This is a genomic window from Fictibacillus nanhaiensis, from assembly GCF_019801215.1.
Classification (GTDB): Bacteria; Bacillota; Bacilli; order Bacillales; family Fictibacillaceae; genus Fictibacillus; species Fictibacillus nanhaiensis_C.
Map to the genome: position 1 here is coordinate 115,071 of NZ_JAHVJO010000002.1, position 57,001 is coordinate 172,071.

At 41.0% G+C, this 57,001-nt stretch carries 62 protein-coding genes and 1 other RNA gene (2 of these 63 only partly in view); 9 read left to right on the plus strand and 54 right to left on the minus strand.

The features are described from left to right. Together KUV80_RS09110 and KUV80_RS09115 are read right to left on the minus strand one after the other, a co-directional pair. On the minus strand, positions 1-470 hold the beginning of the coding sequence (locus tag KUV80_RS09110) for a hypothetical protein (protein WP_222462408.1). 715 nt of this gene lie to the left of the window's left edge; the window shows 470 of its 1,185 coding nt (coding positions 1-470); it begins with the start codon at positions 468-470; its stop codon lies off the left edge, out of view. A gap of 149 nt (positions 471-619) precedes the next feature. After that, positions 620-1,129 carry a DinB family protein gene (locus KUV80_RS09115; protein WP_222462409.1) on the minus strand — a complete coding sequence of 170 codons (510 nt, stop codon included), beginning with the start codon at positions 1,127-1,129 and terminating at the stop codon, positions 620-622. 202 nt (positions 1,130-1,331) lie between these two features. Between KUV80_RS09115 and KUV80_RS09120 the strand changes: the two genes are divergently transcribed. Then, a complete protein-coding gene (locus tag KUV80_RS09120) occupies positions 1,332-1,748 on the plus strand; it encodes a VOC family protein (protein WP_222462410.1) in 417 nt (138 codons plus the stop codon). 56 nt (positions 1,749-1,804) lie between these two features. Here the strand turns inward: KUV80_RS09120 and KUV80_RS09125 are convergent, their stop codons facing one another. After that, positions 1,805-2,821, minus strand: a complete 1,017-nt coding sequence (locus KUV80_RS09125; protein WP_425308786.1) for an LLM class flavin-dependent oxidoreductase — start codon at positions 2,819-2,821, stop codon at positions 1,805-1,807. 316 nt (positions 2,822-3,137) lie between these two features. On the opposite strand from KUV80_RS09125, the gene KUV80_RS09130 reads away from it, so the two are divergent. Beyond that, positions 3,138-4,010, plus strand: a complete 873-nt coding sequence (locus tag KUV80_RS09130) for an esterase/lipase family protein (protein WP_222462412.1) — start codon at positions 3,138-3,140, stop codon at positions 4,008-4,010. A gap of 43 nt (positions 4,011-4,053) precedes the next feature. On the opposite strand, the gene KUV80_RS09135 is transcribed toward KUV80_RS09130, so the two are convergent. After that, positions 4,054-5,280: an EAL and HDOD domain-containing protein gene (locus KUV80_RS09135; protein WP_222462413.1), complete on the minus strand. Its 1,227-nt coding sequence runs from the start codon at positions 5,278-5,280 to the stop codon at positions 4,054-4,056. Positions 5,281-5,553: 273 nt separating this feature from the next. Here KUV80_RS09135 and KUV80_RS09140 point away from each other — a divergent pair, with 273 nt between their 5' ends. Further along, complete coding sequence (locus KUV80_RS09140; RefSeq protein ID WP_222462414.1) at positions 5,554-6,084, plus strand: general stress protein; 531 nt, start codon at positions 5,554-5,556, stop codon at positions 6,082-6,084. Between the two features lie 19 nt (positions 6,085-6,103). Next, positions 6,104-6,310: a CsbD family protein gene (locus KUV80_RS09145; protein ID WP_222462415.1), complete on the plus strand. Its 207-nt coding sequence runs from the start codon at positions 6,104-6,106 to the stop codon at positions 6,308-6,310. 52 nt (positions 6,311-6,362) lie between these two features. Here the strand turns inward: KUV80_RS09145 and KUV80_RS09150 are convergent, their stop codons facing one another. The 10 genes from KUV80_RS09150 to KUV80_RS09195 all read right to left on the minus strand — a co-directional run bounded on the left by KUV80_RS09150 (position 6,363) and on the right by KUV80_RS09195 (position 14,694). After that, a complete protein-coding gene (locus KUV80_RS09150) occupies positions 6,363-7,421 on the minus strand; it encodes a M42 family metallopeptidase (protein ID WP_222462416.1) in 1,059 nt (352 codons plus the stop codon). Positions 7,422-7,786: 365 nt separating this feature from the next. Continuing rightward, positions 7,787-8,147, minus strand: a transfer-messenger RNA (tmRNA) gene (gene ssrA / locus KUV80_RS09155). 141 nt (positions 8,148-8,288) lie between these two features. Continuing rightward, positions 8,289-8,756 (minus strand): SsrA-binding protein SmpB, encoded by a 468-nt coding sequence (gene smpB, locus KUV80_RS09160; protein WP_222462417.1) that lies wholly within the window; start codon positions 8,754-8,756, stop codon positions 8,289-8,291. A gap of 99 nt (positions 8,757-8,855) precedes the next feature. Next, complete coding sequence (rnr, locus tag KUV80_RS09165; protein ID WP_276516634.1) at positions 8,856-11,177, minus strand: ribonuclease R; 2,322 nt, start codon at positions 11,175-11,177, stop codon at positions 8,856-8,858. A gap of 28 nt (positions 11,178-11,205) precedes the next feature. Next, positions 11,206-11,952: an alpha/beta hydrolase gene (locus tag KUV80_RS09170; protein ID WP_222462418.1), complete on the minus strand. Its 747-nt coding sequence runs from the start codon at positions 11,950-11,952 to the stop codon at positions 11,206-11,208. Positions 11,953-11,965: 13 nt separating this feature from the next. Next, on the minus strand, positions 11,966-12,655 hold the full coding sequence (locus KUV80_RS09175) for an alpha/beta hydrolase (protein WP_222462419.1): 690 nt from the start codon (positions 12,653-12,655) through the stop codon (positions 11,966-11,968). A 150-nt stretch (positions 12,656-12,805) separates the two neighbouring features. After that, a complete protein-coding gene (gene secG / locus KUV80_RS09180; protein ID WP_222462420.1) occupies positions 12,806-13,036 on the minus strand; it encodes a preprotein translocase subunit SecG in 231 nt (76 codons plus the stop codon). A gap of 88 nt (positions 13,037-13,124) precedes the next feature. Further along, positions 13,125-13,457: a hypothetical protein gene (locus KUV80_RS09185; protein WP_222462421.1), complete on the minus strand. Its 333-nt coding sequence runs from the start codon at positions 13,455-13,457 to the stop codon at positions 13,125-13,127. 44 nt (positions 13,458-13,501) lie between these two features. Beyond that, the gene (locus KUV80_RS09190; protein WP_222462422.1) at positions 13,502-13,762 is read right to left on the minus strand and encodes a hypothetical protein; all 261 of its coding nucleotides are present in this window, start codon (positions 13,760-13,762) and stop codon (positions 13,502-13,504) included. A gap of 218 nt (positions 13,763-13,980) precedes the next feature. Further along, complete coding sequence (locus KUV80_RS09195) at positions 13,981-14,694, minus strand: FHA domain-containing protein (protein WP_222462423.1); 714 nt, start codon at positions 14,692-14,694, stop codon at positions 13,981-13,983. A gap of 303 nt (positions 14,695-14,997) precedes the next feature. Here KUV80_RS09195 and KUV80_RS18895 point away from each other — a divergent pair, with 303 nt between their 5' ends. After that, positions 14,998-15,084: a putative holin-like toxin gene (locus tag KUV80_RS18895; protein ID WP_425308788.1), complete on the plus strand. Its 87-nt coding sequence runs from the start codon at positions 14,998-15,000 to the stop codon at positions 15,082-15,084. Positions 15,085-15,242: 158 nt separating this feature from the next. Here KUV80_RS18895 and eno read toward each other — a convergent pair whose 3' ends face one another. From eno to cspD, 9 genes are all read right to left on the minus strand, one after another. Continuing rightward, positions 15,243-16,535, minus strand: a complete 1,293-nt coding sequence (gene eno / locus KUV80_RS09205; RefSeq protein ID WP_222462425.1) for a phosphopyruvate hydratase — start codon at positions 16,533-16,535, stop codon at positions 15,243-15,245. A gap of 101 nt (positions 16,536-16,636) precedes the next feature. Next, positions 16,637-18,169: a 2,3-bisphosphoglycerate-independent phosphoglycerate mutase gene (gpmI, locus tag KUV80_RS09210; protein WP_222462426.1), complete on the minus strand. Its 1,533-nt coding sequence runs from the start codon at positions 18,167-18,169 to the stop codon at positions 16,637-16,639. Further along, entirely contained in the window at positions 18,166-18,924 is a 759-nt protein-coding gene (gene tpiA / locus KUV80_RS09215) for a triose-phosphate isomerase (protein WP_222462427.1), read from the minus strand. The genes gpmI and tpiA overlap by 4 nt, the downstream gene beginning before the upstream one ends. 222 nt (positions 18,925-19,146) lie before the next feature. Then, a complete protein-coding gene (locus tag KUV80_RS09220) occupies positions 19,147-20,331 on the minus strand; it encodes a phosphoglycerate kinase (RefSeq protein ID WP_222462428.1) in 1,185 nt (394 codons plus the stop codon). A gap of 127 nt (positions 20,332-20,458) precedes the next feature. Continuing rightward, positions 20,459-21,466 (minus strand): type I glyceraldehyde-3-phosphate dehydrogenase, encoded by a 1,008-nt coding sequence (gene gap / locus KUV80_RS09225; protein WP_222462429.1) that lies wholly within the window; start codon positions 21,464-21,466, stop codon positions 20,459-20,461. Between the two features lie 81 nt (positions 21,467-21,547). Further along, the gene (locus tag KUV80_RS09230) at positions 21,548-22,570 is read right to left on the minus strand and encodes a sugar-binding transcriptional regulator (RefSeq protein ID WP_222462430.1); all 1,023 of its coding nucleotides are present in this window, start codon (positions 22,568-22,570) and stop codon (positions 21,548-21,550) included. A gap of 266 nt (positions 22,571-22,836) precedes the next feature. Continuing rightward, on the minus strand, positions 22,837-23,082 hold the full coding sequence (locus KUV80_RS09235) for a glutaredoxin family protein (protein WP_222462431.1): 246 nt from the start codon (positions 23,080-23,082) through the stop codon (positions 22,837-22,839). An 80-nt stretch (positions 23,083-23,162) separates the two neighbouring features. Then, entirely contained in the window at positions 23,163-24,488 is a 1,326-nt protein-coding gene (gene rpoN / locus KUV80_RS09240; protein ID WP_222462432.1) for an RNA polymerase factor sigma-54, read from the minus strand. Between the two features lie 191 nt (positions 24,489-24,679). Continuing rightward, a complete protein-coding gene (gene cspD / locus KUV80_RS09245; protein ID WP_066245685.1) occupies positions 24,680-24,880 on the minus strand; it encodes a cold-shock protein CspD in 201 nt (66 codons plus the stop codon). Positions 24,881-25,220: 340 nt separating this feature from the next. On the opposite strand from cspD, the gene yvfG reads away from it, so the two are divergent. Next, positions 25,221-25,436 carry a protein YvfG gene (yvfG, locus tag KUV80_RS09250; RefSeq protein ID WP_222462433.1) on the plus strand — a complete coding sequence of 72 codons (216 nt, stop codon included), beginning with the start codon at positions 25,221-25,223 and terminating at the stop codon, positions 25,434-25,436. A 217-nt stretch (positions 25,437-25,653) separates the two neighbouring features. Continuing rightward, positions 25,654-26,256 carry an ATP-dependent Clp endopeptidase proteolytic subunit ClpP gene (clpP, locus tag KUV80_RS09255; RefSeq protein ID WP_222462434.1) on the plus strand — a complete coding sequence of 201 codons (603 nt, stop codon included), beginning with the start codon at positions 25,654-25,656 and terminating at the stop codon, positions 26,254-26,256. A 50-nt stretch (positions 26,257-26,306) separates the two neighbouring features. On the opposite strand, the gene KUV80_RS09260 is transcribed toward clpP, so the two are convergent. The 18 genes from KUV80_RS09260 to KUV80_RS09345 all read right to left on the minus strand — a co-directional run bounded on the left by KUV80_RS09260 (position 26,307) and on the right by KUV80_RS09345 (position 43,102). Continuing rightward, a complete protein-coding gene (locus tag KUV80_RS09260; protein WP_222462435.1) occupies positions 26,307-27,290 on the minus strand; it encodes a zinc-binding dehydrogenase in 984 nt (327 codons plus the stop codon). A 118-nt stretch (positions 27,291-27,408) separates the two neighbouring features. After that, positions 27,409-28,950: an anthranilate synthase component I gene (trpE, locus tag KUV80_RS09265; protein WP_222462436.1), complete on the minus strand. Its 1,542-nt coding sequence runs from the start codon at positions 28,948-28,950 to the stop codon at positions 27,409-27,411. A gap of 257 nt (positions 28,951-29,207) precedes the next feature. After that, positions 29,208-29,507: a hypothetical protein gene (locus KUV80_RS09270; RefSeq protein WP_222462437.1), complete on the minus strand. Its 300-nt coding sequence runs from the start codon at positions 29,505-29,507 to the stop codon at positions 29,208-29,210. Positions 29,508-29,643: 136 nt separating this feature from the next. Continuing rightward, positions 29,644-29,901, minus strand: coding sequence for an HPr family phosphocarrier protein (locus KUV80_RS09275; protein ID WP_222462438.1), 258 nt, complete (start codon positions 29,899-29,901; stop codon positions 29,644-29,646). Between the two features lie 42 nt (positions 29,902-29,943). Continuing rightward, entirely contained in the window at positions 29,944-30,885 is a 942-nt protein-coding gene (gene whiA / locus KUV80_RS09280) for a DNA-binding protein WhiA (RefSeq protein WP_222463122.1), read from the minus strand. A 36-nt stretch (positions 30,886-30,921) separates the two neighbouring features. After that, positions 30,922-31,872, minus strand: a complete 951-nt coding sequence (locus tag KUV80_RS09285; RefSeq protein WP_222462439.1) for a gluconeogenesis factor YvcK family protein — start codon at positions 31,870-31,872, stop codon at positions 30,922-30,924. After that, positions 31,873-32,748 (minus strand): RNase adapter RapZ, encoded by an 876-nt coding sequence (rapZ, locus tag KUV80_RS09290; RefSeq protein WP_222462440.1) that lies wholly within the window; start codon positions 32,746-32,748, stop codon positions 31,873-31,875. Positions 32,749-32,799: 51 nt separating this feature from the next. Further along, complete coding sequence (locus KUV80_RS09295; protein ID WP_222462441.1) at positions 32,800-33,258, minus strand: NUDIX hydrolase; 459 nt, start codon at positions 33,256-33,258, stop codon at positions 32,800-32,802. A 259-nt stretch (positions 33,259-33,517) separates the two neighbouring features. Beyond that, positions 33,518-34,474 carry a thioredoxin-disulfide reductase gene (gene trxB, locus KUV80_RS09300; RefSeq protein WP_222462442.1) on the minus strand — a complete coding sequence of 319 codons (957 nt, stop codon included), beginning with the start codon at positions 34,472-34,474 and terminating at the stop codon, positions 33,518-33,520. Positions 34,475-34,558: 84 nt separating this feature from the next. Beyond that, positions 34,559-36,184 (minus strand): tetratricopeptide repeat protein, encoded by a 1,626-nt coding sequence (locus tag KUV80_RS09305; protein WP_222462443.1) that lies wholly within the window; start codon positions 36,182-36,184, stop codon positions 34,559-34,561. Positions 36,185-36,641: 457 nt separating this feature from the next. Beyond that, positions 36,642-37,292 carry a bifunctional phosphoribosyl-AMP cyclohydrolase/phosphoribosyl-ATP diphosphatase HisIE gene (gene hisIE, locus KUV80_RS09310; protein WP_222462444.1) on the minus strand — a complete coding sequence of 217 codons (651 nt, stop codon included), beginning with the start codon at positions 37,290-37,292 and terminating at the stop codon, positions 36,642-36,644. Next, on the minus strand, positions 37,289-38,047 hold the full coding sequence (hisF, locus tag KUV80_RS09315; protein ID WP_222462445.1) for an imidazole glycerol phosphate synthase subunit HisF: 759 nt from the start codon (positions 38,045-38,047) through the stop codon (positions 37,289-37,291). Before hisF ends, hisIE begins: the two co-directional genes overlap by 4 nt. Then, positions 38,047-38,775: a 1-(5-phosphoribosyl)-5-[(5-phosphoribosylamino)methylideneamino]imidazole-4-carboxamide isomerase gene (gene hisA / locus KUV80_RS09320; RefSeq protein ID WP_222462446.1), complete on the minus strand. Its 729-nt coding sequence runs from the start codon at positions 38,773-38,775 to the stop codon at positions 38,047-38,049. Before hisA ends, hisF begins: the two co-directional genes overlap by 1 nt. Next, positions 38,772-39,413 carry an imidazole glycerol phosphate synthase subunit HisH gene (gene hisH / locus KUV80_RS09325; protein WP_222462447.1) on the minus strand — a complete coding sequence of 214 codons (642 nt, stop codon included), beginning with the start codon at positions 39,411-39,413 and terminating at the stop codon, positions 38,772-38,774. The genes hisA and hisH overlap by 4 nt, the downstream gene beginning before the upstream one ends. After that, positions 39,414-40,007, minus strand: a complete 594-nt coding sequence (gene hisB, locus KUV80_RS09330) for an imidazoleglycerol-phosphate dehydratase HisB (protein ID WP_222462448.1) — start codon at positions 40,005-40,007, stop codon at positions 39,414-39,416. A gap of 1 nt (position 40,008) precedes the next feature. Next, positions 40,009-41,280: a histidinol dehydrogenase gene (gene hisD / locus KUV80_RS09335; RefSeq protein WP_222462449.1), complete on the minus strand. Its 1,272-nt coding sequence runs from the start codon at positions 41,278-41,280 to the stop codon at positions 40,009-40,011. After that, positions 41,277-41,921, minus strand: a complete 645-nt coding sequence (gene hisG / locus KUV80_RS09340; protein WP_222462450.1) for an ATP phosphoribosyltransferase — start codon at positions 41,919-41,921, stop codon at positions 41,277-41,279. Before hisG ends, hisD begins: the two co-directional genes overlap by 4 nt. Further along, positions 41,918-43,102 (minus strand): ATP phosphoribosyltransferase regulatory subunit, encoded by a 1,185-nt coding sequence (locus KUV80_RS09345; RefSeq protein WP_222462451.1) that lies wholly within the window; start codon positions 43,100-43,102, stop codon positions 41,918-41,920. Before KUV80_RS09345 ends, hisG begins: the two co-directional genes overlap by 4 nt. A gap of 220 nt (positions 43,103-43,322) precedes the next feature. On the opposite strand from KUV80_RS09345, the gene cax reads away from it, so the two are divergent. Next, positions 43,323-44,378, plus strand: a complete 1,056-nt coding sequence (gene cax / locus KUV80_RS09350; protein WP_222462452.1) for a calcium/proton exchanger — start codon at positions 43,323-43,325, stop codon at positions 44,376-44,378. Between the two features lie 127 nt (positions 44,379-44,505). Then, complete coding sequence (locus KUV80_RS09355) at positions 44,506-45,528, plus strand: peroxiredoxin family protein (protein WP_222462453.1); 1,023 nt, start codon at positions 44,506-44,508, stop codon at positions 45,526-45,528. 138 nt (positions 45,529-45,666) lie between these two features. Here the strand turns inward: KUV80_RS09355 and KUV80_RS09360 are convergent, their stop codons facing one another. The 13 genes from KUV80_RS09360 to KUV80_RS09420 all read right to left on the minus strand — a co-directional run. Further along, positions 45,667-46,215, minus strand: coding sequence for a histidine phosphatase family protein (locus KUV80_RS09360; protein ID WP_222462454.1), 549 nt, complete (start codon positions 46,213-46,215; stop codon positions 45,667-45,669). A 26-nt stretch (positions 46,216-46,241) separates the two neighbouring features. Then, positions 46,242-46,697 (minus strand): SRPBCC family protein, encoded by a 456-nt coding sequence (locus tag KUV80_RS09365; protein WP_222462455.1) that lies wholly within the window; start codon positions 46,695-46,697, stop codon positions 46,242-46,244. Between the two features lie 72 nt (positions 46,698-46,769). Beyond that, the gene (locus KUV80_RS09370) at positions 46,770-47,078 is read right to left on the minus strand and encodes a hypothetical protein (protein ID WP_222462456.1); all 309 of its coding nucleotides are present in this window, start codon (positions 47,076-47,078) and stop codon (positions 46,770-46,772) included. A gap of 45 nt (positions 47,079-47,123) precedes the next feature. Continuing rightward, positions 47,124-47,579 (minus strand): GNAT family N-acetyltransferase, encoded by a 456-nt coding sequence (locus tag KUV80_RS09375; RefSeq protein WP_246625142.1) that lies wholly within the window; start codon positions 47,577-47,579, stop codon positions 47,124-47,126. A gap of 73 nt (positions 47,580-47,652) precedes the next feature. Beyond that, positions 47,653-49,125: a sodium/proline symporter PutP gene (putP, locus tag KUV80_RS09380; protein WP_222462457.1), complete on the minus strand. Its 1,473-nt coding sequence runs from the start codon at positions 49,123-49,125 to the stop codon at positions 47,653-47,655. 529 nt (positions 49,126-49,654) lie between these two features. Then, a complete protein-coding gene (locus KUV80_RS09385) occupies positions 49,655-50,245 on the minus strand; it encodes a hypothetical protein (protein WP_222462458.1) in 591 nt (196 codons plus the stop codon). 91 nt (positions 50,246-50,336) lie between these two features. Further along, positions 50,337-50,852 carry an acyltransferase gene (locus KUV80_RS09390; RefSeq protein WP_222462459.1) on the minus strand — a complete coding sequence of 172 codons (516 nt, stop codon included), beginning with the start codon at positions 50,850-50,852 and terminating at the stop codon, positions 50,337-50,339. Continuing rightward, positions 50,853-51,494: a pyrophosphatase PpaX gene (ppaX, locus tag KUV80_RS09395; protein ID WP_222462460.1), complete on the minus strand. Its 642-nt coding sequence runs from the start codon at positions 51,492-51,494 to the stop codon at positions 50,853-50,855. Beyond that, positions 51,469-52,437, minus strand: a complete 969-nt coding sequence (locus tag KUV80_RS09400; RefSeq protein ID WP_222462461.1) for a nucleoside recognition domain-containing protein — start codon at positions 52,435-52,437, stop codon at positions 51,469-51,471. Before KUV80_RS09400 ends, ppaX begins: the two co-directional genes overlap by 26 nt. Positions 52,438-52,453: 16 nt before the next feature. Then, positions 52,454-53,266: a prolipoprotein diacylglyceryl transferase gene (gene lgt, locus KUV80_RS09405; RefSeq protein WP_222462462.1), complete on the minus strand. Its 813-nt coding sequence runs from the start codon at positions 53,264-53,266 to the stop codon at positions 52,454-52,456. A 22-nt stretch (positions 53,267-53,288) separates the two neighbouring features. After that, positions 53,289-54,224, minus strand: coding sequence for an HPr(Ser) kinase/phosphatase (gene hprK, locus KUV80_RS09410; RefSeq protein WP_222462463.1), 936 nt, complete (start codon positions 54,222-54,224; stop codon positions 53,289-53,291). Between the two features lie 78 nt (positions 54,225-54,302). Beyond that, a complete protein-coding gene (locus tag KUV80_RS09415; RefSeq protein ID WP_222462464.1) occupies positions 54,303-54,806 on the minus strand; it encodes a GNAT family N-acetyltransferase in 504 nt (167 codons plus the stop codon). A 196-nt stretch (positions 54,807-55,002) separates the two neighbouring features. Next, positions 55,003-57,001: the 3' portion of an immune inhibitor A domain-containing protein gene (locus KUV80_RS09420; RefSeq protein ID WP_222462465.1), read on the minus strand. It continues 413 nt past the right edge of the window; 1,999 of the gene's 2,412 nt are visible here — the last part of the coding sequence; the start codon falls outside the window, past its right edge; it ends in the stop codon at positions 55,003-55,005.

Genomic DNA, 57,001 nt, shown 5'->3' on the forward strand with positions numbered 1-57,001 from the left:
TCTTCTTTGTTGCCCCAGTTTTCGTCAATTTCAGCAAACTCATGGCGCATCGTTTGGAAGAATTCCTTTTGCATTAATTTATCAAACAATTGTTTAACAACAATGGCATCCATCTCTTTACTCTTTCCAGCTGTTAAAGCAGTTGTTAATGTTGAGTCAATCTGTTCATTGAATTCAGCGTCACGCTGTTTCACAAGTTCTTGTAATTGCTCGGTATAGATTTTAGAAACTTTATCAAAATCTACTTCTTTTCCTTCTTTTGCTTTTTCAAGCTCAGCCACTGCATCTTTATAGGCTTGTACAGTTGATTCTGGAGTGCTTTCTACTTTTTCAGCAGATTCATTCTCTGTTTTTGTTGTTTGTTCCTTTTTGTTTGTTTCTTCTTTATTTGAAGCTGTAGGGTTTGAACACCCTGCAAAAATTAATGATGTAGAAATTGTTAAGGCTAAAGCAGTCCATTTTACTGACATTTTGTAATATCCCCCTGTTTATAATGATAATCATTTTCAATTGCCAAAGTTATTATAATAGAGAACGATTCTCATTGTCAATGGGAGAATTTGAAAATAAAAAAAGAGACTTTTCTTTAAGAAAGTCCCTATAACCACTTGTTTGCTCGTTATTGATTCTGCAAAGCGTACAAATAAAAAATATAATCCGTTGATGCCCCTTTGTTTCCTAGCTGATTTAAAATAGCGGAAATGTGACCGCGATGATATGTTCCATGATTCGTAATATGTCCTATAAGATCTGCATAACTGGTTTCAAGTGTCCCAAAGTATGGATGGTGAATGGTCGTCTGTGCATGTAAGTCACTTTGGTTTTGAATGAAAGTTTCATATTGTCTTCCCATATCTTCAAACTTTGATTTCATCTCACTCAAGTTTGCGGCTGCTAACTCTTCAGTTATTTGACGGACTGAAGCAATGATATCATCAAACTTCTCCCCTTTTAACGCTTTAAGCCACACATAATCTACTTGATACATATGGACGAGAACTGATGAAACAGATGGAAACACACTTTCAACTTCTTTTTTATAGATGTCATCTGAAAGCTGGTTTAATTGTTCGAAAACTCTATGATTTGCCCAGATATTGTATTGGTACAACTGAATAGCATCTTTCATTATATTTCCTCCTGCCATTTGGCATATAATTTTTTTTGTAAGTAGCCTTTCCTCAAAGCTTATTCCCTCTTATGTATTCGTCCTACGCATAAGGATTCCTTCTAGTACAAAACGATTTGTCGAACGAATGTTCTTGTTTTGATAATGGAATATAGGCTATTATAATAATGCTACATAATCCAAATAACGAGGAGTGTAACAGATGAAAAATCAAGCTATTCCTTATCTTTCTTTTGATGGAAATGCTAAAGAGGCCTTACATTTTTACAAAGAGCTATTCAACGGTGAAATTACTGAGATGCAAACGTTTGGAGAAGCAGACTTCCCAACCCCACCAGAAGCGAATGACCGCGTCATGCATGCAAAGTTCAAAAAAGGAAATCTTCTGTTGATGGTTTCAGATAGCTTCCCTGGTCAAGAGATTACTTCAGGAAACAACATTTCACTCGTTCTTGAGTTTGAAAGTGATGAAGAAATCCAAACCATTTATGATAAATTGAGTAAAAACGGATCAGTAAAAATGGAACTGCAAGATACATTCTGGGGTGCGAAATTCGCAAAAGTGAAAGATGCTTACGGAGTAACATGGGATCTTAATTTTCAAAAAGAGCAACATTAATTTCCTTTACAAAAGGAGAAAGCGTACCCCAATTAGTTTTGGCGTACGCTTTTCGTTTATTGATGATTTATAGCATTTTTTAATAACTCGAAGGAAGCGAGTCGTGCTTGGTGATCATATATTTGCCCGTTAATCATGATTTCATCCGCTTGTGTTTCATCAAGAAACGATTGTAATTGTTCTTTTACTGATAAAGGATTTCCAACAAACGTCGTTCGCAGCTGTTGCTCGAGTACTGCTTTTTCATAGGAACTCCAGATATCCTCCATACTTTCAACTGGGGGCTTAAGAGGTGTTGGAGCCCCGCGAATTAAGTGAATAAACTGCTGTTGCAGAGAAGTTGCAAGTCTCTTTGCCTCCTTATCTGTATCTGCAGCTACAACATTGGCGGCTACCATCACATATGGTTGATCCAGTAGTTCTGATGGTGTAAAGGTGTTTCTATATAATTCAAGGGCAGGCAGCGTATTCTCCGGTGAAAAATGACTGGCAAATGCAAATGGCAGACCAAGCCTGCCAGCTAATCGAGCACTGAATCCACTCGATCCTAATAGCCAAATTGGTATATTTAATCCCTCTCCCGGTATCGCTCTCACTTTTCTAGTAACTGAAGAAAGATCCGGATTAAGATATGATCGTAACTCCTCCAACTGGTTCGGGAAGTCATCACCACTACCGCTTAGCTCTCTTCGTAATGCGCTTGCAGTCAGCTGATCTGTACCTGGAGCTCTGCCTAGTCCAAGATCAATTCGTCCAGGATACATCGATTCCAATGTGCCAAACTGTTCAGCGATTACGAGCGGAGCATGATTAGGGAGCATAATTCCTCCAGAACCTACTCGAATTTTAGACGTACCACCCGCTACATAACCGATTACGACTGACGTTGCCGAGCTCGCGATGCCAGGCATATTATGATGTTCAGCTAACCAGTAGCGATTGTATCCCCATTTTTCAGCGTGCTGCGCAAGATCTAATGTATGTTTAAAAGAATCTGAAGCACTTCCACCTTCTTGTAATGGCGCAAGATCTAGTACAGATAGCGGAAGATCAATCAGTCTTTTCTTTATCATGGACATCCATTTGTCCTCCTTTTAGATGAATAACTAAAAAATAGCTACTATCTTTTAATAATCGGTACTAGTATAGCAAGAAGGATGAGTGATTTGAAAAATAATGCTTTTCATTCGTTGCTTTACATTACAGGTGAGGCATAACCCAGCCTGTTAAAACCACTATTTAACAATTGACAACGCTTACATATTCTAGTTTAATGTTACGTAAGTTAATTATTTGATTATGCAGGAGATATGGAGACATGTATAAACCCCTTTTATAATGGGTATTTAGCATGTCTTTTTTTAAAATACAAGAAAAGAGGGATTAAAGATGCGAATATTTAACAGCTTGTTGTTCTCTTCTATCATTACTTTAGCTCTCACGATCAGCGGGTTTCAACTTAACGTTATCGCGGCTGATTCACCTTCAGATAGCTTTCTTACAGAAGAGGGGCTTCCCCCACCAGGAGCAAACGATTCATCCTGCCGTCCTAGCCGCGAGCACCCTGAACCTGTTGTGCTTGTTCCAGGTACATTTGAAACGATGGACAGAAATTTTATTAATCTTGCGCCTATGCTAAAAGAAAAAGGATATTGTGTATTCTCATTAAATTACGGCTATACTGGCTCAGTTCCAGCTTCAGGGCCCATTGAAGATTCGGCTGCTGAACTGAAGACATTTGTAGACAACGTATTAACATTAACAGGTGCACAAAAAGTGTCAATCGTAGGTCACAGCCAAGGCGGCATGATGCCTCGCTATTATATGAAGTTTCTTGGAGGAGCAGACAAAGTTGAAGACCTAATTGGTCTTGTTCCATCTAATCATGGAACAGAAGGAGTCGCTGGACTGACAGAACTTACATCAACCGGGGCAGATCTCACTTCATGTAAAGCTTGTCAGCAACAAGAAGCAGGTTCAGAATTTTTATTGAATCTTAATAAACGCGATGAAACCCCTGGCAAATCATCATATACCGTTATCACTACTCGAAATGATGAAATTGTAGTTCCTTTCACGTCTGCCTTTTTAAGTGGTGAAAAGGAAAAAGTAACGAATATCACCATTCAAGATTATTACCCTTATGATCAGATCGAACATCAAAACATTGCTCAAGATCCGCTTGCTTTTAACTTTGTGTTTGATGCTCTTGAGCATGAGGGGCCAGCTGACCCACAAAGAGCTGTAGGACTATTTAAATAACGAGAAAAGGGACTTCCGATGAGGAGGTCCCTTTTCTTTGCAGTTAATGTACTTCACTTTCTTGATCAGCTTGAACGAGTTTATCGGTGGATAGTGTGCTCGCTTGAAAAAAAAGAATAAGTTCAGCGTCCGTGATGGAAAAATCACGGCACAATGTTTGTACTCCGTCCCAATCACCCCGTTCAATGGATTGCACGATAGCTAAGGCACGGTTATACTTTTCATTTTTTCCAACAAGCGCTTTTGCCAGCTCTTTTGTGATTGGAAGATCATCAATGATATCTTTCATGTTTTTGTTTAAGATGGTGTCGATCAGTGAGAACATACCGAACATATACATCTGGTTTTTATGTAATCCAAAAACACGGGCAGTGCTTTCAAAAAAAGCGGCTCTTGTTAAACTCATTTTTACTAGTTCAGTTTGGTTTTCTTTCTTTTTCATAGAGGACATCATTAGAATCATGATGAGTTTTTTTATTTCATAAAGACCAAGTAACACAACTGCCTGCTTGATAGAAGTTACTTTGCTTTTGAATATATACGTCCCTGAATTCATTACCTTAAGGAGTTTATAGGAAAGTGATAGATCATGTTGAATCAGATCACTGATCTCATTAACATCTGGATCTGTACTGTTTAGTTTTTCTAACAAAAGTAAATAATTTGTAGGGATGGGTGCAATATCCCTGCCTTGTAAAATAACCGGCTTACTGAAGAAATACCCCTGGAAGTATGTGAATCCTAATCTCTTCGCTTCCTCAAATTCATCTCTGTTTTCAATTTTTTCTGCTAAAAAGGTCACTTCACCTTTATATTTTTTTATCATATCTTTTATATCTTTTTTGCTCATGGCTAAATAATCTATTTTGATAATATCGATAAATGGCAAAAGAGCTGACATGTCCCGATTTACAGCCACATCATCTAACGCGATTATGTACCCTTTACTTTTTAGTTCCATGCAAACAGTCAAAATTTCATCTGAAAGATTTACATTCTCTAAAATTTCTACAACAATATACTCTGGCGAAATATAAGTGGGAACACGATTTAACAACAGGTTCTCAGTAAAATTAATGAAGCACTTTTTCCGATCGCCCACTTCCCTTATCCCTATCCCCGTAAAACTGTTAACCATTACGTCAATCGTGGCACTGTCATGGTCTAAGCCTTCATATTTGTTCACAGAACTATTTCTATATAAAAGTTCATAAGCAACAACGTTTTCATTTCGATCTAATATAGGTTGTCTGCCAATAAAGATATCCAATATACTCACCATTTCATTGTTTTAGTATTAAAATTACTCTTTATATACACATCAAACCATAATATGTAAGCAAACACAATATTGGTTTAACAATAAAAGCAAATTTATTTAAAATTTTTACACATTTCAAATATTACGAACGACGACTAAGTTACTAGAAACCATAGTAAGTTGGACTCAAATATTGCCCAAAGATACAAGAAAGCGTTTACAACTATCTTGAACTGGGAACACAACCTACGAACAAATCATCTAATAATAAGGAGGAAATCGATGGACAAGCACAATAAAGTGGTAGGCGTTTTCCGTTCAGAAGATGATGCAATCGAAGCGATAAAGGAATTGAAAAGGAATGGATACGAAGAAAATGAGATCTCAGTAATCGCAAAAAATAATAAAGAAACAAAACACATTCATGAGGAGACTGGTTCTAAAGCTCCTGAGGGAGCCGCAACAGGGATGGCTACTGGAGGCATACTTGGTGGATTAGGAGGGTTACTCCTTGGAGCAGGTGCTCTTGCCATTCCAGGAATTGGTCCGATTGTTGCCGCTGGACCACTTGCTGCCGCTCTTGGCGGAGCTGCTGTTGGTGCTGGAGCTGGAGGACTGGTAGGCGCACTGGTTGGATTAGGAATTCCTGAAAAGGAAGCAAAAGAGTATCAGGAATCTGTCGAGCAAGGTGACATTCTCGTACTTGTTGATGCAAATGAATTGGATCGCCATCGTCTAGTTAACGATACATTCCGTACGTATCGATCCACTAATGCACATCGTTATGAAGATTCTTATTCAAACAAATATTAGAATGAGAGGGTGAATAAAGATGAAAAACGATATTATGGAAGGCAAATGGAAACAGTTTAAAGGTGAGGCACAAAAGCAGTGGGGAAAATTATCAGATGATGATTATGATGAGGCACAGGGAGATCGAGAAAAAATGATCGGAAAGATTCAAGAACGACACGGGAAAACGAGAGAAGATGCAGAACGCGAATACGACAACTGGTATAGCAGAATCGAACAGTACTAAAACGAGCAAATCCCCGCAGGTTTTGATCCTGCGGGGATTTAATTTTCTACTCTTAATAGTGAAGCAGCGTTTGCAGTTTATCTTTATCTAAAACCTTCACAAGCTCGACTAACAGCTTTGAACTATATTCGAGATCACTTTTACTAACCATAGAGGCATGACTGTGAATATACCTAGCTGCTACTCCTACAACAATGGTAGGGACTCCCTTTTTAAACAAATGGAACTTGCCAGCATCTGTTCCTCCACCAAGCATAACATCGACTTGATAAGGGATGTTATTTTTTTCGGCAACTTCAATAATCAGATCCCTGAAGGCAGTGTGCGGAATCATGGAAGAATCTAAAAAAGTGATTAGTGGTCCTTCACCTAGTTTGGCTTTGTTGGAGTTATTGCCAGGTCCATCCTCCGCCACACCTACATCTAGTGCGATCGAAACGTCAGGCTCCATGATATACGGGGCGGTTACAGCTCCTCTTAAACCCACTTCTTCTTGTACCGTTGCGCCACAATAGACGGTGTTCGGATGGCTAACTCCTTCTAATTGCCTCAGGACTTCTAAGGCAGTATAACAACCCGCTCGATTGTCTAATGCCTTTGCGAGTATTGTGTCGTTATTGGGCATGAGTTCAAAAGGACATATCGGTAGAATCGGATCCCCCACTTTGACTCCCCATTGTTTCACTTGATCCTTATCATTTGCACCAATATCAATAAACATCTCCCTCATCGGATAGACTTTTTTTAATTCTTCTGCTTGTAAAATGTGTGGAGGCTTAGAGCCAACTACGCCTGTAAAGGTCTTGTTTTTGGTAACGGTATGAACACGCTGTGCCAACAGAACTTGGGACCACCAGCCGCCAAGGGGAACAAAACGTAAATAGCCATCTTTCGTTATTTCACTGACCATGAATCCAACTTCATCCATGTGACCGGCAAGTAATATTTTCGGGCCGTCATCACTTCCCTTTTTCTCGCCGAACACACTTCCCAAATTGTCACTGACTAAATGAGCATTCGTTTTTTCGATTTCTCTTTTCATGATGTCACGTATGGCTTTTTCGAACCCAGGTGCACCATTCGTTTCAGTTAATTCTTTTAATAGATCCATTTTTTTCACCTTCCTATGTTTAGGATGGAGAAAAGAGTAAGGAATTATTAATTTGAGGCGCAAAAATATGTATTTGAGCAAAAATTGTTCAACCATTGTAGTTATGTCCATTTAGAGGAGGCTGAGAGGGAATACCTAAAGGGGTATCTATATCGTTAAATCCATATGTTTTAATTGTCACTTCAAAAGTTTTGGGTTTGAATCCAAAAGTTTAGGGCTTGAATCCAAAAGTTTTGGGCTTGAATCCACGAGTTTGAGCTATTTATCCACGAGATTACAATTATCGACAAATTTTGCGCGAAACTTTCATTTTCTTATTTAAAAAAGACCAGCAATTGAATGCTGGTCTGTATCCACCTATGTATTGGTGGAGACGGTGGGAGTCGAACCCACGTCCAAAGATATTGGCACTTAAGCTTCTACGAGTGTAGTCGGTTTATTGGCGTTTCGCGGATCCATCTGCCAGCCGACAGGCGTCCAGACCGCTAGCCTGATTATTCTCTTCCTTCGTCCTCAGGCGGAGGACAACCGGCGTAGCCCACTAAGAGTGAGTCCCTTACCCTACCACATGGGCGATGGAGGGAGGAACAGCTAAAGTGCTATTACGCAGCTAAAGCTAAGTTGTTGTTAGTTTTGCCAGTTATTGGCTTTGGCGTTTTAACGAGGCCGACCCCCTCGACTCGCAACTTAAGCTCAAACTACCCCTGTCGAATCCGTAACGTCCCCATTATAAAAATGGTATGCAAGAAATTAATCTTGCCGAACCACGGAGAGAGATAAAAGCTTAAATGCTCTTATTCACTTGTGTACTTAGTATAACATCTTAAAGCATACGCCTCAATTGTAAGTTCCTGTAAGAACATCCAATCAGACTTTTTGACGGTCTCGGAATGCCCGGTCAATTTCCCGTTTTGCATCCTTTTTCTTTAAATCATCTCGTTTGTCGTAATGCTTTTTACCTTTTGCTAGACCGATTAGTAACTTAGCAAAACCGTTCTTAAGATACATTTTCAAAGGAACAATAGAATACCCTTGTTCTTTTGTTGCACCTAACAGCTTATTGATCTCCTTGCGATGCAGAAGCAGCTTTCGCGTACGAAGCGGATCATGGTTATACCGGTTTCCTTGTTCGTACGTACTGATGTGCATATTGTGTAAAAACAACTCGCCGTTTTGCACGCGGGCAAAGGAATCTTTCAAGTTCGCTCGACCTGCGCGAATGGATTTAATCTCCGTGCCCTGAAGGACAATTCCAGCTTCAAACGTTTCTTCAACATGGTAATCGTGCCGCGCTTTTTTATTTTGTGCGACTACTTTCCCTTCTCCTTTTGGCATGTAAACTCAATCCTCCCCAGCAAGTGAACCTCAATTATAGCAATTTGGTCAAACAACGTCAAGGTTCACCGCTTCGGATGAACCTTGACATTCACTTTATTACTTTTTCTTCTTCTTGCCTTTTTTAGCAACCGGTTTGTAAAACGGCTTTTTCTTCCCTTTTTTAGAATCCTGCGGTCCCTGTGTACGATCTGATTCACTCTGACGGCTCTTGCCGCGTCTGCCACGCCCACCACGCTTAGATCCTGTATCACCAATATCGATGACTTGCTGGCGATCTTTATGTCGTTTTCTAGGTGTCCCTTTCATCCCAACAATTTCAAAGTCTATGGCACGGTCGTCCACATTTACATTTACAACCCGGATGGAAATCTCATCGCCAATCCGGAATACGTTACCTGTTCTTTCTCCGATCATCGCCATGAACTTTTCATCAAAACGATAATAATCGTCTGTTAAATAGCTAACATGCACAAGACCTTCTATCGTATTTGGAAGCTCAATAAACAATCCGAAATTCGTAACGGAACTGATAACACCATCAAACTCTTCGCCAATTTTATCAAGCATAAATTGCGCTTTTTTCAGTTCATCTGTTTCACGTTCAGCATCAACAGCACGACGTTCCATGGCTGATGCGTGCTTTGCAATACCCGGAAGTTCTGCTTTCCAATGGCTCACGGTCTTTGGTCCCGTATCTTTTTCAAACAGATACGTACGAATCAGCCGGTGAACCATTAAATCCGGATAACGGCGAATCGGTGAAGTGAAATGAGTATAGAACTCTGTTGCTAAGCCATAGTGACCTAAAGACATGTGATCATACTTCGCTTGTTTCATCGAGCGGAGCATAATTTTACTGATTACCATTTCTTCTGGTTCACCTTTAATTGTTTCTAGAAGCTGCTGAAGGCTGCGTGGATGGATATCACTAGCTGTTCCTTTTAGTGCATAGCCAAACATCCCTATAAATTCTAAAAAGCGTTCAAGCTTTCCTTCGTCTGGATCTTCGTGAATTCGATACATGAACGGCAGCTCAAGTTCGTGGAAATGCTGCGCAATCGTTTCATTGGCGCATAGCATAAATTCCTCAATAAGTTTTTCTGCTACTGAACGTTCTCTTAGTACAACATCCTGCGGATCACTGTTTTCATCAACAAGCACTTTTGCTTCAGAAAAATCAAAGTCAATCGCACCTCGGGCAAAACGTTTTTTTCGTAATACATCTGCTAGTTCTCCCATGAGCTGGAAGAATGGGACAAGGGGTTCATAACGTTTTGTTACCTCTTCATCCTCATCTTGCAATATTTTTCGAACATCTGTATAGGTCATCCGTTCAGTCGTTTTAATCACACTTGGGAAGATGTCGTGCTTTACCACATCACCATCGCTGTTGATCTCCATTTCACAGGAGATCGTTAGACGGTCTACTTTTGGATTCAGTGAGCAGATCCCATTTGATAAACGGTGAGGGATCATTGGAATCACTCGGTCTACTAAGTAAACACTCGTTCCGCGTTCGCGCGCTTCCTTATCAATGGCTGAGTCTTCTGTTACATAGTGGGTAACATCTGCAATGTGGACGCCGAGCTTATAATGACCGTTCGGTAACTTAATAACATGTACTGCGTCATCGAGATCTTTGGCGTCAGCTCCGTCAATCGTCACAATCGTTTCATTTCTAAGGTCTCTTCGGCCTTCAATATCCTTTGGATCGATTTCATCTGGTGTGTTGTGTGCTTGTTCTAATGCGTCTTCTGGAAATTCTCGTGGCAGACCATGCTTGAAGATAACGGATATGATATCCACACCAGGGTCATTTTTATGGCCAATAATATGAATGATTTCCCCTTCAGCACTATTTCTGCCTTCAGGGTATTTTGTTATCTTCACAACGACCTTATGTCCTTCGACAGCGCCATTCACACCGTCTGAGGGAATAAAAATATCATTTGGAATGCGTTTATCATCTGCGATTACAAAGCCGAATTTGCGGCTTTCCTGAAACGTTCCTACTACCTCTGTAACGCCACGTTCTAAAATGCGAATGATCGTGCCTTCAGGACGTGATCCTGAAGAAGTTTGGTTTAGGCGTACAAGAACGGTATCACCGCTCATCGCCCCATTCATATCATGCTGTGAAATGTAGACATCTTTTTGTTCACTTTCTTCCGGAATTAAAAATGCAAAGCCTTTTGCATGACCTTGAACGCGGCCTTTAATCAGGCTCATTTTTTCTGGAAGGCCGTAACGGTTTGTCCGTGTTCTCACAACAGCCCCTTCATCTTCTAGCTCGTTTAATGTTAAAACCAGTTCTTTGAAATTCTCAGCGTCCGGCAATTGTAGTGCTTCTTCTATTTCGGTCACTGTCATCGGCTTTTCCGAATCTTTCATGAGCTGGAGTATTTGCAGTTTATCCAAAAACTGACCTCCTTTTTTAGGGAAAATTCTATCTAGACCAATCCAGGTCTTCTAAGAAAGCATAAACATCTTCATGCAGCTGCTCTTTTTCCTTGTCTAATGTAATAACATGTGATGAATTTTCGTACCATTTTAAATCTTTCTTGTTACTTTCTACTTCATCATAAATAATATTTGCAGAATTCGTGTTAATCATTTCATCATGTCTAGCCTGCACAACAAAGGTGGGTGCATATACTAGATCCACTGAATTTCTTACGCTTTGAATAAGGTCCTGCAGCTCTTTTAAGGTGTTCATCGGCGTTTTCTTGAACGCTTCCATTTCCTGTGCGATCTGTTCAGAAGACTTTTGTTCACGTTTTTTATATTCTTCGGCGTACTCACAAACCCCTTTATACATCACTTCTTCACTCTTGATCGACATTGGAGCACACATGGGAATCACCGCCATTACAGGTTGCTCTGCAGCCAGCTTAAGCGAGAAAACTCCGCCAAGTGAAAGTCCGCATACTGCTATTTCTTCATATCCTTTTTCTTTTAAGTGATTGTATCCACCGATCACATCTTTCCACCAGTCATCTGGGCCTGTATGAACCAACTCTTCAGGCGGTACTGCGTGACCTTTATATTGAGGTGCGTGACACGTATAGCCTTTCTTTTGAAGAAATCTCCCCATCATGCGTACATCGGCTGAACTGCCAGTAAATCCATGCAGCATGAGAACTGCCCGCTTTCCTCCTTCAAAGAAAAACGGTTTTGGTGCTGTTATTTTCATGAATGTTTCTCTCCTATTCGTTCATTAAAAACTGATAAACTTCGTCGATAAGCTGATCTTTTTCTACATCATGGCAAATCATATGCTTCGATTCTTTAAAGTAGCAAATCCTTTTGTTGGATGCAGCAATTGTGCCAAATAAAAACTCTGCACTTTTTCTTGGCACCAATCCATCGCACTCCCCTTGCACGATTAACGTTGGAGATTGAATCCGAGAAAGCTCTGGTTTTAGTCGTTTTACAAGCTTTCTAAATTCTCTCGTCGCACTAAAGGGTGTATCGAGCAGCTTTTTTCTGTATCTTTTATATAATTCATGATCCTTCAATTGACCATTAAATCCTGAAATCATCATTTCTGAAATATCTTTAATCATTTGTCCTGGATTTAAGTAATAGGCGCTCGCATTAAGGAGGATCAATTTGTCACAGCCGTATTTAGAGGCCAAATATCCGGCGATCATGCCACCCATCGAAAATCCTACAATATACATTTTGTCCACTTTTTCACGAAGTTCTAAATAAGCATTTTCTGCTTCTGCCAGCCATTCATCGTGGGTTCTGCCCTTTAGTGAAAGCACTGTTCCATGCCCAGGATAGGTAGGAACGGAGAGAACCCAGTCCGTATTTTGCTGTAGATACTCGGTAATTGGCTCAATCTCGTATGGACCACCTGTAAACCCATGTAAACAAAGACAACCGATCATGCTACCACCTTTTTGACTATAGATTACCCTATTATGTACGTATCAAATCATATCATAACCATTGTCTGAAAGGGTAAGCATCCGTTTTTCCATAATAAAAACAGCAAACGGGTAAGTGCCGCCTGCTGCTTTTTTGGTTGGGTTTTATTCTTATAAGAAATACGCTACCGAAATCGTTAATACGAAAAACAATATCGCCAAGATTACTGTTAATTTACTTAGCAATGCATCGATTCCGCGTGCTTTTTGCTTTCCAAAAAGCTGTTCAGCACCACCTGTAATTGCGCCAGACAACCCAGCCGAACGACCTGATTGAAGAACGACGACAACGATTAGTGAGAGTGATACTAAAATAAGAAGGATTTTTGTTGCTGTTAGCATGAATGTTACACCTCCACCGTTCCACGTTACATTACTTTAAATGTATCATAGTGAAAGGGACGAGGCAAAGTTTTTTTCGAAATGATGGTTAATTTGTTCCGAGATAGTTAATATCAAATTCTTTATGAAAAATATAAAGGCGGACAGCTTTTATTACGTTAAGCTTCTTATTAAGTAAGCCGACGATTTGAACGGTAGCTCCCGGCTGAACGGCTTCATCTGGTGCAATATCAAGTGTCTTATCTCCATCAAGGAGTTCTGTTTTTGAATCGAGCTGGACTTTCATCATCGTTTTTTTATGAAAGATGGTAAAAACATTTCCTTTTGTCTCTTTCACTTTTCCAATAAAACTGATTGGATTCAATTTTTCTTGTTTGTTTTCTGCACCATCCGAAGATTCTTGTTTAAGTGGCTGCATCATAAACATCCCCTCTTCGCATTTATGGGGACATCCCCATATCCATTTTACTGATCATTGTTTGGTTTTATGCCTTTTACTTGTGGTGTATCCTTCTGAGAGGTATAGTACTTGTCATTGAATATGGATTTTTTTATTACAACATCTTCATAGGTCTCAGAAATCAATCGTGCTTTTTCACCGTTTGTTATTTGAAGTTCATACGTTCTGAACATCAAGATCATAAACAGTACGGAAATAAAAGCTAAATACAAATGAAAACGGAAGGCTCTATCTTTTTGATGCCGTATAGTTTCTTCTACCCTCATTTTTTCTTCACCACACCTGCTTCGGAAAATAATTCAATATGAAGAGATTTCCTTTCAATTAATTTACTCTCTTTTTCTCTTGCCTAACATGGCTTTTACATGATTTTTTTCTCATACCAAAATGATAAGTTTCAGAAAATTCGATCGTTCATTCAATTACATTCAGTGATAAGAGCGTATATAGAAAAAAACCTGCAGACTGTAGTGTCGTTGCAGGTTTATGGCAGATGTTTATCCAATTGAAGCATATATCCGTAACGGGGAACAGTTACGATCGCTTCACCGTACGGTCCCAGCTTTTTTCGCAAGCGATATACGAGTGCATTAATCTCATCATTTCCAACGTCAGGCAGTTCATAGGATCCTGCTACCATTCGTTCTGGCCAAATGTGAATCTTAATTTCATCGCTGCTCACAGCCTGATTTCTTTTCCGGTATAAAAAAACGAGCAAATCCGTATGCTTTCCTGATAAGAACAGCGGATCACCATCTATTGTAATCTGTCGACGCTCAGGGATAATATGCAAACCGTTCGTGATTTTCGTTTCGGAAGAGGTGATGGGCGAAGTGAATTCCATGGTTAAGTCAGCTTCTGCCGTTTTCATATTTAAATAGGTGATGAGAACAACACCTTTCGCGAGACTAATAACATCACCGGATTGCAGCTGTTTTGGTATGCCCGCTTCAAGCTTCTCGTTGTTCAGCTCGGTTCCATGCTTAGAATCCAAATCTCGAATAAAAGGCACACTTTCTTGTAAAAAGATTTCTGCATGCATTCGTGAAACGTATGGACTGATGAGTGATACATCCGTTTCTTGAGTATGGGAAGAACGCCCAAAAGATAATACTTCACCTTCAGGCTTCAACGGGATCAAGCTGCCCGTATCATAAGGGTCTCCCGCTTCTATTCGTATATATAAGCTTTCATTCATGTTCATTCCCCCGTACAAAAACAGCATGTTATATGCATTTTATATGATATTTTACTGAAATGACAAGCAATAACAGGCTCATTGATGTAAGTATGTTATGGACGCTGGTCTTTTGTAGAGTATTTTGAGTTTGATTGTGCATAAAAACCCTTATCGCGCTCGTAAATTCCTTTTGTGAAAAAAGCACAGAAATAATAACTTACATTCTTTCATTATAAGTCTTTTGTCTTATATTTTTTATTTTTGAATAGGACAACCCTCTACTAACAAATCCTACTATTAACATGATTGGAGGGATATGAGATGACTGTTTTTGAAACGATGTCACTGATGATTAGTTTCTCAATGCTCATAATTACCATCCTTCATTCTAACGACCGCTCTCGATAAGCAGCAGGAATCTCAAGGTTTGCAAAGATGCGTTTTACGTTCATTTCACAGGAAAAAAATGAAGACAGCCCCCGAACGATGCATTTCTGCGTATGTTCGGGGGCTGTCTTTTTCAGAAAGACAAAATGGCGGGTTTGTCTTTGTTTGGGGTCAGACCCCTATTTTTTTAGGTTGTAGAATGCGTTCATACCAGGGTAGACAGATAGGTTACCTAGCTCGTCTTCGATGCGAAGAAGCTGGTTGTACTTCGCAACACGGTCTGTACGTGAAGGAGCACCTGTTTTAATTTGGCCAGCATTTGTAGCAACTGCGATGTCAGCGATTGTGCTGTCTTCTGATTCACCAGAACGGTGGGAGATTACAGCCGTGTAGCCTGCACGCTTCGCCATTTCGATCGCGTCAAACGTTTCTGTTAACGTACCGATTTGGTTTACTTTAATAAGGATTGAGTTTGCAATTCCTTTTTCAATTCCTTCAGAAAGCTTCGTTGTGTTTGTAACGAACAAGTCATCACCAACAAGCTGTACGCGGTCACCGATGCGCTCTGTTAATAGCTTGAAGCCATCCCAGTCGTTTTCGTCAAGACCGTCTTCGATTGAAACGATCGGGTATTTGTTAACAAGCTCTTCGTAGAACGCAACCATCTCTTCAGATGATTTAACAACACCTTCACCAGAAAGGTGGTATTTACCGTCTTCTTTGTTGAACATTTCAGAAGCAGCAACGTCCATTGCAAGACGAACTTCTTCACCAGGCTTGTAACCTGCTTTTTCGATCGCTTCCATGATGGTTTGAAGAGCTTCTTCGTTAGAACCAAGGTTAGGGGCGAATCCACCTTCGTCACCTACAGCCGTGTTCAAGCCTTTTTCTTTAAGAACCGCTTTTAAGCTATGGAAGATTTCAGTACCCATGCGAAGAGCTTCTGGGAAGTTCTCAGCACCAACAGGCATAACCATGAATTCTTGGATATCTACGTTGTTGTCAGCGTGCTCTCCACCGTTTAAGATGTTCATCATTGGAACTGGAAGAGTTTTAGAGTTGAATCCTCCAAGATACATGTAAAGAGGAACGTTTAAGAAATCAGCAGCAGCGTGTGCAACAGCCATGGAAACACCAAGGATTGCGTTAGCACCTAGCTTGCCTTTATTTTCTGTTCCATCAAGCTCGATCAACGTTTGGTCGATACCAACTTGGTCTAGTACGTCAAAACCGATAAGTTCTGGAGCGATGTTTTCATTTACGTTGTTAACGGCGTTCAGTACACCTTTTCCAAGGTAACGTTCTTTGTCGCCATCACGAAGCTCAACTGCTTCGTATTCACCTGTAGAAGCACCGCTAGGAACGATTGCGCGTCCGAAAGCACCTGATTCTGTATAAACTTCTACTTCAACTGTTGGATTACCACGGGAGTCAAGAACTTCACGTGCATAAATTTCAATAATTGTTGACATAACATTCTCTCCTTTTAATTAAAAAAGTATTTTTTAGACCATCATTCAGCGAATGGAAAACGTACAAGGGCCCTTTGTATCGTAAACCAAAGTAAGCTGGCTTATTTTATTAACGAATTTCCTGTCATTTCTTTCGGTTGTACCCCATTAAGAAGAGCTAGAACAGTTGGTGCAAGATCAGCAAGTTTGCCATCTTGGTGAAGTTCGATTCCTTCTTGTGTCACGATAACCGGAACAGGGTTTGTCGTGTGGGCTGTCATTGGCTTGCCTTCCATTGTAATAACCTCATCGGCGTTCCCATGGTCAGCAGTAATGATAGCTGCTCCACCTTTTGCTAGAATCGCATCCACTACTTTACCTAAGCATTCATCAACGGTTTCAACCGCTTTGATCGTAGGCTCAAGCATTCCGGAGTGACCTACCATGTCCGGGTTGGCGAAGTTTAAAATAATCGCATCATGTTTATCTGCTTCAATCTCTTTTAAAAGAGCATCCGTAACTTCGTAAGCACTCATCTCTGGCTTCAAGTCATAGGTTGCCACTTTTGGTGAATCGATCAAGATGCGTGTTTCACCCGGAAATTCAGCTTCACGTCCTCCACTGAAGAAAAACGTTACATGCGGATACTTTTCAGTTTCAGCAATTCGAAGCTGTTTAAAGTTTTGCTGTGATAAAACCTCTCCAAGCGTATTATCCAAGTTTGTTGGCTTGAAAGCAACGTTACCCTCTACGGTTTCACTAAAGTGTGTTAAACAAACAAAGTGAAGGTTTTTTGGAAACGCATCTCCGCGATCGAATCCACGAAAATCTTCATTCGTGAACACTTGTGAGATTTGAATCGCACGGTCAGGACGGAAGTTACAGAAGATGACAGCATCATTATCCTGAATCGTCCCAACTGGCTCGCCGTTTTCTCGTTTTAAAACAGACGGCAATACAAATTCATCATGCACACCGTTGTTGTACGAGTCTTCTACGACTTCAAAAGGATCTCTGTAATCAGGTCCCTCACCATAAGCCATTGCTCGGTAAGATTTTTCTACACGATCCCAGCGTTTGTCTCGGTCCATGGAGTAATAACGGCCTGATAATGTAGCGATCTCGCCACATCCTAATTCGTTCATCTTATCGACAACTGTTTGAATATACCCTTTAGCGGATTGAGGAGGAACATCTCGTCCATCCAAGAATCCGTGGAGGTATACTTTTTCAACATTTTGCTTTTTAGCCAGTTCCAGCAAGGAAAGAATATGTTCGATATGACTGTGAATGCCGCCATCAGACAACAATCCAAAAATATGAAGAGCCGTACCATTTTCTTTCGCATGGTTCATCGCTTCAAGAAAGGTTTGATTTTCGTAAAAATCTCCTTCTTTAATCGCTAAGTTCACACGAGTTAGACTTTGATAAACGATACGTCCAGCACCAATGTTAAGGTGCCCTACTTCAGAATTTCCCATTTGACCTTCAGGAAGTCCAACGGCTTCCCCACTAGCTGTTAGTTGAGCGTGCGGATACGTTTCCCAGTAGCGGTCAAAGTTGGGCTTTTTCGCTTGTGCAACAGCATTACCTTTGTCTTCATTACGGCAAGCAAAGCCGTCTAAGATGATTAAAGCTACCGGTTTTTTACTCATCGGCTAACGCCCTCCAAAAGCTGAAGGTATGAATTTGGTTCAAGGCTAGCGCCACCAACCAACGCGCCATCAATGTCAGACATGCCCATTAATTCTTTAATGTTGTCAGGCTTAACACTGCCACCGTATTGAATACGAACAGCGTCTGCAACATCTTGAGAGAATTGTTCAGCTACAACACTACGGATGTAAGCACATACTTCGTTCGCATCTTCAGAAGATGCTGTTTTGCCCGTTCCAATCGCCCAAACTGGCTCGTATGCAATTATTGTTTGTTTCATTTGCTCATCTGTTAAACCAGATAAGCCTTTTTCTGTTTGCTCTTTTACAACATCCTTCGTTTTGTCTGCTTCACGCTGTTCAAGCGTTTCACCTACACAAACGATTGGAGTCAATCCATGTTTGAAAGCCGCGTGTGTCTTTTGGTTAACCAGCTCGTCCGTTTCACCAAAAAGTTCACGACGCTCAGAATGTCCAAGAATAACATATTGAACGTTTAAATCTTTTAGCATAACAGGGCTGATCTCACCAGTGAACGCACCGCTTTCTTCAAAGTGCATGTTTTGTGCACCAATCGCAAGAGGTGTACCCTCTGCTTCGTCTGCTAAACAGTCAAGGAAAAGAGCAGGCGCACAGATTACAGAATCAACAGCTGCAGCTGAAGGCACGAGACCTTTCACTTCTTCTACAAAACTGCGTGCTTCTGACAACGTTTTATTCATTTTCCAGTTACCTGCAATAATAGGTTTACGCATTTTTTTCACCTCTTAAAGAGTAAAATTCTTTCTTCATGAAACATTTGCAAGCCGTTTGTTTGCGCTCCGGGTGCTTCGCTTTCCGCGGGGCGTGCGGTGAGCCTCCTAGCACTTTGCGCTCTTAAGAGTCTCACCTGTCCCGCTGATCCCGCAGGAGTCTCGCACCCTACGCTTCAATCAACTTGTCAAAGAGGTATAAAAATTTACCTCTTGAAGGCTTTTCTAGCGGTCGTTTAAAGCTACTACGCCTGGAAGTTCTTTGCCCTCCATAAACTCAAGGGAAGCACCGCCGCCAGTTGAAATGTGACTCATCTTATCAGCAAGCCCGAACTTTTCAACAGCAGCAGCAGAATCTCCACCGCCGATCACGCTGTACGTGTCAGTAGCTTCAGCTAGTGCGTTTGCAACAGAACGAGTACCGTTCGCGAATGCGTCGATCTCAAACACACCCATTGGTCCGTTCCATATTACAAGCTTCGATTCTTTAATTACCTTTACGTACTTTTCAATCGTTTTCGTTCCGATATCAAGACCTTCCCAGTCAGATGGGATCGAATCGATATCTACCACTTTCGTGTTGGCATCGTTCGAAAAGTCGTCAGCTACTAAAACATCTTCAGCAATCAGGAAGTTAACGCCTTTTTGCTTCGCTTTTTCCATGAACGTTTTTGCAGTTTCAGTCTTGTCTTCTTCTAAAAGTGATTTCCCTACATCATGACCAAGTGCCTTAATGAATGTGTAGCCAAGGCCTCCGCCGATGATCAGGTTGTCTACTTTGTCTAAAAGATTATCAATTACGTCAATCTTGTCCTTCACTTTTGCACCGCCGATGATGGCAGTGAAAGGACGGTCAGGATTGGATAGAGCTTTTCCAAGCACTTCAAGTTCTTTTTCCATTAACAGACCTGAAACAGCAGGAAGATGTTTCGCGATTCCTTCTGTAGAAGCATGTGCGCGGTGAGCTGCTCCGAAAGCATCGTTCACGTACACATCAGCGTTTGCAGCAAACTTTTGTGCTAATTCAGGGTCGTTTTTCTCTTCACCAGGATAAAAACGAACGTTCTCTAGCAAGATCACGCCGCCTTCTTCAAGGCTTGCTACAGCTTTTGTTACTTCTTCTCCGTAAGCCTCATCCGTTTTCAAGACTTCTTTTCCAAGAAGGTCGCTTAAACGCTGAGCAACAGGATCTAAACGGAGTTCTTCTACGACTTGTCCTTTTGGACGTCCTAAGTGACTCGCTAAAAGAACTTTTGCACCTTGCTCTGTTAAGTATTTGATGGTTGGAAGAGCGGCTACGATACGCGTTTCATCCGTGATTTCTCCATCTTTCATCGGAACGTTAAAATCAACACGGCAAAATACAACTTTGCCTTTCAAATCGATGTCACGAACACTTTTTTTGTTCATAAGTAAGTAACCTCCTGACAGTCAAAAAGATTAAAGAATTGAAAATCCCCTGATTTTACATGGGAAAGAGGAGTAGAAGCCTCTATGTAAATGACTTCTCCCCCTCCTTATTGTTCTTCTTTATCTATTAAAGTCCTTTTTTTGCGATATAGTCAATCAAATCTACTACACGATTTGAATATCCTGTTTCGTTATCGTACCAAGATACTACTTTTACCATGTTGCCTTCCATTACCATAGTAGAAAGTGCATCGATTGTAGAAGAATGAGTGTCACCATTGTAGTCAGTAGATACAAGCGGCTCTTCAGAGTAGCCAAGGATTCCTTTAAGGTTGCCTTCAGCTTCTGCTTTAAGTGCTGCGTTCACTTCGTCAACAGTAACTTCCTTGTCAAGTTCAACAACTAAGTCTACTAGAGATACGTTTGGAGTTGGAACACGCATTGCCATACCGTTTAGCTTGCCTTTAAGTTCAGGAAGCACTAGAGATACCGCTTTTGCAGCACCAGTTGAAGTAGGAATGATGTTCTCAGCTGCCGCACGAGCACGACGAAGATCTTTATGTGGAAGATCAAGAATTTGCTGATCGTTTGTGTATGAGTGAACAGTTGTCATCATACCGCGCTTCACGCCAAACTTCTCGTGAAGAACTTTTGCGAAAGGTGCAAGACAGTTCGTTGTACAAGAAGCGTTAGAGATAACATCGTGGTTAGCTGCATCGTACTTGTCTTCGTTAACACCAAGAACAACTGTAATATCCTCATCTGAAGCAGGAGCAGAAATGATTACTTTTTTAGCGCCAGCTTCTAAGTGTTTAGCAGCGTCAGCACGCTTTGTGAAACGTCCTGTTGATTCAACAACTACTTCTACACCAAGATCTCCCCAGCCAAGTTGTGCTGGATCGCGCTCAGCTAAAACTTTGATTTCTTTGCCATCTACAATAAGTGTGTTTTCCTTAACTTCAACAGAACCACCGAATTTGCCATGAACAGTGTCATGCTTTAAAAGGAAAGCAAGAGTGTCAGCATCTGTTAAGTCGTTTACAGCTACAACTTCTACCTCAGGGTTGTTGAAAGCTGCGCGGAATACATTACGGCCGATACGACCGAAACCATTAATACCAATTTTTGTTGCCATGTAAAATGACCTCCTTGATTTAAGAGAGAATTTATTTTTTATATAAAGGGAAAATCCCTTAATAACAAGTAGAAAATAGACTTACGGGCGACCCAATAGTTTTCGGGCAGCTCCTTCGTCTGTAATTAAAACCTTTTTCGGACCATGTTTCATGAAAGCTGCAATTGCATCTGCTTTCGAGGAACCGCCTGCGACTGCCATGATTGTTTCCCTGTTCTGTAATTCATCAAGTTGCAGCCCGATCGTACGGACGCGATGAACGACTTCACCTTGGTGGTCGAAATAATAGCCAAATGCTTCAGCAACGGCCTTTTCTTCTTCTAGCTTCTCCAACAATGATGGGTTAGAATTCCTGCGTTCTGCCATTGTTTTAGCATCACCAATCCCATGAAGCACTATACCCGCAGAGCGAATGAGTTCCATTACTTCTTTAACACTAGGTTCAGCCATAAGAGAAAGATAGGTTTCTTTGCTGAGCTGATCAGGTAAATGCAGCAGCCTGTACTCTCCATTCGCTTTTTGAGCCATGGTCGAGCATATCGTGTTAGCCTGATTTTCAACTTTCTCACCAAGACCTCCACGAGCAGGAACAAACAGCAATTGCTGTCCTTTTTGAATGGGAGTCATCATTTCTGCTACTGACGCAAGAGTTGTTCCGCCAGTTACAGCGATAATGTTTTTAGTCGACAGCTGATCTATCAAGCGATCTGCTGCAGCTTTGCCCATATCGTTTTTGATCCATAGATCTTGGTCACTGTCACCAGGAACAACGATGACTTCTGACAGGTTTAACATTTCCTTAAGATCTGATTCTAAAACATGCAAACCTGACAATTCTTTCATCATCTCAGAGAGTTCTGCTAATATATCATGTCCCTCTCTCGTTAATGACATGCCGGCCGTTTGAATCGTTAATAGCCCTTGATCTTTTAAAAAGGAAACTTCAGACCGTAAAACTCGTTCTGTCATATTCAGGATTGAGGCTAAACTTCTTCTGCCAATTGGTTGATGTATTCGCACTACGTTCAAGACGTGATATCGTTTACGCATCGTTTCGAGAAGATCTGGCAATAGTTTCTTTTGAATATCTAATAGATTCTTCATTGCACATTCTCCTGATTCGATGGTTTTTGAAAGCATTGATCCAATAATTACGGGACCTTAATTGTCCCTGTTAGCCTTTTTTTGTCCCATTAGCGTATGAAAATAACTTGGTTTTACCCAAGTATCATACTGCCAATTGTATATTACCCTGAATGTGACGATTTGAAACACGCCAGCTTTGAGGTTTTGTCATAAAAAAGTCAAAATCTCGTCTGGCATGTTTATATTATCAAATACTTCAACTACATTTCAACAACTTTCACTTATTAAAAATTAGTAAGCGCTTTCTTTACTTTTTCAAATGAGATTCTCCCGTAATCAATCTCTTCCCCATCTACCTCTACAACAGGGATCATCAAACCATATTTTTCGATAAGCTGATCCTTTTCATAAATGTTCACGGTTTGAATTTGAAACGAAAACTTTGATTGGAGCTCTTGTAATAGTGTATGTGCCTCATCACAGAGCGGACAATGTATTTTAGTATAAAAAACAACCTTTTTTTCAGCCATTTATTGTCACCTCTATTGTTATTGTCTGTATGATGTATAAGTCAATGTAAATAAGCGGAATTTAGTAAATTCATTCCGCTCTATGAAGAATATCGTTTTCTTTTCGATGATGATGGGATATTGAGTTCTTCTCGGTATTTGGCGACAGTACGACGAGAGATACTCAATCCGCTGTTTTTCTCTAATAACGATGAAAGCAGCTGGTCAGATAATGGTTTTTGTTTATCCTCACTATCCACTAGCTTTTGTATAGCTGTTTTTGCTGAAGTGGCAGATGCACTTCCTCCATCTTGCGTATAAATTTTAGCTGTAAAGAAGGTTTTCAGCTCTACTGCACCTTTAGAAGTTTGCAAAACTTTGTTTTTTACAGCACGGCTAACGGTAGATTCATGAACACCGATGCTTTGGGCAACTTCTTTTAACGTTAAAGGCGTTAAGTCTCCTTTTTCAAAGGATAAAAAATACTTCTCTTGAGCGCTCACAATCTCTTTGGTGATTTTTAGCAGCGTTTCTTTTCTTTGTTCTAACGCCTTTTTTAGCCAGTTAAATTTCTGATAAGATTCATCTAAAAATTTTGACGTTGCATTTTTTTCGTTTAATAAAGAACCATAGCTGTCGTTTAGCTTCAAGGTCGGTGAATATTGTTCGTTAATCGATATATGAAACTGACCGTTTTCTTCGTGTACCGATACATCCGGATACAAATATGCCTGATCATCTGCCGGGGTAAAAGCTGCTCCAGGACGCGGCTCAAGCGTTTGAAGAAAATCTGCAGCTTCTTCAATTTGTTGCGGCGAAGCATCAAGCATGGAAGAGAGCGTTTTTATTTTTCGTTCTGCAAGCAGGTCTAAATGTTTATCTACTAATATGTAGCTTAAAGTGTTCTCTAGATTCTGTTTACAGAGTTGAAGCAATAAGCATTCTCTTAAACTGCGAGCACCGATGCCAGCTGGTTCTAGTTCTTGCAAAACCATGATCAGCTCTTCACTTTTTTCTTTTGTTATTGAAAATCGGGTAGCTGTTTCTTCCGCGGTAACAGTAAGATAGCCATTCTCATTTACACTTAATAATAAGAACTGAAAAATTTTACGATCTAATGGGTCAAGTGGAAGAAGAATAGACTGTTTATACAAGTAATCATTTAGTGTCTCTTTTTCGATAAGTAAATGTTCGTAATTAGGAGTTTCATCGGCATTTCCACCGATTCCATTTTTACGCACACTCTTTTTAAGCGTGGTAAACATGCCCTTTGGTTCCAAAATTTCAATTAAGGGATTCTCTAACGCCTGCTCTTGAAGATATGATGCAAGTTCATATCCGGGAACTTGTAAAATGGCAATGGCCTGGCGCAATTCAGTTGTCATGACAAGACTCATGCTCTGTTGTTGAAACAAACCCATTTCCATTGTTGTATCCCCTCCCACTCTTCATCATACTACAGATGAAAGCGCTATACATCCTACAAAATTTGGTGTAATAAAAGAAAAAGAGGGGGGTCTGTCCCCGGGACAGACCCCCTACAATTTTCACACAATTTAAATGGATACAAAAAAATGCCACGACCGCTCTAGAGCAGTCTGGCATTTAAACTTTATTATTAAAGTTTTGTTACGTTAGCAGCTTGTGGTCCACGCTCGCCATCAACGATTTCAAAAGAAACTTCTTGTCCTTCTTCAAGAGACTTGAATCCTTCTGATTGAATCGCAGAAAAGTGAACGAATACGTCGTTTCCGCCTTCAACTTCGATGAAGCCGAAACCTTTCTCAGCGTTAAACCATTTTACTTTACCATTTTGCATGGGTGTATCCTCCTTACAAACGCGAATGTTTCGCGTTTTGACTCGTTTAACCTTTTTACTATGTAAATAAAAGAACATAAAAAATGCGCACTTCAGAATAATTCAGAAGCGAATTCAAGTGTTCCACTTCTTATTCAAAAAGTACGACCGCCTTAAATCCAAAAATATTCACACCGTAAATGGTTAAATCAAATATATCATGTCCATAACCCAATGTCAAAACAAGGGATAAATTTTTCCATATCCTTTTGATTATCATCCCGATACGCTATGATGGATATGAATTCATTGCCTTATCAGCAAGACTTTAGCACAACGTAATCGAAGGAGGATTATTCAGATGAGCGAAGCATTTTCGGTACCTTATTTCAAAGAAAATTTTCAGCAATATATCGATCGAAACAAAGATGTTTTTACAAAGACACACGCTATGAATGCGTATTACCGTTCTATCGTAGGAACACTTATTAATGACAACTTGAACAAAAACAGTGAGATTGTAAGGCGAATCAGAAACCTAGAGACAGCTTATATCGAAATTAAAAATGAAATTTAAGCATATTAAAAAAAGAAATAGGGTATTGATTCAAATCTAGACGTTTAAAATCCTACTCCTAGCGGGCATTATGATGATAGCCCATACATAAGGTTTAAGAAGGATATTTTACAAAGTTGGCGAAATGAGTTTTAAACAGCATATTGTTTGACCTTGTTTGACCTTTTTTGTATGATGACAGTACAGTTTAAAGTGAAAAAGGAGAAGGAGGATTTCTATGAATTTAATTCCAACAGTAATTGAACAGACTAACCGCGGGGAGCGCGCTTATGATATTTACTCCCGCTTATTGAAAGACCGTATCATCATGTTGGGTAGTGCCATCGATGACAACGTATCCAATTCAATCGTTGCCCAGCTATTATTTTTGGCAGCTGAAGATCCTGATAAAGACATCTCGTTATACATAAACAGCCCAGGTGGATCAATTACATCAGGTATGGCTATTTATGACACAATGAACTTTATCAAACCACATGTATCAACAATTTGTATCGGTATGGCCGCTTCAATGGGTGCTTTCCTGCTTGCTGCAGGTGAAAAAGGAAAACGTTATGTTCTTCCAAACTCAGAAGTTATGATTCACCAGCCGCTTGGCGGAACACGTGGTCAAGCTAGTGATATCGAAATCCATGCACGCCGTATTATTCAAATGCGTGAACAGCTAAACAAAATTTTGGCTGATAAGACAGGACAACCGCTTGAAGTTATCGAGCGTGATACAGACCGTGACAACTTCTTAACAGCAGAAGCTGCAGTTGAGTACGGATTGGTTGATAAGCTCATTACTTCCGTAGACAGCACAGATATTAAAAAATAATAACCTATTATAAAACAGGACTGCTATAATTCGCAGTCCTGTTTTTGTTTTTATTCGCCTATGATCGCAACCATTTTTCCTCTCACATGTCGCTCTGAGAGCTTAATAAGCGCATTTGGTACATCCTCTAATGTTACTTTTTCAGTAATCATAGAAGAGATCTTTCCTTCTGCAACGAGCTGTGCTAATTCTTCGTTCATTTTGGCTAAATCTATTTGTGCTTTTTTATTGTTTGAAAAGTGAGCTGCACCAAGTGCGATCTCATGGAACGAAAGAGCCTGACTAAATGGTGTTACCTCAGAATAATCTGGATTTCCGGCGATAAAAGCTATACGGCCGTTAAATGCAATACTTTTTAACGATTCAGTCGCATTGGTTCTGCTTACCGTATCCAATACCGCATCCACACCAACATTTTCGGTGATTTCCATTAACCTTGAGTGAACATCTTCGGTCTTATAAAAGATTACGTGATCTGCGCCCAATCTCTTCACATACTCCTTGTTTTCTGGTGAACAGGTTGTAATTACTGTAGCTCCATAAATGGCGGCGAGTTGTATAGCAAAACCACCTACTCCACCTGCTCCCCCATGAATTAAAATTGTTTCTCCTGTTTGAAGGTTCATTTTACGGAAAAGAGCCTGATACGCTGTCATTCCAGCACAAGGAAGGGCAGCGGCTTCTTCAAATGATAATTCTTCAGGCATTTTCGCAACAGAATGCGCTGTCGTTACTGCGTATTCTGCAAAACCGCCCTTCTTCGTTAAGTTTCCATGATAAAAGACACGGTCACCTTTTTGAAATCGAGATACTCCTTCACCTGTTTCTTCAATTATGCCTGCCACATCCAGGCCTAAGATGTGAGGGTACGTCCAGTTAGAATTTCCGTTTGTAGCTGTCTTGTAATCTACGGGATTAAGCCCTGTTGCTTTCACTTGTACAAGAACTTCACCCGGTCCAGGACCAGGTTTCTCCGTTTCTGTCACTTTCATGTCACGCCACATGTTTTTATCTTCAAGCACTAAAGCTTTCATCTATTTATTCCCCTTTGCTTTTTGAATTTGATCAAAAAGAATACAAAGGACAGTATACCCACTTTGAAATAAGATGAGTAGAAAAATGCTTGTCCAAACTGATGACGGGCTGATGTCTTTACCGAGTGGACAAAGCGGGCATTTGTATTTGTATGGGGTCTGTCCCCCCCTCGATGGCTTGGAGCATGGCTTTTGCTTTGTTGACGGTTTCTTCATACTCCCGCTCTGGGACAGAATCGGCTACAACCCCTGCTCCAGCTTGAACGTATGCTTTTCCATCTTGAAACACAATGGTTCGTATGGCGATGCAAGAATCCATTTGGCCATTAAACCCTAAATACCCGATGGCTCCTCCATATACACCGCGTGCTTCTTTCTCAAGCTCTGAAATAATTTGCATCGCCCTAACTTTTGGAGCTCCGGAAACCGTGCCGGCAGGCATACAAGAACGCAGAGCATCGAAGAAATCTTTGCTACTTTGCATTTTTCCTTTGACATGTGAAACCATATGCATCACATGGGAATACCGTTCTATCTCCATGTAGGAATCCAGCTTAACGGTCCCGAACTCGCTTACCCTGCCTACATCATTTCTTCCAAGGTCTACAAGCATCACATGTTCAGCCCGTTCTTTTTCATCCATAAGCAGCTCTTTCTCAAACTGTACGTCTTCCTCCCTCGTTTTACCCCTTGGACGGGTTCCGGCGATGGGACGATTTTCTACGATGCCTTTGTCCACTTTTACAAGAAGCTCAGGGGAAGCACCTACAATAAACATATCCTTCGATTTGTAATAGTACATATACGGTGAAGGATTCATTGAACGCAACAGCCTGTACACATCAAAAGGATCAGCTTCGGTTTCCTGCTCAAACCGCTGTGAGAGCACCACTTGAAAAACATCACCTGATTTAATGTATTCCTTCGCTTTATCAACCATCGTACAAAATTCTTCTTTTGTGTGTGAAGATCGCACATTTAATCCTGTTGTTTTCTGCTTATCAACAAACTCTTTTTTTTGCGTAGTCTGTTTAGGAGGATTTTGTAATTCCTGGTACGTATAAGAGATACTGTCACAAACGAGTTCATATTTTTTCCGAATCATCTCTACTTGGTCATCAGGAGAAACATGCAGGTTGCATATAATCGTTGTTTTTTGTTTTAAATGATCAAAAACAATCAGTTCATCGGTGAACAGAAATTCCATCTCGTTCGACTGGTTTGTAGGAGAAAGCGGTGTTGGGACGTTTTCAAATGTATGGATAAGATCATAGCCAAAAAAGCCAACGGCCCCTCCTGTAAAAGGAGGCAATTCAGGGAGTTTGGGAGATTTGTACCGTGAGATGTGTGTCTTCACGATTTCAAGGGGAGAGCCTTGTTCATTCAAGGTCCGGCTTTCATTTTCTTTTAAAAACGAAAGCTTTACGTTTTGACCGGTACTGGAAATGACCAAAAAGGGTCTTCTTCCAATATAAGAATACCTTGCCCACCGTTCTCCGCCTTCAACACTTTCAAGCAAGAACGAATACCTCTCATGGCGAACTTTCTCAAAGTGCGAGATGCACGTCTCATGATCGGAAAGGTACGTAAATCCAATAGGTATCACATTATAATCTTGTTTAGTCAGAGAAATAACTTCCTCTATTGATGGGGTAAACATCGTCCAATCACCTCTTCTTAATAAATAAAGCCTCACGCTATTGTTACAGCGGAGGCTGGTTTTAGTGCATCATTAATAAACTAAGATAGAGGTATAATCATCACAGGATTAAATACGCTCAACTCAGCTCAAGCTATGCTCTCTTTTCTCCACTCATCTCAACTAAAAAACTATTCTCCTGATTAGAGATTAATATAAAGGCTTACCCTTTGTCTGTCAACTATTGTTGATGAGTTAAATATGATTGTTAGAGGCGTTCATTCCAAAAATGAGCGTCGAATCACCCATACCCAACACACACTAAAAAAGAGAATCATACTAAAAACGATTGTGATCATAAAAGCAAGCCCTAAAAAAAGCCCTGCACTTGGCGGATTTTGAATAGAATAGCCTAATAGCGCGAGTGGGTATAAACTAATAAAAATCAGCATGCTTACCCAATAAATTAATCGCAGTGTGCTCTTTCGAGGCTTTAGAATATAAAGAGCAAAAAGGATATTCCAAACGGTCAACCCAATGGCAAAATACCAATCATGCATAATGCTTGTATCATGCAAAATAATCGCCTCCTTTTCCCTCTATAACAGTATATTGAGAAAAGAATGTTGGCCAACCCTCAAAAATAAAAAAAACGCCATTTCGTCCTCCTCATATGGACAAAATGGCGGTTTGTATTTGTAGGGGGTCTGTCCCCTACTCGTTTTTTGAAACAAATGCTGCTAGGGCTTCGATGGCTTCTTTTTCATCAGGGCCATCAACAGCTAAAATCAGTTCAGAGCCAGAACCAACAGCTAGACTCATAATCCCCATGATGCTCTTTGCATTCACTTTCTTGCCTTCCTTCTCCACGAATACATCCGAATTGTAACGGTTAGCTTCCTGGACGAAGAGGGCTGCAGGACGGGCCTGAAGTCCGCTTCTCAATTGCACGGTAACCTTCTTTTCAACCATTCTATTCTACCTCCTAAAAGCCAATTTCTCTCTATTGAAACATCAATTGATGGGTTGACCAGTTCTAATTTTTGTCGCAATTTCGTCTATTTTACGCAATCGGTGGTTAACACCTGATTTACTTACGGTTCCTGATGAGACCATTTCTCCGAGCTCTTTAAGTGTAATTTCCTGATGAGTGACGCGCAATTGAGCAATCTCTCTTAGTTTGGTAGGCAATGCTTCAAGTCCCACTTGTTCTTCAATGTATTTAATATTTTCAACCTGCCTCATTGCGGCTCCGACCGTTTTGTTTAAGTTCGCGGTCTCGCAGTTAACAAGTCGGTTAACGGAATTTCTCATATCTTTTAAAATACGGATATCTTCAAAAAACAGAACCGCATGATGTGCTCCAATCAGAGTAAGAAACTCTGAAATCTTTTCACCATCTTTTAAATAGATGATATACCCTTTTTTTCGTTCGAGAACTTTTGCTTTTAGCTTAAACTTGTTCATCAGCTCTGCTAATGCAACCGTATGCTCTTCATACATAGAAAATATTTCGAGATGATAGCTTGTCTCCGGATGATTCACAGAACCTCCTGCTAAAAAAGCACCTCTCATGTAAGCACGCCTGCAGCAGCTTTTCTTATTGAATTCCTCAGCTATATTGCGTGTAAACGTAAAAGATTCATCAATAATCTTTAAGTCTTCCAAAAGTGATCTTGATTCTTCAGAGACACGTACAATGTAGACGTTATTCTTTTTTAAACGCATTTTTTTTCGTACTAAAAGCTCTACGTGGTAGGAATATATGCCTTTGATCAACGTATAGATCCTTCTAGCGATCGCAGCATTTTCAGTCGGAATATCCAGAACCAGCTTTCTATTGCTGAAAGAGATGGATCCATTCATGCGAATCAAGGCAGCTAACTCCGCTTTTTTACAACAGTCCTTCAGTTCAAGCTGCGTTAATTCTTTCTTTGTATCTGCAGCGAATGACACCTGCATCACCACCCCTCTTGTTCCATAAACAACATACTATTTTTCAATAAGCCCTAAGAGCAAATCTGATACTCGTTTTGCATCATGTCTGACGAGCGTCCCATACTGGATGATATTATCGCAGACTAATCCAATGCCGAACGATTTCAACCGCTCTTCATCAAATTGCACTTGCTCTGCGCCTTCTTCCAAATATAAATCCAAAAACTCTGAAGGGATCTTCTCATTATTAACAATCACGACATCTATAAAATTATGCCCCACATGATCGATTAAAGCCTGAATGTGATCTCCTGCTGTATAACCTGTTGTTTCCCCAGGCTGAGTCATGACATTGCAGACATAAACTCTCGGTGCCGTTGCCTCACGAATGCTAGTCGATATACCGCTAACGAGCAGGTTCGGCAATATGCTTGTATACAGGCTTCCAGGGCCAATTACAATGAGATCCGCTTCCTGAATTGCTTTTACACTTTCTCGAAGTGCCTCCACGTGATCGTCTGATAAGAAAACCCGTCTTATCTTTTTATTCGACAGCGGGATCTTAGATTCCCCCTGTACGATTGTCCCATCTTCCAATTCAGCACTTAGAATGATGCTGTTTTTGGCAGCTGGCAACACTTGCCCTCTAACATTTAAAACTCGGCTTAATTCGCGTATTCCGGTTAAAAAGTCTCCCGTTATATCGTGCATGGCTGCAAGCAGCAGGTTCCCAAGTGAATGACCCGTAATTCCGTCTCCTACTTTGAACCGATGCTGAAACATTTTTTCAACGAGCGGCTCTACTTCTGAGAGCGCGGCAATAACGTTTCTCACATCTCCTGGAGGAGGCATATCATAATCCCTTCTCAACCTTCCAGAGCTGCCACCATCATCTGCAACCGTTACGATAGCAGTTATATCTACAGGATAGTGCTTTAAACCGCGGAGGAGAACGGAAAGACCGGTCCCTCCGCCAAGCACTACCACTTTTGGCTGCTTTTTCATCTATGCTTTATCCTTTCCCATATCTCTGTGACTGCTGAAAGTTACGTATTCTTTTGAAAGTGAATTTCCGATATATTCAGCAAGTGCGACAGAACGGTGCTTTCCGCCTGTACAGCCGATCCCGATGATGAGCTGGCTCTTGCCTTCCCGTTTGTATTGAGGGACCATAAAGTGCAACAGATCGAGCAGCTTTTCTAAAAATTTGTTCGTCTCTGGCCATTTTAAAACGTACTCTGAAATGTCTGGCTCAAGACCGGTTCTTGGTCTCATGTGCTCGATATAATGCGGATTCGGTAAGAAACGTACATCAAACACCAAATCTGCATCGATCGGCATGCCGTATTTGAAGCCGAAAGACATGACATTGATCGTAAACGGATGAGCAGCATTCGCTGAATATCGCTGAATGATTCGTTCTCTTAATTGAAGGGGTTTCAGATCTGAAGTATCTAAGACTTGCTGCGCTCTTCCTTTTAATTCTTCAAGCATCTCTCGTTCTTGCGTGATTCCTTGTAGCGGATTTCCACTTTTAGCAAGAGGATGTGATCGGCGCGTTTCTTTATATCTGCGAACGAGTGTTGCATCCTTACAATCTAAAAATAAAATTTGAGGCTGAATGTCTGAACTGATCGCCAATTGATCAAGTGTAGAAAACAGTTGATCAAAAAACTCTCGTCCACGAAGATCCATAACCAAGGCAACTTTATTCAGCTTGCCTGATGATTCTTGCATCAATTCTACAAATTTAGGGAGTAGTGCAGGAGGTAAATTATCAACACAGAAAAAGCCCAAATCTTCGAAGCTCTGCATGGCCACCGTTTTTCCGGCTCCTGACATTCCTGTAATGATCACCATTTGTACGTCTTGTCTTTCCATGCTTTTTCCCCCCTGTAAGCTATGTTCAATTCATATGCAACCAGCAATCGGTTATGCCGGATCTAATCGATAGGAAAGCAATTCAAAATCAGGTGTATACGTAAATGTGCCAAAAATCATGTTACTTCCGTTCGTCACATAATCCAAGATGTGATGATCACCAGGTGCCATCGGCAGCTCTCTTACTTCATCTACCGGCTTCCATGACAATATCCCTTCATCACATTCTTCAAGTGCTACACCTTCAGAATCAGTTGCTAAAAAGGTAAACATCATCCACTCAGAAACGATTTTGTCTCCTTGTTTGATGATAAAATTAAAAACCCCTTTGAGCTGCGGATTTTTCAGATAAACTCCGGTTTCTTCTCTATATTCCCGGATCACGGAATCTCGAATGGACTCCTCAGATTCCATTTTTCCACCGGGTGCTACCCACCAGCCCCGTCTTGGTTTTTGAAGCAATAACACTTGATTATCTTTAATCAACACGCAGTTTGTTACTCTTTGCACTTGTTTCACCTCAGGGCTCTGTCCTATTTTAAGTATACTAAATAATGTAACCCCTCACAATACAGACGTCTCAAGGGTTTAACCTATTTTAGTATTCTTAGATTTAAAGTATCCGTTTCTCCCTTATTATGTGAAAAATCTTGAAAAATAAAAAAGGACACGGCGCATAGCTCCGTGTCAAAGAATTGCTTTATAAAAAGGGGGTCAATTTCTTATTATTAATATACCCCACAATTATTTCACCACTGTTACAAGTTGATTAATTAGAAGTTACGTTTTTTAACTTTTCAGCCAAATTTTCTACATAGTGCTGTGCAGCCTGTGCTGCGATACTTCCATCACCTGTAGCCGTAACGATTTGACGAAGTGTTTTTTCACGAATATCGCCAGCTGCAAATATACCTGGGATTCTCGTTTCCATCTGTTCGTTCGTTTCAACATAGCCATTCTCGTTCGTAATGCCGAGATCTTTAAACGCAGCGTTTAAAGGCAGCATTCCGATATAGATAAACACACCGTCTGTCGAGAATTCTTGCTCTTCACCTGTTTCAGAATGAACAAGAGTTACTTTATTTACTTTGTTGTTTTCACCGTGAATTTCTTTTACAGAATGATTCCAGATAAAATCAATCTTGTCGTTGTCAAATGCACGCTGCTGAAGGATCTTTTGCGCACGAAGCTTATCACGTCTATGAACGATTGTTACTTTAGTCGCAAAACGCGTCAAATACACACCTTCTTCAACCGCAGAGTCTCCTCCGCCGACCACTACCAGTTCACGATTTTTAAAGAATGCTCCATCACAAACCGCACAATAAGAAACACCGCGTCCACTGAATTCTTTTTCACCTGGAGCTCCAAGCTTTTTGTATTCAGCACCAGTTGTAATAATGATTGAACGAGCTCTGTACGTTTTGCTTCCAGCTTTTATCGTTTTGTACTCTACACCATCAACGATTTCCTTTACATCGCCGTATGCATATTCAGCTCCGAATTTTTTCGCATGCTCGAACATTTTGTTTGAAAGTTCAGGCCCTAAAATATGGTCAAATCCCGGATAGTTCTCTACATCTTCCGTGTTTGCCATCTGTCCGCCCGGGATTCCGCGTTCGATCATTATCGTATCTAAATTGGCGCGGGATGTGTATACAGCCGCTGTCATGCCTGCTGGACCTGCACCAAGTATGGCTACATCATAAATTTTTTCTTCCGTCATCAAAGCACACTCCTTATATAAGGAAATTCTTATTTACTATAAGTCCATCCTACCGATTCGTAGAAATGAAGTCCATTATTCTGCTCACACGTTTCGATTTACCCAGCCGATTATCTTTTTCATCCTTAAAGACACCATAGAAACGGAAATACCGTATTGTTCTGCAATTGCCTTTTGCGTAGATTTTCCTTTTTGCTTTCGGGCAAGGTGATCAATAGCCGCAGCGACTGCTAATTCATTTTCAAAGATTTTTTCGCCTGTAAGCTCTGCTAGTTTTATCGCTTCTGACCAGTAAAAAAGAACGTGCTCATCGATTACGGCACCGTTATTTTTTAAGGTCTGGATAACATCAAGCGCTTGACTCAAGATAACAGAAGCTGTTCCAACTTCTACGAGTGCTTCTTCATGAGCGAGTTTAACCGGCACTTCAGGGTGTTGTTCGAGCATGATGTTCGCAGCGATCTCTTTAACAAAAAGAGACTCTTCCTTACGCAGACAGAAATCACGAAGAGTGCTATAGGCCTCTTCATTTTTATTCCCTCTTAATAAAAATAAATGCGTAATTTTGTTTTTTTCCAACCCTTTACGCACTTGCTGGATATGTTTCATCGCTTTAACTTGTCTATCTTTTTTAGGTTTATTTTGCTTATGTGCCGGAATCCGATATTGATAATCTCCGCCAGCAACCGTCAATTTATCATTTGCTGCCATTTCCATGTAGTAAGGCGCAACTGTACCTTCAGGATCAAGCTCGAGCACCTTTTTCCACATTTTCATCGCAAGTTCTTTTCGTCCTAATGCATAATAAGAGACAGCAAGCATATGTGTCGTTACAGGATCATACACAAATGATGATTTCCTCAAGCTTAACAGCCATTTGTTTGCGAACGCATGCTCCTCCAAAAGACCGAATGTATTTCCAAGCTTATACCTGTGCTCAGCGTGCATCGGGTGCACTTGTTTTAGCCGGTCAACAAGCTTCGCACCTGGTTCGTCCATTCCTAAATGAAATAAAAAAATCGCCAAGTTACATAAAGCATTTAAATTCCCAGGGTTTTTATCCAGTACATCCTGAAGAACATCCATCGCTTCATCAAATTCACTTTTATAAAAATGAGTAAGCGCTAAGTTATTATATGCGGCCCAAAACTTCGGGTGATTGTTGATGATCTCCCTTAACTGTTTCTGTGCAAGCGATAAATCCCCACGTTCAATAGACTGTCGGGCTTCATCATGGGATTTAATGAGTTCTTCTTCTGTAGAGAGCGGCAAATTGAGTGACTTGTTTCCTGTTTCCAGACTGATTAAATCCAAAAGCTCTTGTGTGTCTTCATGAAATTCTCCTTCCGGATCATGTTCCATGTAGAGCAGCGCATGTTCTTCTGCATCTGAATACATTCCTAAATGTGCAAAGTTATTCGCAAGGAAAAAATGACATTCGGACATATCGGAGCCCGACTGCTCTAATACGTTCAATAAATGCCGATTCGATTCTTCGTATTCACCGATCTCAGCCAGGGTTGATGCTAGCTGACATAAAAAAGAGGGCTCTTCCGGCTGGAAGGTAACGGCCCGCTCAAACATTTTTTTTGCTGTATATAAATCACGCCGATTATAGGCTTTAATTCCTTTTTCAAAAAAGTAATCCCCATCCTGAATAAAGGGAAGAACGCGGCCGCTTATTTCGCTGGCCCTTTCTCGTTTATGCATAATTTGGTTCCTCCATTACTATGTAAACCCATTTACTTCTTTATCGTTCAGTTTACAAAGTTTTCAACTCAAAAAGTATAACACAGGCGAAAAAGTCTAACACCCCTTTAACTGTAAATAATGGGCAGGAAAGTTTCGACAAAAAATGATTGTGGAAAAAAAGGGATATGAATGGGGGGAGCCAGAATCCGTTCGCAAAATAGAGGCATCGCTCGTAAACTCCTAGTATCGCTCGTATAATTCAAGTATCGCTCGTAAAATTCCAAAAATCGCTCGTAAACTTCAAGTATCGCTCATAAATCCAAAAAATCGCTCGTAAACTTCAAGTATCGCTCATAAATCCAAAAAATCGCTCGTAAATCTTCAGAATCGCTCGTAAACTTCAAGCATTGCTCGTAAATCCAAAAAATCGCTCGTAATGTACTACTCACAAAAAAACAACCGAGAAATCAGCTTCTCAGTTGTCTTTTTTCGTATGTCGTTCTTCCAATGTCGTTAAAATTTCATCCAAAGGTACCTTTTGCTCCTGCAAAAGCACCATTACATGAAAAAGAAGGTCAGACACTTCCCACTTTAACTCTTCAGGGTCGCGATTTTTGGCAGCGATGATGACTTCTCCTGCTTCTTCTCCTACTTTTTTCAAGATTTTATCTACACCATGCTGAAATAAGTAGGTTGTGTACGCTCCTTCAGGCATCTCGTGTTCTCGTTGGGCGATGATTTCCTGCAGTTCATTCAAAATCCGGTATCTGTCACTGTCACGGTTCGGTTCAGTTTTATTATCGCCACTGCTGTACAACGTTTCTGAAAAACAGCTGTATGAACCCGTGTGGCACGCAGGTCCATTTGGCTCAACTAAAATGACTAAAGCGTCCTGATCGCAATCGTAGCGGATATCCTTTACTTTCTGTGTATTTCCAGATGTTTCTCCTTTGTGCCACAATTTTTTTCGCGATCTTGAAAAAAATACAGTTTCGCCGATTTCGACCGTTTTTTCGAGCGACTTTTCATTCATGTATGCGACCGTTAAAACCTCTTTTGATTGATAATCCTGGACTACAGCAGGAATTAGGCCGTTTTCATCAAAGTTCAACTTTTCCCATTTCAACGGACAAACACCCCCAACTTTTGCAATTCTGACTTTAGTTCTTTTATAGAGGTTTCTTTATAATGAAAAATACTAGCGGCAAGCCCAGCATCTGCTTTACCTTCTGTGAAAGCTTCATAGAAATGATCAGCTGATCCTGCGCCGCCTGATGCAATTACAGGAACAGTCACCGCTTCACTGACTTTCTTTGTGAGCGCTAAGTTAAATCCTGATTTTTCCCCGTCTTTATCCATGCTGGTTAATAGAATTTCACCAGCCCCCCGCTTCACAGCTTCTTGGGCCCACTCGGTGACTTCCCATTGAGTGGGTTTACGCCCTCCATGTGTATACACTCGCCATGACGAGAGTTCCTCATCGTACTTTGCATCGATTGCGACGACGATGCATTGTGCACCAAAGAAATCAGATCCTTCAGAGATCAGTTCTGGCCGTAATACGGCTGCTGTGTTTACGGACACTTTATCAGCGCCTGCTCTAAGGACTCTTTTCATATCTTCAAGCTTATTAATGCCTCCGCCTACCGTAAATGGGATGGCTAACTCTGCCGCAACACGTTCTACAACTTCCACCATCGTTTCCCGGCCTTCATGGCTCGCTGAAATATCAAGAAAAACGAGCTCATCTGCTCCTTCTTTATCATAAAAACGAGCAAGCTCAACCGGATCTCCTGCATCGACTAAATTTAAAAATTGAATTCCTTTTACAACTCTGCCTTCTTTTACATCAAGGCATGGAATAATCCTTTTTGTTAACATTACTCCACACTTCCTAACGCATCAGAAAGAGTAAATCTTCCCGTGTATAAGGCTTTTCCAATGATTGCTCCTGAAACATTCCGCTCATCTTCTTTAAGTTTCACTAGATCATCAATCGAGCTGACGCCACCTGAGGCAATGACTTCTTTACCTGTTATGCGACTTAGCTCTGCGATGGCCTCTACATTCGGACCTTCTAACATACCGTCTTTCGAAATATCAGTAAAAATAAAGGTCTCTGCGCCTTCTTCTACAAGTCTTTTTGCCAGATCTTCTGCCATGATGTGAGAGGTTTCTAGCCAGCCTTCTGTTGCCACATACCCGTCACGCGCATCAAGCCCGATGGCGATTTTAGATCCGTATTCTCGCAACGCTGCTCGAACAAATTCAGGATTCGAAACGGCCGTGCTTCCTAAAATAACACGATCCACACCATGGTCTAAATAATAAGAGACATCATCCATTGAACGAATGCCTCCTCCGATCTGCACCTTAACAGAAAGCTCTTTTGCTATACGAAGAACATGTTCATGATTGACCTTTTTTCCGTCTTTCGCGCCGTCAAGATCGACCATGTGGATCCATTCTGCTCCTTGCTCCACAAACTGCTTTGCCATGTCAAACGGCGAATCACCGTAAACAGTCTCTTGATCGTAATCCCCTTGCAGAAGTCTGACACATTTCCCATCACGCATATCAATAGCTGGATAAAGTGTAAATGCACTCATCTTTGTTTTCCCTCCTCAACGAAACGGCAAAAGTTTTGAAGCATTCCCATCCCTGTTTCAGCACTTTTTTCAGGGTGAAACTGTGTACCCATAACATGATCGCGCCCAACTACAGCTGGTACTTCAACATCTTCATAATGAGCAACAGCTCCCAGTACATCACGATGATTGGTTTCTACAACAAATGAGTGGACAAAATAAACATACCCTTCATCTAATCGAGTTAATAACGGCTGCTCTTTTTGTAAGTATTGAAGATTGTTCCATCCCATGTGAGGGACTTTATAGCTGGCTCCATCAGAAGTTTTTCCGCTAAAGCGAGTTACTCTTCCGGGTAAAAGACCGAGTCCAGGCGTCTCCCCGTTCTCTGAACTTTCTTCAAACAGAAGCTGCATCCCTAAACAGATGCCTAAGAGCGGCTTTCCTTTTTCAACTTCTGTTTTAATAAAATCAACTAAACGTGTTTCCTCTAGCTGTCCCATCGCATCTTTAAAGGACCCCACACCCGGCAATAGTAAGCCATCTGCCTTTTGAAGTTCCTCTGGATTACCTGAGAGAATGTATGGCTGTTCCAATCTTTTTAATGCAGAACACACGGAATGCAGATTCCCCATTCCATAATCAATAATGCCAATCATCTATAACATTCCTTTCGTAGAAGGCACTCCTTTTACACGCGGGTCAATCTGTGTGGCTTCATCTAGTGCTTTTGTAAAAGCTTTAAAAACCGCTTCTATCATATGGTGGGTATTCGTTCCATAATGGACGATCACATGCAGATTCATGCGTGCTTCAAGAGCGAGCTTCCAAAAGAATTCATGGATGAGCTCTGTGTCAAACGTACCAACTTTTTGGCTAGGAAACTCTGCTCGAAACTCCAGATGAGGTCGATTCGAAAGATCAATAATGACTTGAGCCAACGTCTCATCCATCGGAACAAAAGCATTTCCGTAACGTTTAATCCCCTGTTTATCACCTAAAGCTCCTTGAATGGCTTGTCCGAGGCAGATTCCAACATCTTCTGTTGTGTGATGGTCGTCGATTTCTACATCACCAGCCGCCTTTACGGAGAGATCGAAGTGTCCATGTCTTGCGATCGCATCGAGCATATGGTTCAAAAAAGGAACAGGTGTCTCAATATCCGTTTGACCTTCTCCATCAATAGCGAGCGACAAAGAGATCTGTGTTTCTTTTGTATTTCGTTCAATTGTATGCTGACGTCGTTTTTCCATTTTAGTTGTCCTCCAGTCGAAGATCAATCGCTCTCGCATGTGCCTCTAATCCCTCTAAGCGGGCAAAAGCAGAAATTTTATGTCCATTCTCTTTTATCGCCTGTTCACTATAACGGATCACACTCGATTTTTTCGTAAAGTCATCTACGTTTAACGGGCTAGAAAAACGGGCCGTTCCACTTGTGGGGAGAACGTGGTTGCTGCCTGCAAAATAATCTCCAACAGGTTCTGAACTGTATTCTCCTAAGAATATCGCTCCTGCATGTTTGATTTTCCCTAGAAGACTCATCGGATCATTTGTCATGATCTCTAAATGTTCCGGTGCGATTTTATTAATAACCTCTGCACCTTCCTCTAATGAATCTACAACATAAATAGCGCTGTACTCTTTAATAGCTTCTGCCGCAATCTCTTTTCTCGGCAAGTTTACTAGCTGACTTTCTACTTCAGCAGCTACTTTTTCAGCAAGTTCATTTGATGTGGTCACTAAAAAGGCAGCGGAACGAGGATCATGCTCAGCTTGTGACAATAAATCAGCTGCGATATACGCGGCGTTTGCGGTTTCATCTGCCAGTACAGCTATCTCACTTGGACCCGCGATCATATCAATATCACAAACACCAAATACCTCCCGTTTTGCCAATGCTACAAAAATGTTGCCTGGCCCTACGATTTTGTCTGCTTTAGGCACCGTTTCCGTTCCGTAAGCGAGTGCTCCTATTGCTTGTGCGCCTCCGATTTTAAACATGCGTTTAACACCTGCAATAGAGGCTGCTGCCAAAACGGTTGGAGGCAGCTTCCCATCTTTTCCTGGTGGTGAAACAAGGACGATTTCTTCAACTCCAGCTACGGCCGCCGGTATAACACCCATAAGAACGGAAGATGGGTATGCTGCTGTTCCTCCTGGTACATAAACCCCTACACGCTCAAGAGGTGTTACCTTTTGTCCTAACAGTGTTCCATCTTCTCTTGTAAAAAACCAAGACTGGCGTTTCTGCTTTTCGTGATATTCGCGAATGTTTGCCGCGGCCTCTGTGATAATATCCAGCATTTCTTGATCAAGGGCAGAAACAGCATCATCAATTTCCTCTTGAGTGACTTCAAGATCGTCCAATGATACACCGTCAAATTTTTTGGTATAGTGAAGAAGTGCTTTATCCCCTTCTTGTTTCACGCTTTTCAAAATTTCTAATACAGCACCTCGTTGTTTCTCTGTATTTTGTTCGACGCTTCTTTCAAGAGTTTTCAATTCAGAAACTAGCTGGATTTTCACTGATTATCCTCCTTGCTTTCAATGAGCGTACGCATTCGTTCGACGAGTTCGTTTATTCTTGAAGCATGAAGTCTGTAGCTCGCTGGATTGACAATCAGACGTGAAGTGATGTCTGCAATCTTTTCGAGTTCTACAAGGCCGTTCTCTTGTAACGTTCGCCCTGTTGAAACGATATCCACGATCCGGTCTGCTAACCCGATCAACGGTGCGAGTTCAATCGAACCGTTCAGCTTGATAACTTCCACTTGCTGGCCTTGCTCTCTAAAATAATGAGACGCCACATTCGGGTATTTTGAAGCGATTTTCGGTGCTGCTTTCTGGTCTATCCCTCCAGGCAAACCTGCAACAGCCAAATAACAGGATGATATTTTCAGATCCAGAACTTCATACACATCCCGTTCTTCTTCAAGCATCACGTCTTTTCCCGCTATTCCAATATCGGCAACTCCATGTTCTACATATGTCGGAACATCCATCGGTTTTGCTAAAATAAAACGCAAGCCGGCTTCAGGTGCATCGATAATCAGTTTTCGAGATTCTTCAAATTCCGGGGGCAGCGGGTATCCTGCTTGGCGCAGCAAATCCACCGCTTCTTCAAATATTCGCCCCTTCGGCATAGCCATCGTTAACGTAGTATTCATGAAAGGTCCTCTCCTTGCGTTCTCCCGATTAAATAATGAATGGCATCGAACCGTTTGCTGAACTCATCTACATTTTTTACACCAGCTAGATCTTGCATCACGACATGAACGCCTTCTGATCTTTTTTCTTTTGCCAATTGGAGTGCTTCTTTTCTGCGTTCTGGAGTATACAAAATACATTGACGTTTCGGGAGTTCACTTTTCGTTTCTAATGCTTCTATAAAATAATCCATTCGAATTGCGAACCCTATTGCTGGTGCTTTCCGGTCAAAACGGTTTAACAGATCATCATATCGTCCCCCGCTTGCTATCGGTGCCCCAATCCCAGTGGCATACGCTTCAAAAACGATTCCCGTGTAATAATTCATATGACTGAACAACGTAAAATCAAACACAATGTTATGTGCAGCACCATACTCCTCTAAGAGACTGTACAGAGATTTTAGTTCTTCAAGTGCTCGCTGTCCTTTCTCGTTTGGAGTTAAAGCTGAAGCGTCATCCAACACCTCTATACCGCCTCTTAGATCTAAAAGCTTTAGAAGTCTTTTCGTATCGATCGAGGACAGAGGAAGCTGCTTCACATGAGATGTATATCCTACATAGTTTTTTTCATTTAAGTATTTGAGAAGCTCTTCTGCCCGATTATCATTTCCTAAAATATCTCCCAGTAGCTCCTGAACGAATCCGATATGACCAACCGCTACTGTAAAAGAAGAAATACCGCTCTTTTTTATCACTTCGGACATTAACGCGAGCGTCTCAGCTTCAGCGCTAGCCGTTCCTTCACCGATCAGTTCGATACCAACTTGTTCAAATTCGGCAGGTCTCCCGCCTTCACGCTGTTGTGCACGAAAAACTGACGAACTGTAGGCAAGGCGTAAAGGGTACGCCACATGTTTCATGCTTGAAGAAACTACTCTTGCAATGGGGGCTGTCATATCCGGACGCAGCACGAGCGTTTTGCCCTCCATGTCCAGGAGCTTAAACAGTTGCTGATCCAAAATAGCCGATGCTTCCCCTACCGTATCGTGATATTCCAAAGTCGGTGTCTGAATAAACTGATAGCCCCAGGATTGCATCTCTTGTTTTATTGTATTTTTTATATCTTCATTTTTTTGATAAAAAACAGGCAATGTATCACGCATACCTGCAGGCTTCTCAAAGACAAACGGTTTAGGCATTTTCCTTCATCCTTTATATGTGAAGTGATTTGTTTTTTACAAACGCTTTAGTTCGCTAATATACTACCATGATAAAGATTTATTTGTTAGTCTACACGTAGCCTTCCAAGCTGTCAACTGAAACTCTCAAAATTCTTGTATTTAATAGAGTTAAGAAAACCGTTTTCAGGGAATAGTATGAAAAAAATAAATACATACATCAAGAAAGGAAGGAATGGGTTTGTTTAACCGCATCTTTTTTATTGCCATCCTAATCGGAGTTCCACTCTCTGTCATCGGCAGTATGCTACACTGGCCTGCAGTTGTTCTTTTTGCGATCTACTGCGCTACCATCGTTGCGCTTGCAGGTTACATGGGACGTGCGACAGAAAGCTTGGCCATTGTAGCTGGACCTAGAATCGGCGGATTGTTAAACGCTACGTTCGGAAATGCTGTTGAACTTATTATCTCTATTTTCGCCTTAAAAGCAGGACTCATAAGTGTAGTATTAGCTTCTTTAACCGGTTCCGTACTCGGAAACCTTTTACTTGTCGGCGGACTGTCCTTTTTTGTAGGAGGACTAAAATTCAAGCAGCAAAAGTTCAATATTTATGATGCCCGACATAATGCGGGACTGCTCATTTTTGCTGTCGTTGTTGCTTTTGTTTTCCCTGAGGTCTTTTCCTATAAACTGGACAAATCCGAATCGCTTACGTTAAGCGTATGGGTTTCTGTGATTATGATTGTTTTATATATCGCTGCTCTTCTTTTCAAGCTTGTTACACACCGAGGTGTCTATCAGTCAGAACACGATGATGCTCATAGTGACGAGGTAGCAGAATGGAGCAAATGGAAAGCCCTTATTATCCTTGCACTTGCTACTGTCGCCGTAGCTTACGTTTCTGAAAAATTGGTTCATACGTTTGAAGAAGTAGGAGAAACGTTAGGCTGGAGCGAAGTTTTTATCGGGGTAATCATAGTAGCAATTGTCGGAAATGCTGCGGAACACGCATCTGCGATTATTCTCGCTTATAAAAACAAGATGAACGTTGCAGTGGAGATCGCTATCGGATCAACGCTTCAGATTGCCATGTTTGTCGCTCCTTTGCTCGTGTTGATCTCACTGTTTTTTGAGAAATCGATGGCGCTCGTGTTCTCTCTTCCTGAACTCGTCGCGATGGTTTTAGCGGTCTTTCTCACGATAACAATTACAAATGATGGCGACACGAACTGGTTTGAGGGACTAACTTTATTAGCTGCCTACCTTATCATGGGCGTTGGATTTTATCTTTTATAAAGTATGAATTTGATTAAGACGGTAAAGGGTTCTCAGTCCTTTGCCGTTTTCTTTTGAGCAAATGAGGAATAAAACATGGATAAATTTGATAAAGTGAACATAAGGACAACTTTAGGACGGTGTGATAATGGAGAACTACCTCTCGATCGGATCTTTTCCGGTAAAAATGGTGTGGCTTGCGATACTTGGTTCAGCTTTAATGGCATATGGAATCTTAGCGCTGAAACTGAGAAAAGAACACGACAAAAAACAAATTCTGGATATATTGACTAATGCTTTAGTGCTGTGCTGGTTTGTTTGGAAATTCAGCTATGCCCTTTTACATCCGTTGCTTACTCTTAAACAGCCGTTAAATCTTTTATATTTTAACGGTGGCGAAACAGGCGTTGTACTTGGTATCCTTTTCGCGGTTCTGTACCTTTTGTGGTCGGCAGGAAAAAGAGAGCTTGAGAGAAGCCGCATTTTTTACAGTGGTATATTAGCACTCACCCTCTTTTTCGCAGTCTATTACGGAGCACATTTTGCTGTAGACACTCTAGCCTTTGACGGATTGATCTCGCTCTTTTTTACCGTGCTCGCTGTTTATTTATACACGGCTGGTTCTTTTCAGCTTAAGAAAACGGTACTCTCTATGCTCGTTACAGCTCTATTCTTTTCTATTCTTACAAACAGTCCACTCGGCACTGGTAAAAAAGACGCTGCTTCGGTTGAAACAGCTGCTTCAGGCCTAAAGCCAGGTAACAAAGCACCTGATTTTGAGCTGAAGACCATAGATGGAGAGACGATAAGGCTTTCAGATTTGAAAGGAAAAGTCGTGTTCGTTAACCTTTGGGCCACTTGGTGTCCGCCTTGCCGGGCAGAGATGCCTGAGATGGTGAGGTATTATAATGAGCATTCTTCAGAAAAAATAGAAGTGCTTGCCGTTAACTTAACGCAAAGTGATTCTGAAAAAGAAGTAAAAGAGTTCGCAGAAACATATAGGTTGCCATTTCCTGTTCTTCTTGATTCAGAAGGTACAGTGGCAAATACGTACAAAACGGTCACCATCCCGACGACTTTTATCGTGGATGCAAAAGGAATCATCAAACAAAAACATATCGGTCCGATGAGTTACGAGATGATGGTCGATTTTGTAAAAGCTGCACAATAAAAAATGATTGTTAAACAAACGTTTACATCCGATTAAAGAAAGCTGGCATCAATACCTTTTTCAGGTGATGGTGCCAGCTATTTTTGAATACCACGTTTTATAAAAATACGATTTTCGCATAATATCTACAAAAAGGCTCTATTCATTTAATTTTTCAAACACATACAGCTTCGCATTCTCCGGTCTTCCAAGCTTCGGTCCTTTAAACCCCCGCCGGATCAGCTCTTTACGCATGAACAGCATAACACCTCCATGGCTCACCACTAACGCGTTTTCTTCACCTTCCTCAATAATTCGGTCTAGGATATTAGAAATTCGTTTTTCAACGTCTGTTCGGCGCTCTAACTGAGATTTATGATTAATCAGCCAGGCAGCCCTGATGCATAAAGGATATAAAATCATTGGAATCTTTATGTTTCGTTTAAAGAAAGGATATACAGGAATCTCACGAAGATCATCTGATTTAATCAGCTCTCCATCATAAATCTTTTCTGCCGTGTACTCTGCCCTTCGAACAGTACTCACATAGCACTTTTTCCACGACATCTCACCTAGATCCACTTCTGTATCTTCTACTTCAGAAGCTTCATATTCTTTTAGCCATTGATCAAATTCTGCAGGGGTTATCCATTTCTGAGTCGGATAACCACGTGTTACTTTAAAGTGACGTACTAAGCCGATCTTCATTTCCCCACCACTGCTTTCATCAGATATTAATCACGCTTTTCAGCGATAATCTTTAACGCTTTAGCCCTGCCAATAATGAATGAAGTCATATATTTTTCTAAAAACAAGTAATCAGCTAATCTCCCTATCCAGCCAAAAGGAGATTTGTATGCAAATACGTCTTCCATAACGGTTCCATGGTTCGCCGTCTCAAACGTATGCGTGTGGTTGAAAGAATGGAAGGCACCTTTTACCATCACATCAACAAAGCGATATGGTCTTTCCATTTCAATAATCTTAGCCGTTAATCTTTGCTTTACTCCAAAGTGCACAGCTTCCCACGTCACAGTGTCTCCTTTATTTAAATGTCCTTCGGTAACTCCAGCAACCGCTCTCTCTTTCGTATGTGATGTTGTTATCGTATGTACTTCTACATTTCTAGCAAGATCGAAACAAACTTCGATTGGTGCCTCAATAAATTCACGATGCTTAATAATAGGCATAAAGAAATTCTCACTTTCTTAGACGATTGAAAAACAACACCCCACTTAAGTGAGGTGCTGTAATACACTATATTAACTATTCCACGCATAAAATGAAATTCCTTCACTTAAGTGGTCCTTGAAGAAAGCAATCAGATCGGGCAACGAGAAGTAGTTGCGATAATCTTCATCCACACCGAAAACATCTTTTACGTAAACAATCCCAAGCTGGTCTTTTTCGTCGAAAAGAATCAGCCCATATCCATCCCTCATCGTAAAAATAATAGGACAGCCAAGCTTTAAACTGTACGTGAACTGCTCCCTGTTTTCGATGGGTATCAATGACTCTTCTGTATAAAGCGGTCCTAAAAACCACTGCTTTACTCTCTCTTTTATACCCATGTCATTCACCCCGCTTTTAGCATCTTATGCAGAGGTGAAGGAAAGTTACATGATTTTATCCTGTAATTTTTTTTCGAGTATTATTTTATGCTCTCCCTTTTTGTTTATATAAGTACGAATAATAGTAAACCCTGATTTCAGATTTAAAATAAGCATGCCCCTCCATTTATTCATTGATTTCGTTTTAACTATACGATATCCATTTTCCTTTAAATATTGATGTTGTTTCTCCATCAACTTTAAAGCAATTCCATTTCCTCGATAATGAGGATCGACTCCACCTAGCCAACTATAAAACGTGTTTCTATCAATGGCATATCCAATCTTATAACCAACAACTTTATTATCCACTAATGCCACGTTAACCATTAAATGAGATTTACTTTCCATTTGCTCAACCAGTTTGTCAGATTCATCAAAAATAGATTTATGTAAGTGTAGAATCCCCTCTAAAATAACACCTTTAGGAATAGAATGAATAAGAATATATTCATAGTCCAAATAAATCTTTCTCCCTTCACCTTTTATAAAAGCAAAGAATCTCTCTTTTTAAAAAGAGAGATCCTGCTATTCACTATGCGTTTGCTAACTGTTTGGATTCTTCAAATTCATTTTTGATTTCTTCGCCTGGTTCTTTAGTGAAAAGACTGACTACGATGATTGTCAGTGTACAAGCAATGAACCCTGGAATGATCTCGTAAACGTCTGCAAATGCCGGAATCATCTCCCAGACGATAACAGTGCATGCACCAATTACGATTCCAGCAAATGCTGCCCACTTCGTCATGCGCTTCCAATACAAACTTAATATCACGACTGGACCAAATGCTGCTCCAAATCCAGCCCAAGCATAACCTACTAGATTCAGGATCGTTTCACTCGGGTTTAGCGCTAGAGTAAACGCAATCACTGAAACGACTAGGACAGCCATTCGACCAATAAAAACGAGCTCTTTATCACTAGCAGAACGCTTTACAAAGGCTTTATAAAAATCTTCTGTTAAGGCACTTGATGTAACCAATAATTGAGAAGAGATCGTACTCATAACGGCTGCTAGAATCGCAGCTAGTAAGAATCCCGTTATGATTGGATGGAACAACACTTCAGATAATAAAATAAATACCGTTTCTGCTTTCCCCTCTTCTAAAGGTGTGCCTGCCTGGTTGAAATAAGCAATACCAACCAATCCTGTAAACATCGCCCCTACGATGGAGAAAATCATCCAGCCCATTCCGATTCGTCTCGCACTCTTCATTTCTTTTACAGATGTGATCGCCATAAAACGAACGATAATGTGAGGCTGTCCAAAGTACCCAAGCCCCCAAGCAAGTAAAGAGATGATACCGATTACGCTTGTCCCAGTAAATGCGTCCAATAAAGCAGGACTTACGCTTTCGATTTCATTAAACGTTGTATCCAAGCCCCCAACTTTCATAATGGCTACAAAAGGAACAAGGATAAGGGCAACAAACATGATTGCACCTTGAACGAAGTCTGTATAGCTTACCGCTAAAAAACCGCCAAATAACGTATAAGCGATAACTACCCCGGCGGTAAGCAAGATGCCCCAAGTGTAATCCAGCTTAAACGCTGTTTCGAAAAGCTGGCCACCCGCAACCATCCCAGACGAAGAGTAGAACGTAAAAAAGATAACGATTACTAACGCTGAAGCAATACGTAAGATTCGCGAAGTATCTTTGAATCGATTCTCAAAATAGTCAGGAATCGTTATGGAGTTATTCGCCACTTCGGTATACGTTCTTAAACGCGGTGCAACATATAACCAGTTTAAATAAGCTCCAACACTTAACCCAACAACAATCCAGCCGCTGCTTAATCCGGAAATATACATCGCACCCGGCAATCCCATTAACAGCCATCCACTCATATCCGATGCACCCGCACTAAGCGCTGTTACAGCCGGCCCAAGATTTCTTCCGCCTAGCATGTAATCGGTAAGGTTATCTGTTTTGCGATAAGCATACAATCCGATCAACAACATCCCGATCATATAAACAGTAATTGAAAAAATAACGCCATAATCCATATTCAGTTTTCCTCCTGCACTCTCAAGTTGTAAAACGCTTTCATTTTTTTAATTATAAATACATTTTTCGACAAAAGGAATATATATTTTTTCAGGAAAAGCATAACGTGGTGAACCATAGTTTGCTTCTGCACAGGGATTTTTTAAAAAACAGGCGGGAAAAACATCCATTCGGAGTGAATTCACGTCAAATCGTACACAATAAGTTGCTTGGCAGATCCCAAGCGTCAAATCAACGGTCATAGAGTACGTAGGAGAACGCAAAAAGAAGGCTAGTTAACCGTAATCGTACAAAAAGCCATTCCTTCCTTAAGATGCGACTGTGAATCCGAAAGTTTTGGTGCTGAATCCAAAAGTTTTAGGGCTGAATCCAAAAGTTTAGGTGGTGAATCCAAAAGTTTTAGCTGTTTATCCACGAGTCTACAATCCTCGACAATTTTCGCTCTTTCCGTCTGTTCAAATAATAGTGTAAACACAAAAAAACTGACCCCAGCATCACCATAGGCGTCTGGGCGCCAGTTTCTAAGAATTAACGTTTTTTTCTTCTTAACCGTTTTACTTTTACAAATTGTTTCGTAAACTGATCCAGCTCTTCGTCTCGGTAGATGTAAAAGAAGCGATGATGGTGGCCATCTTTCATTTCCGTCAGATCACATTTCATATGATCATCCAGCTCCTGGCGCGTTAACTCGACCGTATACATCTTTCCATGACTCGGAATATCCAATTGGATCTCATTTAAAAAATGGAGTTCTTTCAATAAATAAATGGAAGTATCAAGGAGAAATTCACAGATTAAATCTTCTGAACCAAAGTAGTGTTGAAAATGTTCGCGTGTAAACGAAGTATGGGGTACATAACGCTTGTAGGTAGAATAATCGCCATAAAAAACCAGCTTTGCACGTGTGCTTTCCAATTCATAATGCTTAACGAGGCCATTGCCCTTCATTTTTGAAACAGCCGTACGAAAACGGTACGTATCTCGGGCAGCTAGCTGTTCTGCCTTATTTTGTGAATTTGCTGCTTTCGGTGCATGCTGAGATTGACAATTATCTTCTACTAAATGTCCAATTTTAAACATGTTCTTCATAAAAACCATCGAGAACGATTTCCTTCTCATAGTATGCGCCTCCAGCTTTCGCTTTTTTGCCTGTTTTAAGTATACGACGAATCAACAGAAAACCCAAGAGGGGAACTTCCGACAAATTTTTCTATTTGCTTTCCGCTTCCCTCTTTGACCGTTCTTCTTTTGTATAAATAACCTGCATCGGATTTCCGCCAACGAAAGATCCATCAGGAACATTTTTATGAACGAGTGTACCTGCGGAGACAATCGCGCCATCGCCGATTCTTACACCGGGAAGGATCGTAGAATTGGCTCCGATCATCACATCATTACCAACAATAACGTCACCGAGCCGATACTCATGGATCAAATATTCATGAGCAAGAATTGTCGTGTTGTAGCCGATCACACAGTTCTTACCAACGGAAATACGTTCAGGATACATAATATCTGGCATCACCATGAGCGCAAAGGCTGTTCCTTCTCCAACTTTCATCTTTAGAAAAGTGCGATACAACCAGTTTTTCATCGGTAAAAAAGGGGTATAGCGGGCGATTTGAATCGTGATAAAATTTTTGACAACTTTCAAGAATGGTACAGTATCATAAACTTGGTACAACGAGTTCCTGCCTTTTACAGGATAACGCTCAGTATCACGCACTTATCTCTCCCCTAAAACATCCAGCAAATCCGTCATTTCGTTAAGCATATAATCAGGATTAAACTGCTGCAAATAATCATTTCCCCGAATCGTCCAAGAAACTCCTGCTGTTTGTGTTCCTGCATTTTGTCCCGCAAGAATGTCATACTTGCTGTCGCCGACCATGATTGCTCTCTCTGGAGTTGATCCCAGCAACCTTAGGGCTCTTTGAACCGGTTCTGGGTCAGGCTTCGCTTTTTCTACGTCATCAAGCGTTACAACGGTTTGGAAGAACGGCTCTAGACCAACTAGCTTTAAGCCCATCTTAACGGTATTTCTCATTTTAGTTGTTACGATTCCCAATTTGTAACCCTTTTTATACAATTCTTCTACCGTTTCAAAAACTCCTTCAAACTCTGTTACAAGATCATCATGGTTGGAAATATTGTGTTCACGGTAAGTTTGCACTAGATCTTGCACACGATCTTTGTCAAACTGTTCCATCGTTTCAAGGAGAGGCATCCCCATTAACGGCAAAATATGTTCACGATGGTATTGTTCAGGAAAATATTTGTTTAGCGTATATAGGAAGGAAGCAATGATTAGTTCATTCGTATTGATCAGCGTTCCATCCAGATCAAATAGTATGGTGTCCCGTTTCATGTTGTGATTCCTCTCTTGTTAGTCTATTTTTTCGTTCCACCTGATTCCAGACATAAGCGACTAGCATCGTGAGAACGATCGCTGTAACCAGCCGTATGATGAGAAGCGGCATAACCGGAATACCGAGCGGAACAAATATCAATGTATCTTCGACAACGGCATGGCAGCTTACTAGAAAAATAAAGGCGAGATACAGATCTTTTTTTGATACGCCATCTTCTTTTGCTGCCTGCATCATAACGCCAGCTCCGTATGCCAGACCGATTGTGAGTCCTGCCGCCATCGTCATGGAGGTGTTTTCCTTCATCCCTAGAAGTTTCATAGCAGGTGCCATCCAGTTGGAAAACTTGTTCAGCCACCCATTATCTTTTAAATATTGCATGATAATCATGAGCGGAATAACGATGAGTGCAATCTGCAAGATTCCAAGTGAAGCTTTTTCAAAAGCCACTAATGTAATTTCTCCCCAGCCACTAGGAGCTACTTCGGGCTGTGAAATAAAACCGTATTGCGCTTTTTCCGTTCCGCCATCCCAAAAAAGGTTGATCATAAAAGCAGAAAACAGTGCCAATCCGATTCGAACGAGCAGAATCACCCATAATTTTATGCCGACGCTCGCTGCAACTCCTGATTCAATAAAAAGATTATGGGAGAACGACAGCATAACAGCCAGAATAAAAACGTCCTGAACGGTTAACGAATCAAGAGTCAATATCCCGCCTATTCCCGCATAGAGGTTAAGAAAATTTCCAAGCACGAGCGGAATCGCCGCTTCCCCTGGCAAGCCGATCCATTTCATAGCAGGAGAAATCGCAGAAATCAGCCAATCCAATACAGGTGTGTGGCTTAATAAGGTAATGATTAATGTTACGGGAAAAATAATCTTTCCAAGCGTCCAAGTGGTTTTTAGTCCTGCGAGTGTTCCTTTTTTTAACGTTTCCACTTTTCATTCGCCTCCCTTAGCTTTCCAGATATCGTTTTTCAGCCAATCCTGCTTTTCTTCGGTAGATCCAAATCACTATAGCCGCTAGAATCCACACTAAGCTCATCACTTGAGCAATGCGAAGCGACTCTGTAAGCATCAAGCTGTCTGTACGCAAGCCTTCGATAAAGAAACGGCCGACAGAATACCAGATCAGATACGATAAAAACAGTTCCCCTCTATGCAGGTTCACTCTGCGTAAAAACAGTAAGAAGATAACGCCCAATAGATTCCAAAGTGATTCGTAGAGAAAAGTCGGATGATAATAAACGCCATCAATATACATTTGGTTAACGATAAAGTCTGGCAGCATCAGCGATTCCAAAAAGTCTCGGGTTACTGGTCCACCATGCGCTTCTTGGTTCATGAAGTTGCCCCAGCGCCCAATCGCCTGACCGAGCAAGATGCTAGGTGCTGCAATATCAACAATTTTCCAAAAAGATATACCTTTTCTTTTTGAAAAGATTAGAGCTGTTAAAAAGGATCCAAGCAACGCCCCATGAATGGCAATACCGCCCTCCCAGACCGCTAAAATCTTGCCTGGATGGTCTTTATAAAAATCCCACTCAAACGCAACATAATAAAGCCTTGCACACAGAATGGCAACAGGTACTGCTATCATCACCCCGTCAACAAACGTATCTTTTGCAAGACCGCGACGCTCTGATTCCCGAATGGCAAGCCAAAGCCCAAGTAAAGCTCCTAAACCAATGATGAGTCCATACCAATAGATCGTTAATGGGCCAAGTTCCAAAGCCACACGATCTAACGGTTGTATTGTCTGTTCCAAAGTCTACACTTCCTTTTCCTTCTTATAAGTCTTCTTCATCTCCAGCTTCAATTACATCTGTTAAACGTTCTGAAAACTGCTGGGCAGCATTCATGCCCATCCGCTTCAGACGGAAATTCATCGCCGCTACCTCGATAATAACCGCCAAGTTTCGTCCAGGACGAACTGGAATCGTAAGAATTGGAATCTCTGTATCAATAATTTTGGTTGTCTCTTCTTCCAATCCTAGTCGGTCATATACTTTTTTAGAATCCCAAACTTCCAGATTCATAACAATCGCAATTTTTTTGTAATTGCGGATCGCTCCTGCTCCAAACAGCGTCATAACGTTAATTATACCAAGTCCTCTGATTTCTAAAAGATGCTGAATAAGCTCTGGTGCACTTCCAATCAGTGTATCTTCATCTTCTTGACGAATCTCTACTGAATCATCGGCAACAAGTCGATGGCCGCGTTTTACGAGTTCAAGAGCGGTCTCACTTTTTCCGACTCCCGAGTTCCCTGTAATCAGCACACCGATGCCATAAATATCTACAAGCACACCATGCTTAGCTGTCGTTGGTGCAAGACGGCTCTCTAAAAAGTTAGTGATTCGGCTCGAAAGACGTGTTGTGGTCACAGGTGAACGCATGATGGGCACGCCTGTCTTATGAGAAGCTTTTAACAATTCTTTAGGCACTTCGATATCACGGGAAACAATGATACCAGGAGTTTCATCTGTACAAAGCATACTGAGTCTTTCCATCCTTGTTTCGGGGTTCAATTCTGAGACAAAGGAAAGCTCTGTTTTTCCTAACAACTGAAGCCGTTCAGCTGGATAAAACGTAAAATACCCCGCCATCTCAAGACCAGGGCGTGAAATATCACTCGTGCGTATCGTGCGGTGAATGCCTTCCTCACCGCTGACGAGTTCTAATTGAAACTTGCTGATTAATTCATGAATATGTACCTTCGCCATAGGGTCCTCCTTGACATTTTTCAATGACTCTATTGTATCACTTCAACACTATATTAACCAAAAGGGAGAATCGGTCTTTTAATTGTCTATCGTCCAACCGTAAACTTGAACAGGAATCGTATTAAAAGAGGTGTCTTTTTCTAAACGCATTCCTAATTTTCTAGCTACATTTACTGATCTTTCGTTTTCCTGTTGAATGAGACAAATAAGGCGTGTGAGATGTAGTTCTTCTATAGCATAGTTTTTGAAGAAAACAGCTGCTTCTGTTGCGTAGCCTTTTCCCCAATATTCTTTTGAAAGCCAAAAGCCAATTTCAAATTCTTTTCGTCCATCTACCACTTGTTGGATTACCCCTGCATGGCCTATGGGTTTTTCAGATTCTTTATGAATCATCAAATAAAGGCCTCGTCCATCTCGATAGCCGGGCAGGAGCCATTCTTGAAAACTCTTTAACGCTTCTTCCGTTGAACGTGTTGTTCCTTTTCCAATGTACTGAACCACTTCTGGATCCCCCCATAATGAGGCGAAAAAAGGAAAATCATCGTTCTCATAAGGTCTAAAACAAAGCCGCTCTGTTTTCATACGTACTTGCCCCCTTCTTCAAGAAAAAAGACCGTTTGAAAAGGACAAACGGTCTCGTTTTTTGTATGATCTTATAGCTATTAAAATCTTATCATGTAAAGACCGTTTTTTCCTTGGTTTGTTAACGGTTGTTTTAAAAATACGATTAATGGATTTAAAAAATACCTTTCGCAAAAGCGAAAGGTATTTGCAATCATTACTTGTAGATGACGACTGCACCAACGGACTTATCTGATGCTTGTCCATTTACACGTACTTTAAGGCCATAATTTTCAATTTTACGCCCAGCGTCAGGCAAATACTTGTTCATGAAGGAATTGCTGTCATCAAATAGTGACACCGCCGGCTGACTAGCAAGTGATAATGTCTGTGTTGGATAAACTAAATCTAATCCAGAAGTCGGATTTAGACCAAACGCAGCATCCGCAATGTGGTAGCGCGTACTTGCTTTTATGCCCGTGCTCCAATTCAAGTCCGTATCAACGTGAGCATCAACTACTCCAAGGAATCCTTCACCAGGGTGAATACCTGTCCAGTTATCCGTATATGTCGGATCAACATACCAAACGACTAATCCGCCATCATAGCTCATTAAGGTAGACCCACGACGAATATTCTTTAGACCCATATCTACACCCGCATGATTTCTCCACTCTAATAAATAGTAGTGGTCGCTGTATTTGTTGCCATCGTTTTTCTCAAATCCTTTTAAATTGAATGAGCTAGCAGCTTCTGCACCATCTTCCATTAAAGTCTGGCCGTCTGCTACGACTTTAATATTATCTGCAAAGAATCCGATGTGGCTTGTACCCCAGTCCGTTGCATAACGAAGGCGTAGCTTTATCTCTTTCCCTGCATACGCACTTAAATCAAATGTCTGTGCTTCCCATCCTTCAGAAGAACCGGTGAATCCTGGCATAGCAGTTAGAATAGTTGGGTAGCCCTGTGGTACAACATCTGAACGCGTATTTTGGTTGCCAACAGATTTCCAAGTAGAACCTTTATCGGTTGAAACTTGTACGAAAGCAAAATCCCATTGCTCCTCAATATCATACCAAGCATCGAAAGTTAATGTAGCCGAATTCTTTCCAGTCAAATTAACATCAGTTACCATTTGGTTATCTATCTCATCCTGTTGTCCGCCCCAGTATTGATAAGAACCGGCTTTAGGAGTATTTACAGGTGTTGTCTTTTGCGGAAGATTGACTTGAACAGCTTGGTTGTTTTGACCGTTTGGTGAGTTTGCCTGATCAAGTAAAAACTGTGTTCCTTTTGAAGAAACATCCTCCCAGTTAACTGCTGTTGGCGTTGTCCAGTTTCCGCCTAGAGACGATTGTAAGAATGACTTTGCCCATGGAGAGAATCCGGTCGGCTCAGTACCGCCAATCTTCCCTGCCCAAGATCCACTCGACATGATCGACCAATACCCTACTGCTTCACCAGCTCCAGAGTAGATCGTATCATATTCATCTGGAAGACCAAGATCATGGCCATATTCATGTGCGAATACACCAGTCGCACCATCTTCCGGCATCATGGTGTAGTCATAGAATCCTGGCTTGCCTTTCGGGTTTTGGAATGTAAAATCAAAACCATCTTCATCAACAAACTTTGCAGATCGATGAGACCAAATGGCATTATCACCAAGTGAACCACCACCTGCTTCTTGGCCAACACCAGAGTGAATAATCATTAAGTGATCAACAAGTCCATCGCTTTCAAGTTTATTTCCGTCCCCATCAAAATCATGTGGATCTTCCACATCATAGTTTTCTAGTGGAACTCCTGCGGCAACTGCAGCTCTATAAGCATCAACGACAAGCTGCTTTGAACCTCCAGGAGTTACGTTGTCATGTCCGCCAGTTTTTTTATCAGCGCCATAATATGCTGCTGTTCCTGGTACTTTTAGCCATCCGTAAGCGTTACCCTTAACAGAATATGTACCGCCAGATTGCTGTTCATAGTATTGCTTCATCGAAACAAAATTTTCACCGTTCGGACCTTTCACACCGTTTTTACCAAAAATCATATCTTCATAGTGTGAGAGTGGATAATCACTATAGTAGTTATTTGTTTCTTCAGGTTTAATGTTATTGTGAGCATAATCAGAGTACTCAACTGCCAGAACAAGGACGTTATCTTCACGTACGGATCCTGTATACGGCGTTTCTTTTACAGAATCAGGCTGTTTCTTA

What these genes read in the sequence shown, in the direction of transcription:
- hisF (WP_222462445.1), bottom strand. Translation starts at nt 38,047, where the DNA reads ATGTTAACAAAAAGGATTATTCCATGCCTTGATGTAAAAGAAGGCAGA.
- KUV80_RS18895 (WP_425308788.1), top strand. Translation starts at nt 14,998, where the DNA reads ATGACTGTTTTTGAAACGATGTCACTGATGATTAGTTTCTCAATGCTC.
- KUV80_RS09175 (WP_222462419.1), bottom strand. Translation starts at nt 12,655, where the DNA reads ATGATCGGTTGTCTTTGTTTACATGGGTTTACAGGTGGTCCATACGAG.
- gap (WP_222462429.1), bottom strand. Translation starts at nt 21,466, where the DNA reads ATGGCAACAAAAATTGGTATTAATGGTTTCGGTCGTATCGGCCGTAAT.
- trpE (WP_222462436.1), bottom strand. Translation starts at nt 28,950, where the DNA reads ATGTTTACCCCATCAATAGAGGAAGTTATTTCTCTGACTAAACAAGAT.
- KUV80_RS09140 (WP_222462414.1), top strand. Translation starts at nt 5,554, where the DNA reads ATGGACAAGCACAATAAAGTGGTAGGCGTTTTCCGTTCAGAAGATGAT.
- clpP (WP_222462434.1), top strand. Translation starts at nt 25,654, where the DNA reads ATGAATTTAATTCCAACAGTAATTGAACAGACTAACCGCGGGGAGCGC.
- KUV80_RS09360 (WP_222462454.1), bottom strand. Translation starts at nt 46,215, where the DNA reads ATGAAGATCGGCTTAGTACGTCACTTTAAAGTAACACGTGGTTATCCG.
- eno (WP_222462425.1), bottom strand. Translation starts at nt 16,535, where the DNA reads ATGTCAACAATTATTGAAATTTATGCACGTGAAGTTCTTGACTCCCGT.
- KUV80_RS09150 (WP_222462416.1), bottom strand. Translation starts at nt 7,421, where the DNA reads ATGGATCTATTAAAAGAATTAACTGAAACGAATGGTGCACCTGGGTTC.
- cspD (WP_066245685.1), bottom strand. Translation starts at nt 24,880, where the DNA reads ATGCAAAATGGTAAAGTAAAATGGTTTAACGCTGAGAAAGGTTTCGGC.
- putP (WP_222462457.1), bottom strand. Translation starts at nt 49,125, where the DNA reads ATGGATTATGGCGTTATTTTTTCAATTACTGTTTATATGATCGGGATG.
- KUV80_RS09170 (WP_222462418.1), bottom strand. Translation starts at nt 11,952, where the DNA reads ATGAAAATAACAGCACCAAAACCGTTTTTCTTTGAAGGAGGAAAGCGG.
- tpiA (WP_222462427.1), bottom strand. Translation starts at nt 18,924, where the DNA reads ATGCGTAAACCTATTATTGCAGGTAACTGGAAAATGAATAAAACGTTG.
- hisH (WP_222462447.1), bottom strand. Translation starts at nt 39,413, where the DNA reads ATGATTGGCATTATTGATTATGGAATGGGGAATCTGCATTCCGTGTGT.
- yvfG (WP_222462433.1), top strand. Translation starts at nt 25,221, where the DNA reads ATGAGCGAAGCATTTTCGGTACCTTATTTCAAAGAAAATTTTCAGCAA.
- KUV80_RS09120 (WP_222462410.1), top strand. Translation starts at nt 1,332, where the DNA reads ATGAAAAATCAAGCTATTCCTTATCTTTCTTTTGATGGAAATGCTAAA.
- KUV80_RS09260 (WP_222462435.1), bottom strand. Translation starts at nt 27,290, where the DNA reads ATGAAAGCTTTAGTGCTTGAAGATAAAAACATGTGGCGTGACATGAAA.
- smpB (WP_222462417.1), bottom strand. Translation starts at nt 8,756, where the DNA reads ATGCCAAAAGGAGAAGGGAAAGTAGTCGCACAAAATAAAAAAGCGCGG.
- gpmI (WP_222462426.1), bottom strand. Translation starts at nt 18,169, where the DNA reads ATGAGTAAAAAACCGGTAGCTTTAATCATCTTAGACGGCTTTGCTTGC.
- KUV80_RS09355 (WP_222462453.1), top strand. Translation starts at nt 44,506, where the DNA reads ATGGAGAACTACCTCTCGATCGGATCTTTTCCGGTAAAAATGGTGTGG.
- ppaX (WP_222462460.1), bottom strand. Translation starts at nt 51,494, where the DNA reads ATGAAACGGGACACCATACTATTTGATCTGGATGGAACGCTGATCAAT.
- KUV80_RS09190 (WP_222462422.1), bottom strand. Translation starts at nt 13,762, where the DNA reads ATGAGGGTAGAAGAAACTATACGGCATCAAAAAGATAGAGCCTTCCGT.
- KUV80_RS09235 (WP_222462431.1), bottom strand. Translation starts at nt 23,082, where the DNA reads ATGGCTGAAAAAAAGGTTGTTTTTTATACTAAAATACATTGTCCGCTC.
- KUV80_RS09345 (WP_222462451.1), bottom strand. Translation starts at nt 43,102, where the DNA reads ATGCCTAAACCGTTTGTCTTTGAGAAGCCTGCAGGTATGCGTGATACA.
- KUV80_RS09365 (WP_222462455.1), bottom strand. Translation starts at nt 46,697, where the DNA reads ATGCCTATTATTAAGCATCGTGAATTTATTGAGGCACCAATCGAAGTT.
- KUV80_RS09415 (WP_222462464.1), bottom strand. Translation starts at nt 54,806, where the DNA reads ATGAAAACAGAGCGGCTTTGTTTTAGACCTTATGAGAACGATGATTTT.
- KUV80_RS09285 (WP_222462439.1), bottom strand. Translation starts at nt 31,872, where the DNA reads ATGAAAAAGCAGCCAAAAGTGGTAGTGCTTGGCGGAGGGACCGGTCTT.
- KUV80_RS09130 (WP_222462412.1), top strand. Translation starts at nt 3,138, where the DNA reads ATGCGAATATTTAACAGCTTGTTGTTCTCTTCTATCATTACTTTAGCT.
- rapZ (WP_222462440.1), bottom strand. Translation starts at nt 32,748, where the DNA reads ATGGAAAGACAAGACGTACAAATGGTGATCATTACAGGAATGTCAGGA.
- KUV80_RS09370 (WP_222462456.1), bottom strand. Translation starts at nt 47,078, where the DNA reads ATGGGTATAAAAGAGAGAGTAAAGCAGTGGTTTTTAGGACCGCTTTAT.
- KUV80_RS09145 (WP_222462415.1), top strand. Translation starts at nt 6,104, where the DNA reads ATGAAAAACGATATTATGGAAGGCAAATGGAAACAGTTTAAAGGTGAG.
- KUV80_RS09385 (WP_222462458.1), bottom strand. Translation starts at nt 50,245, where the DNA reads ATGAGAAGGAAATCGTTCTCGATGGTTTTTATGAAGAACATGTTTAAA.
- rpoN (WP_222462432.1), bottom strand. Translation starts at nt 24,488, where the DNA reads ATGGAAATGGGTTTGTTTCAACAACAGAGCATGAGTCTTGTCATGACA.
- hisG (WP_222462450.1), bottom strand. Translation starts at nt 41,921, where the DNA reads ATGAATACTACGTTAACGATGGCTATGCCGAAGGGGCGAATATTTGAA.
- secG (WP_222462420.1), bottom strand. Translation starts at nt 13,036, where the DNA reads ATGCTAACAGCAACAAAAATCCTTCTTATTTTAGTATCACTCTCACTA.
- KUV80_RS09115 (WP_222462409.1), bottom strand. Translation starts at nt 1,129, where the DNA reads ATGAAAGATGCTATTCAGTTGTACCAATACAATATCTGGGCAAATCAT.
- hisA (WP_222462446.1), bottom strand. Translation starts at nt 38,775, where the DNA reads ATGAGTGCATTTACACTTTATCCAGCTATTGATATGCGTGATGGGAAA.
- KUV80_RS09230 (WP_222462430.1), bottom strand. Translation starts at nt 22,570, where the DNA reads ATGAAGAATCTATTAGATATTCAAAAGAAACTATTGCCAGATCTTCTC.
- hisB (WP_222462448.1), bottom strand. Translation starts at nt 40,007, where the DNA reads ATGGAAAAACGACGTCAGCATACAATTGAACGAAATACAAAAGAAACA.
- KUV80_RS09275 (WP_222462438.1), bottom strand. Translation starts at nt 29,901, where the DNA reads ATGGTTGAAAAGAAGGTTACCGTGCAATTGAGAAGCGGACTTCAGGCC.
- KUV80_RS09185 (WP_222462421.1), bottom strand. Translation starts at nt 13,457, where the DNA reads ATGATGCAGCCACTTAAACAAGAATCTTCGGATGGTGCAGAAAACAAA.
- KUV80_RS09305 (WP_222462443.1), bottom strand. Translation starts at nt 36,184, where the DNA reads ATGCATAAACGAGAAAGGGCCAGCGAAATAAGCGGCCGCGTTCTTCCC.
- KUV80_RS09195 (WP_222462423.1), bottom strand. Translation starts at nt 14,694, where the DNA reads ATGAATGAAAGCTTATATATACGAATAGAAGCGGGAGACCCTTATGAT.
- KUV80_RS09125 (WP_425308786.1), bottom strand. Translation starts at nt 2,821, where the DNA reads ATGATAAAGAAAAGACTGATTGATCTTCCGCTATCTGTACTAGATCTT.
- trxB (WP_222462442.1), bottom strand. Translation starts at nt 34,474, where the DNA reads ATGACGGAAGAAAAAATTTATGATGTAGCCATACTTGGTGCAGGTCCA.
- KUV80_RS09220 (WP_222462428.1), bottom strand. Translation starts at nt 20,331, where the DNA reads ATGAACAAAAAAAGTGTTCGTGACATCGATTTGAAAGGCAAAGTTGTA.
- hprK (WP_222462463.1), bottom strand. Translation starts at nt 54,224, where the DNA reads ATGGCGAAGGTACATATTCATGAATTAATCAGCAAGTTTCAATTAGAA.